This is a genomic window from Variovorax sp. LARHSF232, from assembly GCF_052871435.1.
In genome coordinates this window covers 1-57,671 of record NZ_JBIXJS010000007.1, presented here as the reverse complement: position 1 = coordinate 57,671, position 57,671 = coordinate 1, and the positions used below count along the sequence as shown (strand labels likewise).

The 57,671-nt window shown below is 68.2% G+C and carries 40 protein-coding genes (1 of these 40 running past the window's edge); 18 read left to right on the top strand and 22 right to left on the bottom strand.

All coding sequences use genetic code 11. From position 1 onward, the window contains the following. The 3 genes in view from ACIPRI_RS17930 to hemC are tightly spaced (each overlapping or abutting the next) and all read right to left on the bottom strand, a layout consistent with a single transcriptional unit that may run on beyond the window. A protein-coding gene (locus ACIPRI_RS17930; RefSeq protein WP_446622826.1) for a uroporphyrinogen-III C-methyltransferase crosses the window boundary here: on the bottom strand, positions 1-826 show its 5' portion. 257 nt of this gene lie to the left of the window's left edge; the window shows 826 of its 1,083 coding nt (coding positions 1-826); it begins with the start codon at positions 824-826; the stop codon falls past the left edge of the window. Beyond that, entirely contained in the window at positions 823-1,593 is a 771-nt protein-coding gene (locus tag ACIPRI_RS17925; RefSeq protein ID WP_446622825.1) for a uroporphyrinogen-III synthase, read from the bottom strand. Before ACIPRI_RS17925 ends, ACIPRI_RS17930 begins: the two co-directional genes overlap by 4 nt. Then, positions 1,590-2,504, bottom strand: a complete 915-nt coding sequence (hemC, locus tag ACIPRI_RS17920; protein WP_446622824.1) for a hydroxymethylbilane synthase — start codon at positions 2,502-2,504, stop codon at positions 1,590-1,592. Before hemC ends, ACIPRI_RS17925 begins: the two co-directional genes overlap by 4 nt. Positions 2,505-2,546: 42 nt before the next feature. On the opposite strand from hemC, the gene ppc reads away from it, so the two are divergent. Next, entirely contained in the window at positions 2,547-5,456 is a 2,910-nt protein-coding gene (ppc, locus tag ACIPRI_RS17915; RefSeq protein WP_446622823.1) for a phosphoenolpyruvate carboxylase, read from the top strand. 18 nt (positions 5,457-5,474) lie between these two features. Here ppc and ACIPRI_RS17910 read toward each other — a convergent pair whose 3' ends face one another. The 7 genes from ACIPRI_RS17910 to ACIPRI_RS17880 all read right to left on the bottom strand — a co-directional run bounded on the left by ACIPRI_RS17910 (position 5,475) and on the right by ACIPRI_RS17880 (position 12,561). After that, on the bottom strand, positions 5,475-6,848 hold the full coding sequence (locus tag ACIPRI_RS17910) for a UDP-glucose dehydrogenase family protein (RefSeq protein ID WP_446622822.1): 1,374 nt from the start codon (positions 6,846-6,848) through the stop codon (positions 5,475-5,477). 22 nt (positions 6,849-6,870) lie between these two features. Next, positions 6,871-7,842: a UDP-glucuronic acid decarboxylase family protein gene (locus ACIPRI_RS17905; protein WP_446622821.1), complete on the bottom strand. Its 972-nt coding sequence runs from the start codon at positions 7,840-7,842 to the stop codon at positions 6,871-6,873. Next, the gene (locus ACIPRI_RS17900; protein WP_446622820.1) at positions 7,806-8,747 is read right to left on the bottom strand and encodes a glycosyltransferase family 2 protein; all 942 of its coding nucleotides are present in this window, start codon (positions 8,745-8,747) and stop codon (positions 7,806-7,808) included. Before ACIPRI_RS17900 ends, ACIPRI_RS17905 begins: the two co-directional genes overlap by 37 nt. Next, positions 8,744-9,307 carry a putative colanic acid biosynthesis acetyltransferase gene (locus ACIPRI_RS17895; RefSeq protein ID WP_446622819.1) on the bottom strand — a complete coding sequence of 188 codons (564 nt, stop codon included), beginning with the start codon at positions 9,305-9,307 and terminating at the stop codon, positions 8,744-8,746. Before ACIPRI_RS17895 ends, ACIPRI_RS17900 begins: the two co-directional genes overlap by 4 nt. A 252-nt stretch (positions 9,308-9,559) precedes the next feature. After that, positions 9,560-10,765, bottom strand: coding sequence for an AI-2E family transporter (locus ACIPRI_RS17890; RefSeq protein ID WP_446622818.1), 1,206 nt, complete (start codon positions 10,763-10,765; stop codon positions 9,560-9,562). Next, positions 10,765-11,514, bottom strand: coding sequence for a LytR/AlgR family response regulator transcription factor (locus ACIPRI_RS17885; RefSeq protein ID WP_446622817.1), 750 nt, complete (start codon positions 11,512-11,514; stop codon positions 10,765-10,767). Before ACIPRI_RS17885 ends, ACIPRI_RS17890 begins: the two co-directional genes overlap by 1 nt. Before the next feature lie 9 nt (positions 11,515-11,523). Beyond that, positions 11,524-12,561, bottom strand: a complete 1,038-nt coding sequence (locus ACIPRI_RS17880; RefSeq protein ID WP_446622816.1) for a sensor histidine kinase — start codon at positions 12,559-12,561, stop codon at positions 11,524-11,526. A gap of 81 nt (positions 12,562-12,642) precedes the next feature. Here ACIPRI_RS17880 and argH point away from each other — a divergent pair, with 81 nt between their 5' ends. Together argH and ACIPRI_RS17870 are read left to right on the top strand one after the other, a co-directional pair. After that, a complete protein-coding gene (gene argH, locus ACIPRI_RS17875) occupies positions 12,643-14,058 on the top strand; it encodes an argininosuccinate lyase (RefSeq protein ID WP_446622815.1) in 1,416 nt (471 codons plus the stop codon). Between the two features lie 13 nt (positions 14,059-14,071). After that, positions 14,072-15,547 (top strand): rhomboid family intramembrane serine protease, encoded by a 1,476-nt coding sequence (locus ACIPRI_RS17870; protein ID WP_446622814.1) that lies wholly within the window; start codon positions 14,072-14,074, stop codon positions 15,545-15,547. 17 nt (positions 15,548-15,564) lie between these two features. Here ACIPRI_RS17870 and ACIPRI_RS17865 read toward each other — a convergent pair whose 3' ends face one another. The 4 genes from ACIPRI_RS17865 to ACIPRI_RS17850 form a co-directional block, all read right to left on the bottom strand. Continuing rightward, entirely contained in the window at positions 15,565-16,869 is a 1,305-nt protein-coding gene (locus ACIPRI_RS17865) for a tetratricopeptide repeat protein (RefSeq protein WP_446622813.1), read from the bottom strand. A gap of 9 nt (positions 16,870-16,878) precedes the next feature. Beyond that, positions 16,879-17,421, bottom strand: a complete 543-nt coding sequence (locus ACIPRI_RS17860) for a hypothetical protein (protein WP_446622812.1) — start codon at positions 17,419-17,421, stop codon at positions 16,879-16,881. Between the two features lie 89 nt (positions 17,422-17,510). Continuing rightward, positions 17,511-18,674 (bottom strand): OpgC domain-containing protein, encoded by a 1,164-nt coding sequence (opgC, locus tag ACIPRI_RS17855; RefSeq protein WP_446622811.1) that lies wholly within the window; start codon positions 18,672-18,674, stop codon positions 17,511-17,513. Positions 18,675-18,702: 28 nt separating this feature from the next. Next, positions 18,703-19,953 (bottom strand): glycosyltransferase family 4 protein, encoded by a 1,251-nt coding sequence (locus tag ACIPRI_RS17850; protein WP_446622810.1) that lies wholly within the window; start codon positions 19,951-19,953, stop codon positions 18,703-18,705. An 88-nt stretch (positions 19,954-20,041) separates the two neighbouring features. Between ACIPRI_RS17850 and ACIPRI_RS17845 the strand changes: the two genes are divergently transcribed. The 5 genes from ACIPRI_RS17845 (at position 20,042) to ACIPRI_RS17825 (ending at position 29,958) form a co-directional block, all read left to right on the top strand. Further along, positions 20,042-20,704 (top strand): response regulator, encoded by a 663-nt coding sequence (locus ACIPRI_RS17845; RefSeq protein WP_446622809.1) that lies wholly within the window; start codon positions 20,042-20,044, stop codon positions 20,702-20,704. Beyond that, positions 20,701-22,050, top strand: coding sequence for an ATP-binding protein (locus ACIPRI_RS17840; RefSeq protein WP_446622808.1), 1,350 nt, complete (start codon positions 20,701-20,703; stop codon positions 22,048-22,050). The genes ACIPRI_RS17845 and ACIPRI_RS17840 overlap by 4 nt, the downstream gene beginning before the upstream one ends. 56 nt (positions 22,051-22,106) lie before the next feature. Next, positions 22,107-23,606 (top strand): Do family serine endopeptidase, encoded by a 1,500-nt coding sequence (locus tag ACIPRI_RS17835; protein WP_446622807.1) that lies wholly within the window; start codon positions 22,107-22,109, stop codon positions 23,604-23,606. Positions 23,607-23,680: 74 nt separating this feature from the next. Then, a complete protein-coding gene (locus ACIPRI_RS17830) occupies positions 23,681-29,650 on the top strand; it encodes an alpha-2-macroglobulin family protein (protein WP_446622806.1) in 5,970 nt (1,989 codons plus the stop codon). Positions 29,651-29,685: 35 nt separating this feature from the next. Then, positions 29,686-29,958: a DUF2277 domain-containing protein gene (locus ACIPRI_RS17825; RefSeq protein ID WP_446622805.1), complete on the top strand. Its 273-nt coding sequence runs from the start codon at positions 29,686-29,688 to the stop codon at positions 29,956-29,958. Positions 29,959-29,969: 11 nt separating this feature from the next. Here the strand turns inward: ACIPRI_RS17825 and ACIPRI_RS17820 are convergent, their stop codons facing one another. Beyond that, positions 29,970-30,734: a FadR/GntR family transcriptional regulator gene (locus tag ACIPRI_RS17820; RefSeq protein ID WP_446622804.1), complete on the bottom strand. Its 765-nt coding sequence runs from the start codon at positions 30,732-30,734 to the stop codon at positions 29,970-29,972. Between the two features lie 219 nt (positions 30,735-30,953). Here ACIPRI_RS17820 and ACIPRI_RS17815 point away from each other — a divergent pair, with 219 nt between their 5' ends. The 8 genes from ACIPRI_RS17815 to pbpC all read left to right on the top strand — a co-directional run bounded on the left by ACIPRI_RS17815 (position 30,954) and on the right by pbpC (position 40,836). Continuing rightward, complete coding sequence (locus tag ACIPRI_RS17815; protein WP_446622803.1) at positions 30,954-32,159, top strand: ABC transporter substrate-binding protein; 1,206 nt, start codon at positions 30,954-30,956, stop codon at positions 32,157-32,159. Between the two features lie 79 nt (positions 32,160-32,238). After that, entirely contained in the window at positions 32,239-33,099 is an 861-nt protein-coding gene (locus ACIPRI_RS17810) for a branched-chain amino acid ABC transporter permease (RefSeq protein WP_446622802.1), read from the top strand. Between the two features lie 7 nt (positions 33,100-33,106). Next, positions 33,107-34,066: a branched-chain amino acid ABC transporter permease gene (locus ACIPRI_RS17805; protein ID WP_446622801.1), complete on the top strand. Its 960-nt coding sequence runs from the start codon at positions 33,107-33,109 to the stop codon at positions 34,064-34,066. A gap of 55 nt (positions 34,067-34,121) precedes the next feature. Next, entirely contained in the window at positions 34,122-34,889 is a 768-nt protein-coding gene (locus tag ACIPRI_RS17800) for an ABC transporter ATP-binding protein (RefSeq protein ID WP_446622800.1), read from the top strand. A gap of 61 nt (positions 34,890-34,950) precedes the next feature. Continuing rightward, positions 34,951-35,667, top strand: coding sequence for an ABC transporter ATP-binding protein (locus tag ACIPRI_RS17795; RefSeq protein ID WP_446622799.1), 717 nt, complete (start codon positions 34,951-34,953; stop codon positions 35,665-35,667). A 35-nt stretch (positions 35,668-35,702) separates the two neighbouring features. Beyond that, positions 35,703-36,998, top strand: coding sequence for a Zn-dependent hydrolase (locus tag ACIPRI_RS17790; RefSeq protein ID WP_446622798.1), 1,296 nt, complete (start codon positions 35,703-35,705; stop codon positions 36,996-36,998). After that, positions 36,995-38,470 (top strand): M81 family metallopeptidase, encoded by a 1,476-nt coding sequence (locus tag ACIPRI_RS17785; protein ID WP_446622797.1) that lies wholly within the window; start codon positions 36,995-36,997, stop codon positions 38,468-38,470. Before ACIPRI_RS17790 ends, ACIPRI_RS17785 begins: the two co-directional genes overlap by 4 nt. Before the next feature lie 197 nt (positions 38,471-38,667). Continuing rightward, positions 38,668-40,836, top strand: a complete 2,169-nt coding sequence (gene pbpC, locus ACIPRI_RS17780) for a penicillin-binding protein 1C (RefSeq protein ID WP_446622796.1) — start codon at positions 38,668-38,670, stop codon at positions 40,834-40,836. A 2-nt stretch (positions 40,837-40,838) separates the two neighbouring features. On the opposite strand, the gene ACIPRI_RS17775 is transcribed toward pbpC, so the two are convergent. The 5 genes from ACIPRI_RS17775 to ACIPRI_RS17755 form a co-directional block, all read right to left on the bottom strand. Beyond that, positions 40,839-47,051 (bottom strand): Ig-like domain-containing protein, encoded by a 6,213-nt coding sequence (locus tag ACIPRI_RS17775; protein ID WP_446622795.1) that lies wholly within the window; start codon positions 47,049-47,051, stop codon positions 40,839-40,841. Between the two features lie 115 nt (positions 47,052-47,166). After that, positions 47,167-49,341: an HlyD family efflux transporter periplasmic adaptor subunit gene (locus ACIPRI_RS17770; protein WP_446622794.1), complete on the bottom strand. Its 2,175-nt coding sequence runs from the start codon at positions 49,339-49,341 to the stop codon at positions 47,167-47,169. Further along, positions 49,338-50,801, bottom strand: a complete 1,464-nt coding sequence (locus tag ACIPRI_RS17765) for an efflux RND transporter periplasmic adaptor subunit (RefSeq protein ID WP_446622793.1) — start codon at positions 50,799-50,801, stop codon at positions 49,338-49,340. Before ACIPRI_RS17765 ends, ACIPRI_RS17770 begins: the two co-directional genes overlap by 4 nt. An 11-nt stretch (positions 50,802-50,812) precedes the next feature. Continuing rightward, entirely contained in the window at positions 50,813-51,652 is an 840-nt protein-coding gene (locus tag ACIPRI_RS17760) for an efflux RND transporter periplasmic adaptor subunit (protein ID WP_446622792.1), read from the bottom strand. 136 nt (positions 51,653-51,788) lie between these two features. After that, positions 51,789-53,360 (bottom strand): TolC family protein, encoded by a 1,572-nt coding sequence (locus ACIPRI_RS17755; RefSeq protein ID WP_446622791.1) that lies wholly within the window; start codon positions 53,358-53,360, stop codon positions 51,789-51,791. Between the two features lie 608 nt (positions 53,361-53,968). On the opposite strand from ACIPRI_RS17755, the gene ACIPRI_RS17750 reads away from it, so the two are divergent. Next, complete coding sequence (locus tag ACIPRI_RS17750; protein WP_446622790.1) at positions 53,969-55,126, top strand: alpha-hydroxy acid oxidase; 1,158 nt, start codon at positions 53,969-53,971, stop codon at positions 55,124-55,126. A gap of 71 nt (positions 55,127-55,197) precedes the next feature. On the opposite strand, the gene ACIPRI_RS17745 is transcribed toward ACIPRI_RS17750, so the two are convergent. Both ACIPRI_RS17745 and ACIPRI_RS17740 read right to left on the bottom strand, forming a co-directional pair. Then, positions 55,198-55,872: a protein-L-isoaspartate(D-aspartate) O-methyltransferase gene (locus tag ACIPRI_RS17745; protein WP_446622789.1), complete on the bottom strand. Its 675-nt coding sequence runs from the start codon at positions 55,870-55,872 to the stop codon at positions 55,198-55,200. Between the two features lie 73 nt (positions 55,873-55,945). Next, positions 55,946-56,506, bottom strand: coding sequence for a putative glycolipid-binding domain-containing protein (locus tag ACIPRI_RS17740; RefSeq protein WP_446622788.1), 561 nt, complete (start codon positions 56,504-56,506; stop codon positions 55,946-55,948). Between the two features lie 147 nt (positions 56,507-56,653). Here ACIPRI_RS17740 and ACIPRI_RS17735 point away from each other — a divergent pair. Beyond that, on the top strand, positions 56,654-57,671 hold a 1,018-nt coding region (locus tag ACIPRI_RS17735; protein WP_446623051.1), incomplete at its 3' end, for a DNA polymerase Y family protein.

The window sequence follows — 57,671 nt, the reverse complement described above, 5'->3', positions numbered from 1 at the left end:
CCTGTTCGGGCGCAACCAGCACCGCCTCCGGGCGGTCGACGCGACCGACCCGCACCAGCGAGCGTGCCTCCTGCCTCACGGCCGCCAGCACGCGCTGCCACCACGGGGCATCGGCCGGCAGGCTTTCGCTGGGCCACAGGCTGGTGCCGGTCTGGGTGGCCACCGCGTTGAGCGTCGGCAGGTCGTCGACCAGGCGCATCAGGTCATCGAGCTTGTGCAGCGCGTCCGCGGTGTTGCCGTTGGAGCCGGACTGGATGCGATCGGCGTCGCGCGACAGGGCGCGCTGCAGCGGCATCAGCCGCGGCTGCGCCGAGCGCGCCACGCGCTGTTCGCCCACTTTCAGCGCGGCCAGAAGCGGCTCGACGTTGCCGGTGACCTGCGCTTGCTGAAAGCCCAGGCGCACGGCCGATTCGATGTCGACCACCAGGTTCTCGTCACGCGAGCGCGACAGGCTTTGCATCAGTTCTTCGAGTTGAGCGCGCTGCAGCGCAAGTTCGGCCACCCGCGTTTCCGTCAGCGCCACCTTGGCTGCGGCATCGCGCACCGTCTCGCTGGCCTGGCGCGCCAGGGTGCGCGCCTCGCCGGCCTGCGCCAGCGCATCCGCGCTCTGGCGTGCCAGCTGCTCCTGCATGCCGCTGACCTTCTGCCACAGCGCGATCACGAGCAGCAAGGCGGCGAAGGCCACCGCGATCAACACCCCGAGCGCGATGCGAGACGCGGCGTGGGACATCGAATTCGACGCTGCGGGCGCGGGCGCGGCAAGAGGGACCGGTGCTCGCTCGCCGTGATCCTGCATGGCTTCGTCGGTCGTGGTGGCAAGACTCATTGAAAGGATTCTATAGACGCTACCAAAGCGCCCAACTCCGAATTCGAGTGAAGAACCTGGCCGAAGCCGGCGGCCCGGGCCGCTTGCGCGATGCGCGGGTGCGTGGCAACGGCGCGGGCCCCAGCCCAGCGGGCCTGCGGCAGCGTTTGCAGCAGATTGGCAATGGCCTGCGAGCTGCTGAACAGCCAGACCGAGCCATCGCCGGCGGCCGCCAGCGCCATGGCGCGCTGCGCCTCGTTCCAGTCCGGGGGGACGCGCCGATAGGCCACCACCGTGTCGTGGCTCGCACCGGCGGCAGCGATCTCCAGGGCCAGCCAGTCACGCCCGGCAGGCCGTCCATCGGTATCGCCGCCGCGCACGATCAGCACACGCGTTCCAGCGCCGAGCTGCGGCCGCACGATCTGCCAGAGGGCTTCGGAATCAAACTGGCCGGCGTCCTGCGCGGGCACGTCGATGCGTGCGTCGGGCACGCCGGCCGCGTGCAGCGCCGCCGCGGTGCCCGGGCCCGTGGCCCAGCAGCGCGGGCCTTGTTCCAACGGGCAGAATGCATCGCCGAAGAAATGCTGAACCGCCGCGGCGCTGACGAACATCCAGGCCTGGTAGTGGTCGGCCCTTTCGCGCGCCTCCCGCAACGCGCTGTCGTCCTGCAAGGGTTCAATGGCCAGCAAGGGAAGCGCCTGGGCATCGATGCCGCGCAGGCGCAGCGCCTCGACCCAGCGCGCCGCCTCGCGCTCTGGCCGGGTCACCAGAACGCGACACTGCATCATGCGGCCGGTCGCGCCCCGGCCTGGCGCAGCGCCTGTGCAGCCTGCTGGCCCAGCGCCTCGGCCTGCGCCGGCGTGCCGGCCTCGCCCTGCACCTGCACGCGCACCAGCGGCGCCTGCCCCTCGACTTCACCCCAGGCGGCGTCGACGCGAAGCTGTCCGCCCGGCTGCCAGCGCGCGTGCGCGGCCAGCGGCATGGAGCAACTGCCGCCCATGGCGCGGCTCACCGCGCGTTCGGCGGCGGTGGCCAGCGTGTCGCCCGCAGATGCCAGCGGTGCCAGCAGTTCAATCAGGTCGCTTCGCGACGCGCGCACCTCGATGCCCAGCGCGCCCTGGCCGGCCGCGGGCAGCATCTCGTCGACCTCGAAAATGGCGCGGATGCGGCCTTCCAGGCCCAGGCGCTTGAGGCCGGCGGCGGCCAGCACGATCGCGTCGTACTGGCCTTCATCCAGCTTGCGCAGCCGCGTGTCCAGGTTGCCGCGCAAGGGCTCGATGCGCAGATCGGGCCGCAGCGCGCGCAGGAGCACCATGCGGCGCAGGCTCGAAGTGCCGACCACGGCACCCTGCGGCAGATCGGCCAGGCGCTCGCAATTGGGCGACACCAGCGCGTCGCGCGGGTCTTCGCGTTCCAGCACGCAGGCCAGGGCAAAGCCGGACGGCAGTTCCATGGGAACGTCCTTGAGCGAATGCACCGCGATGTCGGCCCGGCCTTCTTCCAGCGCAAGCTCGAGCTCCTTCACGAACAGGCCCTTGCCGCCCACCTTGCTGAGCGAGCGGTCGAGGATCTGGTCGCCCTGGGTGGTCATGCCGAGCAGGCTGACGGCATGGCCGCGCGCTTCCAGCAAAGATTGAACGTGTCGCGCCTGCCACAAGGCGAGCCGACTTTCGCGCGTGGCGATCACGAGAGGGGTCAAAGCGTGTCTCCGGCGCTTAGAAAATGTGCATCGGATGCTAGCATGCTGCGTCGCAGCACCCGCGGCGAGGACGAGGAAACACGCGAAGTGAAAACTGGCAAAGACAAGAAGATTTCTCCCCCACGCCGCACCAAGCGCGCGGACAACGATGACCAGGCCCTGATCGCCGACATCCGCCTCCTGGGCCGGATCCTGGGCGACGTGATCCGCGAGCAGGAAGGCGATACCACCTACACCCTGGTCGAGAAGATCCGCACCCTGTCGGTGTCCTTCCGCCGCGATGCCGATCATTCCGCCGACCGCGCGCTGAAGAGCCTGCTCAAGGGCTTGAGCGCAGCGGAAACGGTGCGCGTGATCCGCGCCTTCACCTACTTCAGCCACCTGGCCAACCTGGCCGAAGACCGTCACCAGATCCGCCGCCGCACGGAAGCCGATCGCGCCGGCGAAAGCGCCGAAGGCAGCCTCGACGTGGCCCTGGCGCGCATCCGCAAGGCCGGCGTGTCGACCGAAGCCATCGTGCAATCGCTGGCGCACAGCTACCTCTCGCCGGTGCTCACCGCCCACCCGACCGAAGTGCAGCGCAAGAGCATCCTGGACGCCGAGCGCGGCATCGGGCAACTGCTGGTGGCGCGCGAGGACATCCTCCTGCGCCAGCGCCTGTGGGCCAGCCAGAGCGACGGCAAGACCGATGCACTGACACCGATCGAGCTGGCGCAGAACGAGGAACAGCTGCGCACCCGCGTCACCCAGCTGTGGCAGACGCGCCTCTTGCGCTTCTCCCGCCTGACGGTGGCCGACGAGGTGGAGAACGCGCTGAGCTACTACGAGGCCACCTTCCTGCGCGAGATCCCGCGCGTCTATGCCGACCTGGAACGCGCCCTCGGCCACGATGGCGTGGCGCCCTTCCTGCGCATGGGCCAATGGATCGGCGGCGACCGCGACGGCAACCCCAACGTCACCGCCGAGACCCTGCAATATGCGCTCAAGCGCCAGGCCGAGCTGGCCCTGCGCTACTACCTGACCGAGGTTCACTACCTGGGTGGCGAGCTGTCGCTGTCGGCGTTGCTGGTGGACATCACGCCCGAGATGCATTCGCTGGCCGAGCGTTCGCCCGACACCAGCGAGCACCGCCACGACGAGCCCTATCGGCGCGCCCTCACCGGCATCTACGCACGCCTGGCCGCCACCCTGCACGAGCTCACCGGCGGGCAGGCCGCGCGCCATGCGGTGGCGCCGCAAAATCCCTACGCGACGGCGGCCGAGTTCCTGGCCGACCTGAAGACCATCGAGGATTCGCTGCGCGAGAAGCATGGCGCGGCCCTGGTTGGCAACCGGCTGGCGCCGCTCGCGCGTGCGGTGGAGGTGTTCGGCTTCCACCTGGCCACGGTGGACCTGCGCCAGAGCTCGGACAAGCACGAGGCCGTGATCGCCGAGCTGCTGGCCACCGCCCGCATCGAGCCCAAGTACGCGGCGCTGGCCGAGGAGGCCAAGCAGACCTTGCTGCTGCGCCTGCTGGACGAGGCCCGGCCGCTGCGCGTGCCCGATGCCGACTATTCGCCGCTGGCCCGCAGCGAGCTGGCCATCTTCGCCGCGGCGCGCGCGGCCCGCGCCACCTATGGCGTGGAAGCGATCCGCCACTACATCATCAGCCACACCGAGACCGTGAGCGACCTGCTCGAGGCCCTGCTCCTGCAGAAGGAAGTGGGCCTGATGCGCGGCACGCTGGACGGCAACGCAGTGTGCGATTTGATCGTGGTGCCCCTGTTCGAAACCATCGACGACCTGCGCAATGCCGCCCCGATCGTGCGCGCCTTCTACCAGCTGCCCGGCATCGCCGCGCTGGTGCGCCGCTCGGGCGCCGAGCAGGACGTGATGCTGGGCTATTCGGACAGCAACAAGGACGGCGGCATCTTCACCAGCAACTGGGAGCTGTATCGCACCGGCGCCGCCCTGGTGGCCTTGTTCGACGAAATGGCGCGCGAGGCACCTGCCGGCCAGGCCGTGCGCCTGCGCATGTTCCATGGCCGCGGCGGCACCGTGGGGCGCGGCGGCGGCCCGAGCTACCAGGCCATCCTGGCGCAGCCGCCCGGCACCGTGCGCGGCCAGATACGCCTGACCGAACAGGGCGAGGTGATCGGCTCCAAGTACGCCAACCGCGAGATCGGCCGGCGCAACCTGGAGACCCTGGTCGCCGCCACCCTGGAAGCGACGCTGCTGCCTACTGCCAAGGCGGCGCCTGCCTCCTTCATGGCGGCGGCAGCCGAACTCTCGGCCGCCAGCATGGCGGCCTACCGCGAGCTGGTCTACGGCACGCCGGGCTTTGGCGACTACTTCTTCAGCTCGACGCCGATCCGCGAGATCGCCGAGCTCAACATCGGTTCTCGCCCGGCCTCACGCAACCCCAGCCACAACATCGAGGACCTGCGCGCGGTGCCATGGAGCTTCAGCTGGGGCCAATGCCGGCTCACCCTGCCGGGCTGGTATGGCTTCGGCTCCGGGGTGCAGAAGTTCCTGGAATCGGCCGGCAGCGCCGCGGCGCGCAAGGACCGCCAGGCCCTGCTGCAACGCATGTACGCCCAGTGGCCCTTCTTCCGTACCTTGCTGTCGAACATGGACATGGTGCTGGCCAAGAGCGATCTGGCGCTGGCCTCGCGCTATGCCGAGCTGGTGGAAGACCGCAAGCTGCGCAAGAAGGTCTACGCCATGATCGATGGCGAGTGGCACCGCACCTCCGAGGCGCTCAACCTGGTCACCGGCGCCAAGCAGCGGCTGGAAGGCAATGCCGACATGCAACGCTCGATCCGCTACCGCTTCCCCTACATCGATCCGCTGCACCACCTGCAGGTCGAGCTGATGCGGCGCTACCGCGCCGGCGACAGCGGCGAGCGGCTGCAACGCGGCATCCACATCTCGATCAACGGCGTCGCAGCCGGGCTGCGCAATACGGGCTGACTAGGGCCTGAACAGGCCTTAACCTCGATCGCTGCCGCGGCCGACGCCGACATAGCTGAAGCCGGCGTCGCGCATGGTCCAGGGCTCGTAGAGGTTGCGCCCGTCGATGACGACGGGTGCCTTCATGAGCGACTTCAGGCGCTCCAGGTGCGGGCTCTTGTAGGCCTTCCACTCGGTCACGATCACCAGCGCGTCGGCCGCTTCCGCCGCCTGCATCGGGCTGCCGGCAAAGTGGATGTTTTCCAAGAGCGCCGGCGCATCGGCGAAGTCGAGCGCCAGCACGCGCTGCGCCTCGCCCACCGCCACCGGGTCGTGCGCGGCGATGCGCGCGCCGGCGCGCAACAGGGCGCCGATGACCACGCGGCTGGGCGCCTCGCGCATGTCGTCGGTGTTGGGCTTGAAAGCCAGGCCCCACAGCGCAAAGCGGCGGCCGGCCAGGTTCTTGCCGAAGCGCTCGAAAATCTTGTCGACCAGCACCAGCTTCTGCACGTCGTTCACCGCCTCGACCGCCTTCAACACGTGCAGCTCCTGCCCGTATTCCTGCGCGGTGTGCGCCAGCGCCGCCACGTCCTTGGGAAAGCAGCTGCCGCCGTAGCCAGTGCCGGCGTACAGGAAGCTGTAGCCGATGCGCGGATCGGAGCCCATGCCCTGGCGCACCAGCTCGATGTCGGCGCCCACCCGGTCGGCCAGGTTGGCCAGCTCGTTCATGAAGCTGATTCGGGTGGCCAGCATGGCGTTGGCCGCGTACTTGGTGAACTCGGCCGAGCGCACGTCCATCACGCGGGTGCGCTCGTGGTTGCGGTTGAAGGGCGCGTAGAGCTTGCGCATGATGGCCAGCGCCTCGCGGCCGGGCTCGTCCTCGGACACGCCCAGCACGATGCGGTCGGGCCGCATGAAATCGTCGACCGCGGCGCCTTCCTTCAAAAATTCGGGGTTGCTGACCACGGCGAAGCCGATGTCGCCGCGGCCGCGCTTTTCAAGTTCTTCACGGATCACGGCCGCCACCTTGTCGGCGGTGCCCACCGGCACGGTGGACTTGTCGACCACCACCTTGAAGCTTTCCATGTGGCGGCCGATGTTGCGCGCCGCCGCCAGCACGTACCGCAGGTCGGCACTGCCGTCTTCGTCGGACGGCGTGCCCACGGCGATGAACTGCACGTCGCCGTGCCTGACGGCGGCCTGCACGTCGGTGGAGAAGATCAGGCGCTCGGCGGCCAGGTTCTGCTGCACCAGGTCGGCCAGCCCAGGTTCGTAGATCGGGATGTCGCCGCCGTTGAGCGTCGCGATCTTGGCCGGATCGAGGTCCAGGCAGAACACATGATTGCCCAGATCCGCCAGGCAGGTTCCAGTGACCAGTCCTACATAGCCGGTACCGATGATGGTGATGTTCATTGCGTGGACAAATGGGCGCTGCTCAGCTGGGCTTGGCGCCGGACAGTAGTTGATCGAAGTAGGCGATGGTCTTGGTCAGCCCCTCGTCGAGCTGTGTCTCGGGCGTCCAGCCGCCCAACCTTTCCTGCGCCAGCGAAATATCGGGGCGCCGCTGCTTGGGGTCGTCGGCCGGCAGCGGCATGCGCACCAGCTTACTGCGCGATCCGGTCAGTTCAATGACTTTGTTGGCCAGTTCCAACATCGAGAACTCGCCCGGATTGCCGATGTTGACCGGACCCGGGAAGTCGTCGCCGGTCGCCATCAGGCGCAGCATGGCCTCGACCAGGTCGTCCACGTAGCAGAAGCTGCGCGTCTGGTTGCCGTCGCCGTAGATGGTGATGTCCTGCCCGCGCAGCGCCTGCACGATGAAGTTGGACACCACCCGCCCGTCGTTGGTGTGCATGCGCGGGCCGTAGGTGTTGAAGATGCGCGCCACCTTGATGCGCAGCTTGTGCTGGCGGTAGTAGTCGAAAAACAGGGTCTCGGCGCAGCGCTTGCCTTCGTCATAGCAGCTGCGGATGCCGATCGGGTTGACGCGGCCCCAGTACTGCTCGACCTGCGGATGGATCTCAGGATCGCCGTAGACCTCGCTGGTGGAGGCCTGCAGGATCTTGGCGCGCACCCGCTTGGCCAGGCCCAGCATGTTGATGGCGCCGTGCACGCTGGTCTTGGTGGTCTGCACCGGGTCGTGCTGGTAGTGGATCGGCGAGGCCGGGCAGGCCAGGTTGAAGATCTCGTCGACTTCCACATAAAGCGGAAAGGTCACGTCGTGGCGCATCAGTTCGAACTGCGGGTGCATGAGCACGTGCTCGATGTTGCGCTTGGTGCCGGTGAAGAAGTTGTCCACGCACAGCACGTCGTGGCCCTGGGCCAGCAGGCGGTCGCACAGGTGGCTGCCGAGAAAACCGGCGCCGCCGGTCACGAGGATGCGTTTGGACGGGTTGTATTGGCGCATGGGGTGCTCGCTTCCAAAGTCGAGGAGGTTTCTTGTTTCTTCGTGCGCAACTCGTAGATCTTGGCATCCACCAGCATGCGGAACCACAAAGCCTGGAAAAAGGCGAAATAGAAGCCCGGCTTGCCATCCAGGAAGCCCAGGCGCAAAACGTAGCGATAAAAGAAGTAGCTGATGGCGCGCAGGCCGATCGGCAGGCGGTAGTACAGCTGCTTGATGAAGCGGGTGCGCTCGCGCGCATCGCCCCAAAGGCGCGGCTGCAGCACGTCGTCGCCGGCCAGTTGCGGCCCGGACTTTTCCCTTGCCTCGGAATCGCTCCAGCGGTTGTGCCGGCCGATCCAGTCGGAAAGCGCCAGCGCGTTCTTGTCGTGCATGAAGCCGGCCAGGCGTGCGCTGCGGCGCTTCGCACCGACCAGAATGAAGTGCTGGTCGTAAAGGCGCGCCTCGCAGCGCCCGGCGCCGCTGCGAAACAGCCGCAGGTGCCACGGGTTGACGCCGGAAAAGCGCAGCATCTTTCCCATGAAGTAGTCGCGCCGGCGCAGCATGTAGGCGTCGTGCCGGGCGCCGCCGGCCAGCAGCGCACGCATTTCATGCACGGCCGTGTCGTCCAACACCTCGTCGGCATCCAGGTGCAGCTGCCAGGCGAATTGACCCTCGACCTGGGCGATGGCCCAGTTGCGCTGGTCGCTGTAGTTGCTGAAGGGGCGTTGCACCACGCGGCAGCCCATCTCGGCCAGGATCTGCGCGGTGCCGTCGGTGGAGCCGGAATCGACCGCATACACATGCGGGCTCACGCGCAGGGCCGCTGTCACCGTCTCGCGGATGATGCCGGCCGAGTTGAAGGTGAGCAGCACCACCACGCAGGTGCCTTGCGTGCCGGTGTCGGATGTCGGGTTGGAATCGTTCATGTCTGGCGACGACGTTTGCGGATCGGCTGGGCCGGATTGCCCGAGTAGATGGTCCAGGGCTCGAGTTCGCCGAAGGCCACCGCCCGCGCGCCCAGCACCGCGCCTTCGCCGATGCGCGCGCCGGGCCCGACAAAGGCCTCGGCGGCGATCCAGGCCTTGGCGCCGATGTGGATGGGCTTGGCCACCAGCTGGAATTCCTGCGAATCGCAGTCGTGCGTGCCCGCGCATAGATGCGCGCCCTGGGAGACCAGCACGTCGGCACCGACCGAGATGGCGCCCATGCAGTAGACGTTGACGCCCGGCCCGATCACCGCCCGCTCGCCCATCTCCAGATGGGCCGGAAACCAGACGCGAGCACTGGCCCGCACGTCGCTGTCCTGCCCCATGCGGGCACCGAAGCAGCGCAACAGAAAGCGGCGCCAGGGGGCCAGCTGGCGTGGCGTCCAGGCGGCGCAGAGCAGCCAGACGCCGAGCCAGGCGGCGCGCACCAGGCGGTTCTCCAAAGAGAAGCTCGGCCCTCCCTGGGCGGGCGCCGATTCGCGGGCATCAAGAATGGTCACCGGTGTTGCAAGAAATGAAGAAGAAAGACCTACCCACCAAGGGTCTCGCACTGCAACATGTCTTGTCAACACAATTTCTTACATAGGCCCTTCGCCATGTGCCGGGAAAAGACCGCCCCATACGCGATGAAGCGCGGAAGCGGATACCAGCCCCGCACCGGGGAACCGGCTCCGCCGGGCCCCAGGTGAGGTCGCCCCCTCGGGGGGTGGCGAATTACATGGAGCGAAGCGGAATGAAAAGCCGGGGGGCCCTCACTCCCCCAGCAGCTCGCCGACCGCCTGCAGGTCTTCCACCCGGTCGCACACGGCCTTGATCACCATCAGCACCGGCACCCCCAGCAGCAGCCCCCAGATGCCCCACAGCCAGCCCCAGAAGATGACACCGACGAACACCGCCACCGGGTTCATGCGACTGGTGCGGCTGGTGAGCCAGGGGGTGAGCAGGTTGCCCACCAGGGTGTGGATCAGGAGCGAGGCCCCGCCCACCGCCAGCGCCATCTCGATACTGTTGAACTGCAGGAAGGCCACCAGGGCCGAGGCGGCCATCACGATCACCGAGCCCACGTAGGGGATCAGGTTGGTCACGGCGGCGATGATGCCCCACACCGCCGCGTTCTCCAGGCCCAATGCCCAGAAGGCGAGGCCGGTGGCCAGGCCCACGATCGCGCTGGTCAGGATCTGCACCAAGAGGTAGCGCTCGATCTGGCCGGTGATCTCGTCCAGCACCTTCACCGTGATCCTCTTCTTCTGCAGGCTGGGCCCGGCCATGCGCACGAGCTTGCGCCTGAAGGTGTCGCCCGAGCACAGGGCGAAGTAGGTCAGGAAGGCGATCAGGGTGAGCTGGCCGATCGCTGTAAGCAGGCCCAGGGTGCCGCTCACCAGGTAGTCGCGCACATTGAAGCCCGGCCGCTCGATCAACACCCGCGTCACGCCGCGCGGCGTCGTGACCTTGGCCGCGTTCTCCTGCGCTGCCTGTTCCAGTTGCGTGGCGGCTTTCTGCACGGTGTCCAGCGGGCTGGGCGCCGTCGATTTGGTGCGCACCGCCTGGCGCACCTTTTGCGCCGCCGCCGGCAATGCGTCGAGCAGCTGCGAGGCGCTGTCCGACAGCGAATAGCCGGTCCAGCCCAGCCCGCCGCCCAGCCCCAGCAGCACGACGGCCGCGCCGAGCCAGCGTGGCAGCCGCCATTGCTGGAGCTTGTCGACCAGCGGCGCCAGCGCGTAGGTGAGCATCAGGGTCAGCATCAGCGGAATGAAGACCTTCGCCGCCCAATGCAGCGTGAAGATGCCGGCCAGCACCGCCAGGAAGATCAGGGACGCGCTGCGCACGTCCACCGGCATGTGCAGCAGCAGGCGTTCCCGTTCCGGCTCAGGCGCCGGCGTGGCGGCCAGATCCTGCGGCGCCGGCTCGCTGGCCGGCGGCGTCGGCCCGGCTTCCGATGGCTGGCCCGGCTCGCTCATCACGATTCCTTGAGCACGTCGCGCACCGCGGCCAGCTGCCGGCGCGAGACCAGTACCGGCTCGCTGATGCCATGCAAGCGCAGCACCCAGCCCTCGGCGTCCTCGCCGCCCTCGTACTTTTCCAGGGCGCGGATGGCGTCGCGCGCCACCAGCGCATTGCGGTGCACCCGCACGAAGCGCCTGGGGTAGCGCTCCTCGAACTCGGCGAGCGAGCCATCCAGGATGTGGCTGCGCAAGGCGGTGCGCACCGTGAGGTACTTGAGCTCCGACTTGAGGTAGAGAACCTCCGCCAGCGGCACCCGCTCGGCGCGCCCCCGGTCCTGGATCAGGAGGCTTTCCTGCGGCGTTTCGCTCTGCTGGCTGCGCCGATCCTTCAGGAAGCGCTCGGCCTTTTGCAGCGCCTGGTGCAGTCGCTCGGCACGCACCGGCTTGGTCAGGTAGTCCACCGCTTCCAGCTCGAAGGCCGTGACCGCATGCGAGGCATGGGCGGTCACGAACACCACCGCCGGCGCATGCGCCAGGTTGCGCAGGGTGCGCACCAGCTCGACGCCGTCGATGCCGGGCATGCGGATGTCCACCAGCGCCAGGTCGAAGCCGCCCGCGTGCAGCAGGCGCAGCGCCTCTTCGCCATCGGCCGCTTCGGCCAGCACCTGCGCCCCGGGCGCACTGCAGTCACCCAGCAGGGTGCGCAGGCGTGATCGGGCGAGCGCTTCGTCGTCGACGATCAGGGTCCGCAGGGATGTACTCATTCTCTGTCTCTACTCCTTCTCCGGCGCCGGGATGTCGATGCGCACGCGGTAATTGTCCTGGTCCACGCCGGCGCGAAATTGCGCCTGCATGTCGTGCAGCAGGCGCAGCCGGTCGCGCACGTTCGCCAGTGCGATGCCGTGGCCGCGCGGCAAGGGCTGTTCGGCCCAGCGCAGCGGCGGCAGGGTATTGGTCACCTCGATCACCACCCGGCCGCCGCGCCGCTCGGTGCGGATTCGCAGCTTGCCACCTTTGGGGCTGGGCTCCACCCCGTGTTTCACCGCGTTCTCCACCAGCGGCTGCAGCAGCAAGGGCGGCAGCCGCGCACCGCTGGCCGCAACGTCCAGGTCCCACCGGATGCGCAGCCGATCGCCGAAGCGCACCTGCTCGATCGCCAGGTAGCGCTCGGCCAGGCTGATCTCGTCGGCCAGGGTAACCGAGTCGCGCGGGTCGGCCAGGGCCTGGCGGAACAGCTCGGCGAGGTCTTCCAGCATCGTCTCGGCCTTGGCCGGCTCTTCGCGCACCAGGGCGATGGCGCTGTTGAGGGTGTTGAACAGAAAGTGCGGCCGGATGCGCGACTGCAGGTCTTCCAGCCGCGCCGTGGTGGCCGCCGGCGTGCGGCCGCGCGCGCGCAGCACCAGCCAGCCCATGGCCACCAGCGCGAACAGCACCCCCGCCAGTGCACTGGCCACCCAGGGCGCTTTGCCCAGGGAACCGGTCAGCCGCAGCAGCCCGCAGCCATAAAGACCCGCCAGCGCGCCCAGCCCCGCACCGGCGGCCTGTTGCCAGGCGGGGCGCCAGCGCGCCAGGCGCTTGTGCAGGGCACACAGTGTCACCAGCCACAGCAAGGTGGCCGGCAGGGCGCCGCCGGTCAGGGTCGCGAGCTGCCCCAGCCAATCGGCCGGCGTGGTGGCCGCAAACAGGGCCAGCACGGCCAGCACCGCCTCCATGAAAAGCACGGCGCGCAGCACCACGCCCACCTGGCAAACGTCGAAGACGGCCGGCGGCGATGGCAATGGCGCCGCCGGCTCGCCGTCATCGGCAGACATGCGAAGGCGGGCGGCCGATAAAATCGACAGGTTGCGCACTTATACGGAAACACTGGGTGACAAAACCCATTATTGCCTCCCATGTCTGAAAACCAACTCGACAAGAAATCCGAAGCCTGGTCCGCCCTGTTCTCCGAACCGATGAGCGAACTGGTGCAGCGCTACACCGCCAGCGTGTTCTTCGACAAGCGCCTGTGGCAGGCCGACATCGAAGGCTCGCTGGCCCATGCCGCGATGCTGGCCGCCCAGAAAGTGATCGGCGAGCAAGACCTCGCCGCCATCCAGAATGGCATGAAGCAGATCCGCGAGGAAATCGAAAGCGGCCGCTTCGACTGGAAGCTGCAGCTGGAAGACGTGCACCTCAACATCGAGGCGCGCCTGACCCAGCTGGTGGGCGATGCCGGCAAGCGCCTGCACACCGGCCGCAGCCGCAACGACCAGGTGGCCACCGACGTGCGCCTGTGGCTGCGCGGCGAGATCGACCTGATCTCTGGCCTTTTGATCGACCTGCAGAAGTCGCTGCTGGCCCTGGCCGAGAAAAATATCGAGGTGATCCTGCCCGGCTTCACCCACCTGCAGGTGGCGCAGCCGGTGAGCTTCGGCCACCACATGCTGGCTTATGTGGAAATGTTCAGCCGCGACGCCGAGCGCATGCAGGACGTGCGCAAGCGCGTGAACCGCCTGCCGCTGGGCGCCGCCGCGCTGGCCGGCACCAGCTACCCGCTGGACCGCGAGCTGGTCGCCAGGACTTTGGGCATGGTGGATGAGAACGGGTCGCCCGTGGTCTGCCAGAACAGCCTGGACGCGGTGAGCGACCGCGACTTCGCCATCGAATTCACGGCCGCCGCCTCGCTGGCCATGGTGCACATCAGCCGCCTCTCCGAAGAGCTGGTGCTGTGGATGAGCCAGAGCTTCGGCTTCATCGACATCGCTGATCGCTTTTGCACTGGCTCGTCGATCATGCCGCAGAAGAAGAACCCCGACGTGCCCGAGCTGGCGCGCGGCAAGACCGGCCGCGTGGTGGGCCACCTGATGGGCCTGATCACCCTGATGAAGGGCCAGCCGCTGGCCTACAACAAGGACAACCAGGAAGACAAGGAGCCGCTGTTCGACACCGTCGACACGCTCAAGGACACGTTGCGCATCTTTGCCGAGATGGTGGGCGGCATCACCGTCAAGCCCGAGGCGATGGAAAAGGCAGCCCTGCGCGGCTATGCCACCGCGACCGACCTGGCCGACTACCTGGTGAAGAAGGGCCTGCCCTTCCGCGACGCCCACGAAACCGTGGCGCATGCGGTGAAGGCGGCCATCTCGCACCAGGTCGATTTGTCGGAGCTGCCGCTGTCGGTGCTGCAAGGCTTCCACCCGAGCATCGAGAAGGACGTGTTCAACGTGCTGTCGCTGCGCGGCTCGCTCAATGCCCGCAACGTGCTGGGCGGCACCGCACCGGCGCAGGTCAGGGCGCAGATCGTGCGCCACAAGAAGCGGCTCGGCTGAGGCCGGGCGCTTCGTGTTCTACGCCATCCCGCTCGAGAACAAACCAAGCTGGCGCAACCCACCGTGGCTCACGGTGCTGCTGATCCTCGTCAACCTTGCGGTGTTCTGGGGCCCGCAGCGCAACGAAGAGCGGGCGCTCGATCGCGCCGCGCACTATTACGTTCAAAGCGCACTGCCGGAGCTGGAGCTGCCGCCCTATGTCACCTGGCTGCAGGAGACGCGCTCGAAGCACGCGGCAACGGCGCGCCGCCTGCTGGCGCGCAAGGAATACGCGGCGCTGCTCGAAGGCCTGCAGAGCGACAAGGCGTTCCTGCACAAGCTGCAGGCCGACGCCGTCATCACCCCGGCCAGCCCGCACTTCGAGGAATGGAAGAGCGCGCGACGGCAGTACGAGGCGATGCTGCCCGCCCCCTTCACGCAACGCTGGTCGCAGGACTACAACGCAGACGCCGATTTCAAGCCCTGGACCTGGGTCACCGCCGCCTTCCTGCATGGCAGCACCGGCCACCTGCTGGGCAACATGCTGTTCCTGTTCCTCTTCGGCGCCTCGGTCGAACTGGCGCTGGGCCGCGGCAGCTACCTGTGCTTCTACGTTCTGGGCGCGGTCGGCGCGGCGGCGCTGGCAGCGTGGGCCTACACCGGCAAAGGCGGCTACGGGCTGGGCGCCTCGGGCGCCATCTCGGCACTGATGGGCATGTACGCGGTGATGTACCGGCTGCGGCGCATCCGCTTTTTCTACCAGCTCTTCTTCTACTTCAACTACGTCACCGCGCCGGCCCTGCTGCTGCTGCCGGCCTGGATTGCCAACGAGCTGCTGCAGCACTTCGTGGGTGGCCAAGGCATCGCCTACATGGCTCACCTGGGCGGTCTGCTGACCGGCGCCGCGCTGATGGCGGGCGCGATGGCACTGCGTCGCATCGAAGCGCCGAGAAGCGCAAAGAGTGATGAAGAGAGCGCGCAAGAGCGCTTCGAAGCCCATGTCGCAGCCGCCCGCCGGCTGACTGCCGAGATGAAGTTCGAGGCGGCCTGCGCGCAGTGGCGCTCGGCATCGACGCTGCGCCCCGACGACATCGAGTCCTTGAGGGCCTGGCTCAACATCGCACGGCTGCGCCCGGCGAGCGAAGACTTCCACCACGCCGCGCATCGCATCTTCCGGCTGGCGGCAACGGACGCCGACACACTCGAACTGCAGCATGCCAGCTACAAGACCTACCTCGAACAGGCCAAGCCCGGCATGCGATTGAACGCCGAGGACATGGCGCGGCTGTCCCGGCGCTTCACACGCGCACGCCAGTTCGACGATGCCGGCAAGCTCTGCCAGGCCTTGCTGAAAACGGCCCCCGCGCATCCGGACCTGGCCGACACCCTGTCGATCTACGCCTCGGGGTTACTCCATGCGGGCGAACGGGACAAGGCGCTGCGCCTGTTGCCCGATCTGCTGCGCCTGGCGCCCAACGACATGTCGACGCGTACGCTCCAGCGCGCCTGAAGGCAAAGGCCCGGCTATCAGGCCGCAGCGGGCCGGAGCAGCCAGCGCACTTCCTGGGTCTGCTCGCTGTCCGGGTAGCGCGCCTCCAGCGTGCGCAGAATCGGCTGCGCCATGTCCTCGCGCCCCAGCCCCTGCACCAGCACGCGTGCCGCCAGCTCGTAGGCCTGCGGCGTCGCCGCATGGCCGCGAAAGCGCCGGTCGAAGCCGTTGATCAAGGCGAGCGTGGCATGGGCGTCGCCGCCGCGCCATTGCGCGCGCGCCAGGGCCATCACCAGGTTGGCATCGTCCAGCGCGAAGTCCTTGTCCTGCTCGCGGCAAGCCTGGTAGACCTTGAGCGCGTCAGCCGGCAAGTCCCGCTGCACCAGCAGCGCGATGAAGCGGCGCGCGTGCTCCTGCAGGGCAGCGCGCTTGTCGGGAATCAGCAGCAGCACGCGGTGATAGCGCCGCTGCGCCGCCAGGTTGTCGACCGCCGCCGTGCGCTGCGCCTCGTAGGCGACGCTCAGCGCAGCCATCAGATCGCCTTCGCTGATGAGTTGCCCCACCTCGGCATCGACGCGTTGCGAGGCGATCTGCTCGGGCGTGCGGCGATCCACCGGCGCGCCGTCGTCCGAGCCGGCGCCGGGCGCCAGGTCGATATCGAAGGCTTCGTGGTGCTGGTACATCACGTAGCCCAACAGGCTTGCCGTCACCCAACCGAAGTAGATGAAAGCGAAGTTGACGATCGGCAAGATGATGCGGCCGTCGACCTGGGGCAGCACCATCTCCAGCGCGATCTGGGCACCCGTGCTCAGCAGGAACAGGAAGAAGCACAGCAGCACGTACGGCCAGCCCACGGTGCGCACCGCATCCATGACGTGGCTCGGGTTCATGGCCTGGAAGAAGCTGCCTGACTGCACCAGCACCAGCACCGCCGCCGGAAAGGTGAAGGTCGCCACGAAGACCGCCAGCATGCCCAGGCCGGCGTCGTACCAGGTGAGCCAAGCCACCGCCACGCCTTGGACGAGCGACATCGCGAACAGCTTCCAGGGCAGATAGGTCCATTCGTCGTTCGACTCGCGCGCGAAATCGGCCGACTGCCGGATGCCGCGCGCGCCCAGCGCCACGATCTTGAAACCGTAGCGGCTGGCAGCGAGCACGATGCCCACCTCGATGATCACCAGCGCCCCGAAGTCCGGCAGGAAGAACACCAGGTCGTAGAGCAGGCTGCTGAAGGACAGGGCCAGCGCGTAGGCCAGCGGCCGCATCTGCAGCGGAAAGGCGAAAAAGGTGTTCAGGCGGTGCCAGAACGGTGGCGGGGGCGGGAGCGATTCCTGGGGATGCACGCGTGCGCCCTATTTCTTGTTGAAGAAGTCGCTCTGCGTCATCGCACCACGACCACCCATGCGGACCACCGTGGCTTCGTCCGAACGGACGAGCCGGACCTGGCCCAGCTCGCGCTCCAGTTGATGCGTGAAGGCGGTCTTGAACTGCATGACGGTCTCGCCCATCTTCAGCACGCTGGTGCCCGTCACGGTCGCGCTCTTGCGGTTCGGCGCCAGCTCGACGGCGTCGATGTGATGCTCGTATTCGATGGTGAGGATGCCGCCCATCCGGTCGCCGATCTCGCGGAAGCTCTCGAAGGTCTTGCGCTGCGCCTCGCACGACTCCTCGCGGTTCTGGCTGGATTCCACCGTGTGGCCCATCATCGTGGTCTTGCCCTCGATCACGGCTTTCCGGCTGAGCTTCTTGCACAGCAGTTCGGCGTTGCGCGAATACACGGCGTGCGCCAGCTCCTGGTAGAAGGCGCGCACCATCGGCTCATCCAGCTTGCGGCCGCCGATGAAGAAATACCAGAGCCCCACGCAAAGGACCAAGCCGATCGCAATCTTCTTCATGTCTGCCGGCCTTTGGGCCTTTTGGTTTCGTTCGAGAAACTATACGTTACATGTTGTTTCTCAACGTCCCCACAAGGTGGGAGTTGTCGTCAGGCGGCATCGGCCGCCGGCGCCGGCTCTTCCTCCGGCGGCGGTGTCGCATCGGCCTTCTGGGTGAAGCGACCCACGCCCCACATCGCGCCGATCACCGCGCCCAGCAGCAGCACATCGCCCCACCAGGGCCGGGCCAGTTGGTTGTCGCCCCAGATCGCCAGCACCAGCAGCACGGCGATCAGGTGCGTGCAGAACACCGGCAGCGAGGCCGCGCCCATGGTCTCCAGCCAGCGCTGGCGCGGTAGCCAGCGCGCCAGCTGCGGGCCAAAGCGGATCGTCAGAATGCCCAGCACCACCAGGTTGAGCACGCGCAGCGGGCCCAGCAGCCATTTGTCGAACAGCAGGTTGTGCTGCACGTCAGCGCCAAAAGGCGCCTGGCCATGGATGCCATGGTGGCGCCACCACAAGCCGTAGAGCGCCAGCGCCCCCGCCAGCACCACCAGCCAGCGCGGAAAGTGGAAGGGCTGCGCATCCGGCGCATTGCGGCTGGCGCCCATCCACAGGCCCGCCATCCACAAGAGCTGCCAGGCGAAGGTATTGAAGGAGCCGGTGTCGCCATAGGGCACCGGCAGATGCAGCCAGCGCACGGCCTGGGCGTGCAGCCATTCGGCCAGGCCGTACTGGGCCAGCGCCCAGACGAGCGCGCTCGCCGCCATCACGCCCAGCCAGCCGTGCCGCATGCCAAGCGCCAGCACCCAGGGGCTGAGCAGCAGGAAGAAGATGTACATGGGCAGGATGTCCAGGAGGGCCGGCTCGTAGATGAGCACGAGGCCGAAGACAAAGCCCTCCAGCGGTTGCACCAGGTAGAAGGACACCAGGTGTTTCACCGCCGGCTGGTCGATCCGCAGGCCCACCGCGGTGATCACGGTGAACAGAAAGAACAGGATCGCCGCCTGGATCAGGTAGACCTTGAAGGCGCGCTTCCAGAAGGCGAACTCCATCGCCTCGATGCCTTCGCGATAGGCCAGGCGGCTGTACACCAGCCCCGCCATGTAGGCCGAGAGCAGCACGAAGCCCTCGGCCGCCGAGACAAAGCCGAAGGGCTGGCCCAGCGGGTCCGTCAGCCGCGTCGGCAGGTGGGTCAACGTCATCAGCACGAGCATCAGCCCGCGCAGCGCGTCGATTTCCCAGGAGCGCCGGGGCGCCCGAATCTCAGTCATGAAAGAGGTGCTGGCCTTCGGCGGCCGTTCAGATCAGTTCGCGGATCGCGTGGACGACGAGTTCGCCGTAGTGCTTCCAGGTATAGCCGGCGGCATGCCGCATGGCCGCGGCCTTCATGGCCGGGAGCTCGCGCCGGTTCTGGCTGAACCAGGCGAGCTTTTCCGCGATTTTCTCAGGTGCGCGAATCGGCACCAGAAAGCCGGTCTCGCCCTCGACCACCAGGTCGGCACCGCCGGTGTTGGCGGTGATGACGATGGGCAGGCCCTGGCTCATCGCCTCCTGCGTCACCAGGGCCCGCCCCTCGACGATGGATGGCAGGCAGAACACATCGCAGCTGCGCATCAGCGCCAGCACCTCGCCATGCGGGCGACCCTTCTCGTGGCGAAAGCCTTCGCACTGGCGCCGGTAGAACTCGGGCGATTCCTGCATCGAGCCCAGCACCACCAGTTCGATCGGCTGGCCCGCCAGCAGGCGCATGGCGGCGAAGAGATCGGCCAGGCCCTTGCGCTGGCCCATGGAGCCGACGAAAAGCACGCGCAGCGGCCGTGTCCCATCGGGCACCTCGAAGCTGCCTTCGTCGACGACGCGCGAGGCCGGCGACCCGAAAGGCGCCAGCACCCGGCGCACCCGCGTGGCCGAGGCCGGCAGCGAATCCAGCACGAAGCTGCTGGGCGCCACCACCAGGTCGGCCAGCGCCAACTCCTCGGTCTTGCGCGCCAGCTTCTCTTCTGAATCGGTGACGCCGCCGCCCAGGCTGGCAGCCCACTCGGGCAGGCGCTCGGCCTCTTCCTGCATCAGGCGGCGGCCGGTTTCCCAGTAGGCGATGGGCAGGTCGTAGATGCACTTCAGGCCCAGGGCCCTGGCAGCGCGGAAGGTGTGCAGCGCCGAGTCTTCGTAAGCGTAGACGGCGGCCATGCCTTGCTCGCGCGCCAAAGCCGGCAGCCGGCCGGCCACGAAACGATCGAAGTCCTGGAACACCGCATCGGGCGAGGCAAAGCCGGCCTCGTGCCGCACCGCGCCCCGCCAGCCGGCCTTGGCTGCCAGCATGCGCGCCATCTCGCGCGCCGGATGCGTGATCACCTTGGCCGGCGCGATGTCGAAGCGCCGGCGCAGCCATTCGCGCCGCAGTGCGCCGGGCAGCATGCGTGAGGGCGCATCGCCCTCGAAGGCCGCCACCGTGGTCGCAAAACGCGCCAACAGGCCGGCCTCCTCGGTGGCCGCCAGCACGGCGCGCACGTTCTGGTTTCCGGCGGGATGGGTCAGAAGCAGCGATGGCATGGGGTGTGGTGTCGGCGGACCGGGACGCGGGCGATCATAAGTGGCGTTGCTTTCAGATCCGCTTAAGACGAAGCGAGAGAATGGCGCCATGCGCCTACTGCTCGTTGAAGACGACCCCATGATCGGCGAGGCACTGCTGGACCTGCTGCGTGCCGAGCAGCACTACGCCGTCGACTGGGTGCGCGACGGCGCCATGGCCGACACCGCCCTGCGCTCGCACGGCTACGACCTGGTCCTGCTGGACCTGGGCCTGCCCAAGCGCGACGGCCTCGACGTGCTGCGCGCCCTGCGCCAGCGCCGCGACCGGGTGCCGGTGCTGGTGGCCACGGCGCGCGACGCGGTGGCCGACCGGGTGGCCGGCCTGGATGCCGGCGCCGACGACTACGTGCTCAAGCCTTACGACATGAACGAGTTGCTGGCGCGCATCCGCGCCCTGCTGCGGCGCGGCGCCGGCCAGGCCGAGCCGGCCTTCTCGGCGCACGGCGTCACGCTCAACCCCGCCACCCGCGAAGCCACCTGCAACGGCGAAGCGGTGGCCCTGTCAGCCAAGGAATGGGCGGTGCTGGAACCCCTCATCGCCCGGCCCGGCATCGTGCTCTCGCGCACCCAGCTGGAAGAAAAGCTCTACGGCTGGAAAGACGAGATCAGCAGCAACGCGGTCGAGGTCTACATCCATGGCCTGCGCAAGAAGCTGGGCAGCGGCTTCATCCAGACGGTGCGCGGGCTCGGCTACCTGGTGCCGCGCGAATGAGGGATTCTGCGTTCTCGCTGCGCAGGCGGCTGCTGAGCTTCGTGCTCGCGTCCATCCTCCTGGCCGCCACCGCGCTGGGCGTCACCGCCTACCGCAGCGCGCTGCGCGACGCCGATGCCACCTTCGACCTGCATCTGCAGCAGATGGCGCATTCGCTGCGCGGCGGCGTGCCGCTGGGCCTGGGCTTCGACGACGGCGACGACGGGCGCGAGGGCTTCGATCTCTTCGTGCAGATCTGGGGGCCGGACGGCACGCCGATGTTCCGGTCGGCCCGCTCCGCCCTGCCGCCGCGCGCGGTGCTGGGCTTTTCCGACGCGCAGGTGGAAGGCCGGCGCTTTCGCGTCTATTCGCTGCAGACCCCGCTGCAGACGGTGCAGATCGCGCAGGACATGGATGCGCGCGAAGCCCGCGCCCGCGCCATCGCCCTGCGCGCCACCCTGCCGATGGCGCTGATGGCGCCGCTCCTGATGCTGGCGGTGGGCTGGATCATCACGCGGTCGCTGGCGCCGGTGGAACGCATGCGGCGCAACGTCGCGCAGCGCGCCGACGACGACCTCTCGCCGCTGCCGGAACAGGGCCTGCCGCTGGAAGTTCGGCCCCTGGTGCGCGAACTCAACCTGCTGTTTCACCGCGTCGGCTCCGCCTTCGAGGCGCAGAAGAACTTCGTGGCCGACGCCGCGCACGAACTGCGCTCGCCCCTCACTGCGCTCAAGCTGCAAGCGCAGGGCCTGCGCCGCGCCGGCAACGACGAGGCCAGCCGCGAAGCCGCCATTGCCCGCCTGCAAAGCGGCATCGAGCGCGCCATTCACCTGGTCGGGCAGTTGCTGCTGCTGGCGCGGCAGGAATCGGGCGAATCGTCCGGCGCCGCCGCCACCGGCCCGGTGCCGCTGGAACAGGTGGTGGCGCAATGCGTGGCCACCGCTCTGCCCCAGGCGCAGGCGCGCGGCATCGACCTGGGCGTGGCGCAAGCCGACAGCGCCAGCGTGCAGGGCGATGCAGCGGCGCTGCGCATCCTGTTGGACAACCTGGTCTCCAACGCCATCAAGTACGCACCGGCCAACGGCCAGGTGGACGTGTCCCTGCACGCCAACGATGGCGCGCCAGTGCTTTGCGTGGAAGACAACGGCCCCGGCATTCCCGAGGCCGAGCGCGAGCGCGCCTTCGACCGCTTCTATCGCCTGGCCGAGAGCAACGGATTCGCCGAAGGCAGCGGCCTGGGCCTGGCCATCGTGCGCACCATCGCGCGCCAGCATGGCGCGCAGGTGCAGCTGGACAGCTCGCCGCGCCTGGGCGGCCTGCGTGCCACCGTGCGCTTTCCCGGCATGGAAGGATTAAGGCCCGCCTAAGCCTGCGCTCCCATCATTCGGGCCATACCAATGTCGTTCCAACAAAGGACCTGCACATGCGACTCGAATCCCTGACCCCTTCCCGCCTGATCCTCGCGCTGGTTGCAGCCGGCGCCATCGGCGGGGCCAGCGTCTCGGCGCTGGACCTTCGCCAGGCCGCTGCGGCGCCGCTGCCGGCGGCCACCGCAACCACCACCACCGGAATTCCGGTGGCGCTGCCCGACTTCTCGCAGATCACGCAAAAGAGCGGGCCGGCGGTGGTCAACATCAGCGTGGTGGGCACGGCCAAGGACGACGGCGACAACGTGGCCGCAGGCAACCCGTTTGAAGGCGATCCCTTTGCCGAATACTTCTTCCGCCACTTCGGCGGCGGTTCCGGCGCGCCGCCGCGCGGCGGCAAGCGTGGCGGCGGTGGTGGCGAAAGCACGCCGGTGCGTGGCCAGGGCTCGGGCTTCATCGTCAGCGCCGACGGCATCATCCTGACCAACGCCCACGTGGTGAAGGGCGCCAGCGACGTCACCGTCAAGCTCACCGACCGGCGCGAACTCAAGGCCAAGGTGCTGGGCGCCGACCCCAAGACCGACATCGCCGTGCTCAAGGTCGATGCCAAGAACCTGCCGGTGGTGACGCTGGGCAGCACGGCCGACCTGAAGGTGGGCGAATGGGTGCTGGCCATCGGCTCGCCCTTCGGCTTCGAGAACACCGTGACCGCCGGCGTGGTCAGCGCCAAGGGCCGCTCGCTGCCGGACGACAGCGCGGTGCCCTTCATCCAGACCGACGTGGCGGTGAACCCTGGCAACTCGGGCGGCCCGCTGTTCAATGCGCGCGGCGAGGTGGTGGGCATCAACTCGCAGATCTACAGCCGCAGCGGCGGCTACCAGGGCGTGTCGTTCGCGATCCCGATCGACCTGGCGACCAAGATCAAGGACAAGATCGTGGCCAACGGCAAGGTCGAGCATGCCAAGCTGGGCGTCGTGGTGCAGGAGGTGAACCAGACCCTGGCCGACTCCTTCAAGCTCGCATCGCCCGAAGGCGCGCTGGTGGCCGATGTCGAGAAGGGTGGGCCGGCCGACCAGGCGGGCCTGCAGACCGGCGACGTGATCCGCAAGGTCGACGGCAAGACCGTCGTTTCGTCCGGCGACCTGCCGGCTGCCATCAGCCTGGCCTCGCCGGGCGACAAGGTCCAGCTGGAAGTCTGGCGCAAGGGCAGCGCGCAGGAGCTCACGGCCAAGCTGGGCGATGCCAGCGCCAAGAGCCCGCAGGTGGCCAGCAAGGACGAAGCGGTCAGCCAGGGCAAGCTGGGCCTGGCACTGCGTCCGCTGCAACCGCAGGAGCGGCGCCAGGCCGGCGTGGACGGCGGATTGGTGATCGAGGACGTGGCCGGTGCCGCCGCCCTGGCCGGGGTGCAGCCGGGCGACCTGCTGCTGGCGGTGAACGGCACGGCCGTCAAGAACATCGAGCAGGTGCGCGAGGTGGTGGCCAAGTCCGACAAGTCGGTGGCCCTGCTCGTGCAGCGCGGCGAGGACAAGATTTTCGTACCGGTGCGCATCGGTTGATGACGGCCTGATCCCCGCCGTTGGGATGCCAAAAAAGAGCGTTACGCTCGGCGCTCCCAACGTCCGGGGGTTTGATGCCGCAGTCGAAAAAGAAGCTTCTCCTCATCGCCGCCGGCTTCGGCTTAGCAAGCCAGGCCGGCGCGCTCACGATCAGCAGCGTATCGCCGCAAGGCGAGGTGTCGCGCGTGCGCCAGGTCGTCGCCAAATTTGATGAGGCGGCCGTGCGCTTCGGCGATCCGCGCGCACCGGCGCCGCTGGCCGTGAGCTGCAGCAATGCCCAGGCCGGCAAGGGCACGGGCCGCTGGACGAACGAGAAGCAGTGGGTCTTCGATTTCGAGAACGACTTGCCACCTGGCGTGCGCTGCACGGTGAGCCGCGTGGCCGACTTCACCGGCCTCAACGGCCTGCCCGTGACGGGCACCAGCAGTTGGCAGTTCAACACCGGCGGGCCCTTCGTGCGCTCGATCCGCCCGGGCGGCGGCACCATCGACGAAGAGCAGATCTTCCTGTTGCAGCTCAACGGCGCCGCCACCGCGCAAAGCCTGCGCGAGAACGTCTGGTGCGCCGTCGAGGGCTTGGGCGAACGGGTGCCGGTCAACCTCGTCGACGGTGAGCAACGCGACGCCTTGCTCAAGGCCAACGGCCTCAGCGAAAGCGCCGCCAAGGACCCGCAGCGCTACCTCACCCTGCAATGCCGCCGCGCCCTGGCACCGGCGAGCCGTGTCACCCTGGTGTATGGCCAGGGCGTGGCCACTCCCTCGGGCGTGACCAACCGCGTGGAGCGGCGCTACGACTACAAGGTGCGCGAACCCTTTGCGATCAGCTTCAGCTGCGAGCGCGAGAACGCGCAGAGCGGCTGCCTGCCGATCAAGCCGATGGAGTTGCGCTTCAACGCGCCGGTGCCGCGCCAGCTGGCCGCGAAGATCGTGCTGCGTGGCGACGGCAAGACCCTCTCGCCGCACTTCGAAGAAGCCAACGAGGCGCAGGCCGATGCACTGGTGGATTCGGTGCGCTTTGCGCCACCCTTTGCCGAATCGGCGAGCTACAGCATCGAATTGCCCGCGCGCTTCCAGGATGCATCGAACCGCCCGCTGGGCGAGCCCGGTCGCTTTCCGCTGAAGGTTGCCAGCGGCGCCATGCCGCCGCTGGCCAAGTTCGCCGCTTCGCCCTTCGGCGTGATCGAGCGGCTGGCCGAACCGGGCGGCGTGGCGATGATGCCGGTGACCGTGCGCCGCGTGGAGCCGGCACTGGCGCTGCAGGCCTACACGCCCGGTCAGGTGAGCGACATCAACCCCAAGACCGACGCCGAGATCATTGCCTGGTCGCGCAAGGTGCAGCGCTACGAGCGCGCCCAGGTGTCGCGCAAGCTGGCGCAGCGCGACGTCAAGGGCGCGCTGCCCGCGCCACTGGAGCGCGCCGAGCGGGATTGGGTGCAAAGCCGCATGCTTTCGCTCTTGGCCGGCCAGCCGAACGTGAAGACCCTGGACATGCCAAAGGCCGAGACCGACCCGCGCCCGCTGGAAGTGATCGGCGTTCCGCTCACGCCCGGCTTCCATGTGCTGGAGATCGCCTCCAAGCGCCTGGGGGAATCGCTGCTGGATGCGCGCCATGGTGCCAATCGCACGATGTACGTGCGCACCAGCGTGCTGGCCACCAACCTGGCGGTGCATTTCAAGCTGGGGCGCGAGAACTCGCTGGCCTGGGTCACGACTTTGGACAAGGGCCAGGTGGTGGCAGGCGCCAAGGTGCGCGTGTCGAGCTGCCGCGGCGAGGCGCTGGCTAGTGCCGTGACCGACGCGAGCGGCATCGCGCGCTTCGACAAGCTGTCGTCGGAGCCGTCAAGCTGCGGCGGTGGCGACGACAACGATGAATGGCGGAACGCCTACTTCGTCAGCGCCCGCGCCACCGATGCCAAGGGCGTGGAAGACCTGGCCTTCACCTGGAGCGACTGGCAGCGCGGCATCGAACCCTGGCGCTTCAACCTGCCCACCAGCAGCCAGCCCCAGGCCGACCGCGTGGCCCACACCATCTTCGACCGCATGCTGTTTCGCGCCGGCGAGACGGTGTCGATGAAGCACGTGCTGCGCACCCAGACGCAGGCCGGGTTCGGCCTTCCCAAGGAATGGCCCGCCACCCTGGTCATCACGCATGTGGGCAGCGGCCAGCAGTTCAAGCAGCCACTCGGCTGGCGCGACACCGCCAGCGGCGGACGCAGCAGCGAAAGCAGCTTTGCCATTCCGCCCGCGGCCAAGCTCGGCAGCTACCAGGTCGAGTTGGTGGAAGGCCCGGCCGACAGGCCCACGCGCAGCTATTCGACCGGGCAGTTCCGCGTCGAGGAATTTCGCCTGCCGGTGCTGGAGGGCCGCATCGAGCCGGCCGAAAAGAAGGCCCTGGTCGCCATCAGCGAGCTGCCGACCGCGGTGCAGGTCAACTACGTGGCGGGCGGCGGCGCTGCCAACCTGCCGGTGCGTGTGTCGGCGCTGGTACGCCCCAAGTGGGTCGGCTTCGCGGACTACGAGGCTTTCAGTTTCTCGCCGCCGCAAGAGCAGGACAGTGCCGCCCGCGCCGCTGACGAAGAAGAAGCGACAACAGGCGCCCGCGTGGTGGCCGACAAGCTGCCGCTGACCCTGGACCGCAACGGCGCCGGCAAGCTGGTGATCGGCGAGTTGCAGAGCAGCCCGGCGCCACGCGAGCTGCTGCTGGAAGCCAGCTACGCCGACCCCAACGGCGAAGTGCAGACCCTGCGCAGCAGCCAGACCCTGTGGCCGGCGCAAGTCATCGCCGGCCTGAAGACCGAAGGCTGGGCCTCCAGCGGCCAGAAGATCAAGTTCCAGGCGCTGGCGCTGGACCTGGCCGGCAAGGCGCAGGCCGATGTGCCGATCGAGGTGCGTGCCGTGGCCCGCATCACCACCACCAGCCGCAAGCGCATGGTGGGCGGCTTCTACACCTACGACAACAAGACCGAGACCCAGGAGCTGGGCACCGTGTGCAGCGGCCGCAGCGACAGCCGCGGCCTGCTCCTGTGCGACGCCAAGCTGGGCGAGCCCGGCCAGGTGGAACTGGTGGCCACCGCCAAGGACGCGCAAGGCCGCCCCAGCCTGGCAGCCACCTCGGTCTACGTCACGCGCCAGGGCGAACTCTGGTTTGGCGGCGAGGACCACGACCGCATCGACCTCTTGCCCGAGAAGAAGTACTACCAGCCGGGCGAAGTCGCCAAGTTCCAGGTGCGCATGCCCTTCCGCTTTGCCACCGCGCTGGTCGCGGTGGAGCGCGAAGGCATTCTGGAAACGCAGGTGGTGCAGCTCAATGGCCAGGACCCGACCGTCAAGCTCACTGTGAAAGACGGCTGGGGCCCCAACGTCTTCGTGAGCGTGCTGGCCTTGCGCGGGCGCCTGCGCGAAGTGCCCTGGTACAGCTTCTTCACCTGGGGCTTCAAGACGCCGCGCGAATGGTGGACCGCCTTCTGGTATGAAGGCCGCGAGTACGTGGCGCCCACCGCCATGGTCGATTTGAGCAAGCCCGCCTACCGCCTGGGCGCCGCTGAGATCCGCGTCGGCAGCCAGGCGCACAAGATCGCGCTGAAGGTGGCCAGCGACCAGCCCAGCTACACGGTGCGCGGCCAGGCCCAAGTCACGCTGACCGGCACCCTGCCCGACGGCAAGCCGGCCGCCGGCGCCGAAGTGGCGGTGGCCGTGGTCGACCAGGCCTTGCTGGAATTGATGCCCAACACCAGCTGGAACCTGCTGGAAGCCATGCTGGCGCGGCGCAGCTGGGGCGTGGCCACCTCGACCGCGCAGATGGAGATCGTGGGCCGCCGGCACTATGGCCGCAAGGCCTTGCCGCCGGGCGGCGGCGGCGGCAAGTCGGCCACGAGGGAGTTGCTCGACACCCTGCTGTTGTGGAACCCCAAGGTGGTGCTCGATGCCAACGGGCAAGCGAAGGTGACGGTGCCGCTCAACGATGCGCTCACCACCTTCCGCATTGCCGCGGTGGCCGAGTTGGGCACCGGCCTGTTCGGCACCGGAACGCACAGCATCCAGACCACGCAGGACCTGCAGATCATCAGCGGCCTGCCGCCGCTGGTGCGCGAAGAAGACGAGTTCCGCGCCCAAGTCACCTTGCGCAACACCACGGCCAAGCCAATGAAGGTGCAAGCCTCGCCGCGCGCCACCCTGCTCAGCCTGGCGCCGCAGACGGTGGAGATTCCGGCCGGCGAGGCGCGCGAGATTGCCTGGACCGTGAAGGCGCCGGCGCAGCTGGCGGCGACGCGCGCCGAGGCCATCCTGTGGGAGATCGAGGCCAAGGACCTGCTGGGCAACGACAAGGCACGCGATGCGCTCAAGATCAGCCAGCGCATCGTGCCAGCCGTGCCGGTGACCGTGCAGCAGGCCAACCTGGTGCAGCTGGACAGCGCCACGCCCTTCAAGCTGGAAGTGGCGCCGCCGGCCGACGCCCTGCCCGGCCGCGGCGGCCTGCAGCTGGCCCTGCAGCCCAAGCTGGCCGCCGGCCTGCCAGGCGTGCGCGACTGGTTCCTCCGCTACCCCTACAGCTGCCTGGAGCAGAAGACCAGCAAGGCCATCGGCCTGCGCGACGCCAGGATGTGGCGCGGCGTGGTGGCGCAGATGCCGTCCTACCTGGACAGCGACGGCCTGGCCAACTACTTCCCGCCACGCGACGGCGAGACCAATCGCGGCAGCGACACCCTCAGCGCCTACCTGCTGGTCGCGACGCACGAGGCCAGTTCGCTGGACCCGGCCCTGGGCCTGCCCGACGAGTTGCGCGCGCAACTGGAAGCCGGCCTGACTGCCTTTGTCGAAGGCCGCATCGAGCGCGCGTTCTGGAGCCCCAGGCAGGACCTGGACGTGCGCAAGCTGGCCGCGCTGGAAGCGTTGTCGCGCTTTGGCAAGGCCAGCGGCCGCATGACCACCAGCATCACGATTGCGCCCAACCAATGGCCGACCGGCGCGGTGATCGACTGGCTCAATGTGTTGAAGCGCGTGCCGGATGTGCCCCAGCGCACGCAACGCCTGGCCGAGGCCGAGCAGATCCTGAAGGCGCGCCTCTCTTACCAGGGCACCAAGCTGGTCTTCAGCACCGAGGCGGACGACAACTGGTGGTGGCTGATGGGCGGCGGCGACGTGAACAGCGCCAAGCTCTTGCTCAGCGTGATCGACGACCCGGCCTGGAAGGAAGACATGGGCAAGCTGGTGGGCGGCTTCATCGGCCGCCAGCGCAACGGTGCCTGGAACACCACCACGGCCAACCTGTTCGGCGGCCTGGCGCTGGAGAAGTTCTCGCGCGCCTTCGAAAGCGAGCCGGTGCTGGGCAGCACGCGCGCCACCCTGGGCGCAGCAAGCGCCGGCGGCGGCAACGCGGAGCCGGTCATGCAAACAGGCAGCGTGGACTGGCGCCGGGTCGAGCGCGTCGCTGCGAACGGCGCACTGGGCGCGGTCGCCGGCAGTCTGCGCAACAACAGCCTGTTCTTTGCGTGGAAGGCGCCGCAAGACGCTGCCACCTTGAAGGAAGCGCTCAGCGTCAGCCATGAAGGCAGCGGCAAGCCCTGGCTGACCCTGCAATCCACCGCGGCCGTACCCCTGAAGGCGGCCTTTGCGGCAGGCTATGCGATCAAGAAGACCGTCACGCCGGTCGAGCAGGCCAAGCCCGGCCGGTACACCCGCGGCGACGTGCTGCGCATTAGCCTGGAAGTGAATGCCAGCGCCGACATGACCTGGGTGGCGATCACCGACCCGATCCCCGGCGGCGCGACCATCCTGGGCGGCGGACTCGGGCGCGATTCGCAGATTGCCACGCGCGGCGAGAAAGGCCCCACTGGCGCCTGGCCGGCTTTCGAAGAACGAAGCTTCGAAGCCTTCCGCAGTTATTACGAGTACCTGCCCAAGGGCGTGACGAAGATGGAATACACCGTGCGCCTGAACAACGTTGGCGACTTCGCCCTGCCGCCCAGCCGCGTCGAGGCGCTCTATGCGCCGGAGATGTTTGGGGTGGCGCCGAATGCACGGGTGAAGGTGGAAGCGGCCCAGTAGTCCTTGTTGTTGTCTTGAACCTGGAGACTTGAACGATGTGCAGAAGCATCAAGACTTTGTTCAATTTCGACCCGCCAGCGACGGACGAGGAGATTCACGCGGCGGCGCTGCAGTTCGTGCGCAAGCTCAGCGGGTTCAATGCGCCGTCGAAGGCGAATGAGGTGGCGTTTCACCAGGCGGTGGAGGAAGTGGGGGCGACGGCGCGGCGGTTGATCGATTCGCTGGTGACGACGACCGATCCGCGGGATCGCGAGATCGAGGCGGCGCGGGCAAAGGCGCGTGCGGCGGTGCGCTTCGGCAGCGCCTGATCAGATCTTCCCTAGCGCTGCCCGCTCGGCAGCAGCAGCTGCTTGGCGCCGATGTGCGCCTCCATCTCGTGCATGTGGTGCTCGGCATCCACCATGTGCTCGGCCATCAGGCGACGCACCTCGTCGGCATCCTCGCGGCGGTAGGCAGCCAGAAGCTGCGTGTGATAGTCGACGTTGGTCTCGCCGAAGTGGTGGTGGTCCAGCGCCTTCTTGTAGACCACCAGGTCGCGCAGCAGGTCGTTGAGAAAGCGGCACACGAAGGAAAGCACCGGATTGGGGCAAGCCTCGGCCAACATGGTGTGGAACGCGAGCTCGGCCTCGCGCTGCATGCGCAGCTCGTCCTCGTTGGTGGGTTTGATGGTGCACAGGCGGATGTTGTCTTCCAGCCGCGTGAACTGCTCGGCCGTCAACCGCCCCACCACGCTCGCGGCCAGTTCGGGCTCCAGCGCCTTGCGCAGTTGGTAGATGTGGTGCCCGTCGAGGTGATGGAAGTGCAGGAAGTTGCGCAGCGGCTCCGACGCATGCTCGACCGACACCTGCTGCAGGTAGGCGCCGCCGCCCGGGCCGGTGCGAATGGCGATCAGCCCGCGCACTTCGAGCGCCTTCAAGGCCTCGCGCACCGTGCTCTTCGAGTAGCCGAACAGCTCGATCAGCTCCTTCTCGTTCGGTAGCCGGTCGCCCGGCTGCTTGCGCTCGGCAACGATCCATCGCTTGACGTCTTCGACGATGACGTCCGAGAGCTTTTGCCGCCTCGGGCGATGCTGCCCCACTGTCATTCGCACCCTCCATGCACACCGGGAGATGCGCGGGATGCGCAACAGCGCGCGATCTTAAACGGGGTCATTGGCGGGCTCGAGTGGGATTTGGGCACAGGGCTTGCTTGCGGGTTTTCACCAACATATTAATCCTATTTATCCGCATAAATTGGCCGGAAATTCGCAGGCCCCAGCTTTCTTCCCGCTTCCCCACTTCCTACACCACGACCGGAGAACCCCATGCAACGCAGACATCTTCTTCAGCTCGCCGCCCTGTCGGCCGCCCCGGCTTCGCTCCTGGCCGGCCGCTCCGTCTTTGCCCAGTCCGCCGACGCGATCCGCTTCGGCTGCCCGGTGCCGATGTCCGGCGCCTTCGCGGCCAACGGCAAGTTCGCCGACCTGGGCATGAAGCTGGCGATCGAGCAGTACGGCAAGGCGCTGAACCGTCCGCTGACCTACACGGTGCTCGACACCGAGGGCAAGCCGGCTACCGCCGTGCGCAAGGTGCAGGAAGCCTCGCAGCAGCAGGGTGCGAAGTTCTTCGCGGGCGGCACCCTGTCGTCGGAAGCGCTGGCCATGGGCAAGGAGGCCGAGAAGGCTGGCGGCCTGTTCATCACCACCGCGGGCGCGGACGAGATCACCGGCAAGGACTGCAACGCCGCCACTTTCCGCTGGTCGGTACCCACCTTCGGCGCCATCGAGCAGACGGTGCGTCCGCTGATCGCCAGCATGCCGAAGGCAAAGCGCTGGTACACCATCACGCCGCAGTACGTGTTCGGCGACGGCCTGTTGAGCGCGGCCAGGAACATCTTCCAGGAGAAAGGCATCGAGCACGTGGGCAACAGCTACCACTCGCTCAACGAGAAGGAGTTCAGCGGCTATCTCACCAACGCGATGGCGGCCAAGCCCGACGTGTTGCTGCTGCTCAATTTCGGTGCGCAATCGTCGGCCGCACTGCGCCAGGCGGTGAGCTTCGGCATGCACAAGAACATGACCATCCTGATCGCCTGGGCCTCGGGCCTGGAGCAGTTCGACGAGCTGGGCGCCGACCTGTGCGACGGCGTCTACTTCGGCGCGCAGTACTGGCACACGGTCGACACGCCGCTCAACAAGGACCTGGTGAAACGCACGGCCGACAAGCTCAAGATCGTGCCCAACTACAGCCTCGCGGGCTCGTACATCTGCACCAAGATCCTGATCGACGGCATCGTGAAGGCAGGCAATGTCGACCCGAAGGCCGTCGCCGCGGCGCTCGAGGGCATGAAGTTCGACGGGCTCACCGGCACCGAGGAAATCCGCAAGGCCGACCACCAGGTGATCAAGGACTACTACCTGCTCAAGGGCAAGGCCAAGTCGAAGATGGCGAACCCGGCCGACTACGTCGATGTGGTGAGCTCGGGCAAATCGTTCCTCCCGGTCGACAAGACCGGCTGCAAGCTGGCCTGACGCCGCCCGGCACCGCGCTTCGTCCGCGCCGACCGTGGCGCGGGGGGCGCGGGCCGCCTATCCGCCCATAACGACACCCATGTCCGTCTACCTGCTCCAGACCATCAACGGAATCGGCATCGGCATGCTGTATTTCCTGCTGGCCGTTGGCCTGTCCATCGTGTTCGGCCTGCTGCGCTTCGTGAACTTCGCGCACGGCGCCTTCTATCTGCTGGGTGCCTATCTGTGCTTCCAGGCCCTGCAATGGGGGCTCGACTTCTGGGCTGCGCTGCTGCTGGTGCCGTTGTTCGTCGGCGCACTCGGCTGGCTGGCCGAGAAGCTGCTGCTGCGCCGCGTCTATGCCAAGGCGCACGAGTTCCACATCCTCGTGACCGTGGGCCTCGCGCTCGCGGTGCAGGAAATCGTCATTGTCTTCTGGGGCCCGCTGGGCAACAGCGTGCCGACGCCCGACCTGCTGCAGGGCGTGGTGATGTGGGGCAGCTTCATCTATCCGAAGTACCGCCTCTTCGTGATCGGCTTCACCGCCGTGCTCGCCGTGCTGCTGTGGTGGGTGCTCGAAGGCACGCGCCTTGGCAGCGCGGTGCGCGCGGGCAGCGAGTCGACCGAGATGGTTTCGCTGCTCGGCATCAACGTGTTCCGCGTGTTCAGCCTGGTGTTCGCGCTCGGCGCGGCCACGGCGGCGCTGGCCGGCGTGCTGGCCGCGCCCATCCGCGGGGCCGAGCCCTTCATGGGCGTCGAGGCGCTGGGCGTGGCCTTCGTGGTCGTGGTGATCGGCGGGCTCGGCAGCTTCAGCGGTGCGCTGGTCGGCGGCGTGCTGATCGGCATCGTGCAGAGCCTCATGAGCACCATCTGGCCGCCGGGGGCGAGCCTGATGATCTACATCGCGATGGGCGCCGTGCTGCTGCTGCGCCCGCATGGCCTGCTCGGCCGCAGAGGATGAACGCGCCATGCCAAAGAAATACACCTTCCTGCTGGCGCTGATCGTCGCGCTCGCGCTGCCGCTGTTCATGCGCTCGGGCTCGCTCGCGAGCGAAGTGCTCATCTATGCGCTCGCTGCGCTGGGATGCAACCTGCTGCTGGGCTACACGGGGCTGCTCTCGTTCGGCCAGGGCATCTTCTTCGGGCTGGGCAGCTACACCATCGCGATCCTGCTCACGCGGCTGCAACTGCCGATGCCGCTCGCATTGCTCGCGGCCATCGGCATGGGCGCACTGGGCGCGGCGGTGGTCGGCTGGGTCGCCATCCGCCAGCGCGGCACCTACTTCGTGATGCTCACGCTGGCCTTCGCGCAGATGTTCTATTTCGTGGCCTACACGGCCTCGGGGCTCACAGGCGGCGACAACGGCCTGCTCGACGTGCCGCGCCCGGCCTTCATGGACACGCCGTGGAAGTACTACGCCTTCGTGGCCGTGGTCTTCCTGATTGCGTTCGCGCTGCTGCTCAAGGTGACCGATTCGGTCTTCGGCCGCACGCTGCTTGCCATCCGCGACAACGAGGACCGCGCCGCCGCCGTGGGCTACGACCTGAAGCGCTTCAAGTTGCTGGCCTTCGTGATCTCGGGCGCCGTCACCGGCCTGGCCGGCGGCCTGCACGCGATGATGACCGGCATCGCGCCGCTGTCGAACGCCGAGTACCACACGAGCGAGATGATCCTGGTCATCACTGTGATCGGCGGCACCGGCAACCTGTTCGCCTCGGTGCTGGGCTCGGCCTTCTACGTGCTGCTGGCCGACTGGCTCTCCACGCTGTGGCCGCGCTGGCTGCTGCTGCTGGGCCTGCTGCTGATCGGCGTGAGCATCGGCATGCAACGCGGCCTCTGGGGCCTGGGCGAAAGCGCCTGGCGCCGGGTGTTCCGCAAGACGCCGGCCGCCACCAAGGTGCCAGCGGTGCAAGGAGAACAGGCATGAGCCGCAGGGCCGCTCCCAAGGCGAATACCGCAGCGCGCAGCGCGGAGGTTACTGAATGAGCGACGTCCTCATCGAAGCCATCGGCGTCACCAAGCACTACGGCAAGTTCGCCGCGCTCGGCGGGGTCGACCTGAAGATCAAGCGCAACACCGTGCACTCGGTGATCGGGCCCAACGGCGCCGGCAAGACCACGCTGTTCCACATGCTCACGGGCACCGGAACCACCACCGGCGGGCGCATCATGTTCGACGGCCACGACGTGACGCGCGAGCCCGACCACCGGCGCGTGCAGCGCGGCATGGCGCGCTCGTTCCAGGTGACCAGTCTGTTCCCCAGCCTGTCGGTCCGCGAGAACCTGCGCGTGGCGGCACAGGGCATTGCGCCGCGCCAGGCCATGAACTGCTGGCGCGCACCCGTCGGCGAGCGCGCGTGTGCCGGCACGGTGGCCGAGGTGCTCGCGCGCGTCGGCCTCGAGCGGCTGGCCGACACGCCCGCCAGTGTGCTCTCGCACGGCCAGCAGCGCCGCCTCGAAGTGGGCATGGCGCTGGCCGCCAGGCCCAAGGCCATCTTCCTGGACGAGCCGACCTCGGGCATGGGCATCGACGACCTCGACGACATGAAGCAGCTCATCCGCGGCCTGCGCGACGCGCACACCGTGGTGCTGATCGAGCACAACATGAACATCGTGATGGACATCTCCGACACCGTGACCGTCATGCAACTGGGCCGCGTGCTGGCCGAGGGGCTGCCGGGCGACATCCGGTCCGACGCGCGCGTGCGCACGGCGTACCTGGGCAACATGATCACCGGAGGCAAGGCATGAGCGCCGTGCCGGGCCGCCCCAAACAAGCTCGCACCGCAGTGCGAAGCACGGAGGTATTCCCATGAGCGGGCAAAACATCCTCGAAGTCGAAGGCCTGCATGCGCACTACGGCAAGAGCCATGTGCTGCAGGGCGTGTCGCTCACGGTGGGCGAGGCCGAACTCGTCACGCTGCTAGGCCGCAACGGCGCGGGCAAGTCGACCACGCTCAAGAGCATTGCCGGCGCCGTCACGCCCACGGGCGGGCGCGTGCGCTTCCAGGGTGCGGACATCGCGGGCCAGCCGCCGCACCGCATCGCCACGCGCGGCGTGTGCCTGGTGCCCGAGCACCGCGGCATCTTCAAGCTGCTGACGGTGGAAGAGAACCTGCTGCTCGGCCTGCGGCGCGATTCGCCCTGGCAGCTGGCCGACATCTACCGCATCTTTCCGCGCCTGAAGGAGCGCCGGCGTAACGGCGGCGGGCAGCTGTCGGGCGGCGAGCAGCAGATGCTGGCCATCGGCCGCGCGCTCATGAACCATCCGCGCCTGCTGATCCTCGACGAACCCGTGGAAGGCCTGGCGCCGGTGATCGTGGAAGAGATCGTCGCGCAGCTGAAGACCATCAAAAAAGCCGCGGGTGTCGCGATCCTGCTGGTCGAACAGAACCTCGAGGTCTGCGTGCAGCTGGCCGACCGCCACTACATCGTGGAGCAGGGTGTGATCGTGCACGAGGCCGGCAACGCCGCCTTCATGGCCGACCATGAAGTGAAAGACCGCTACCTCGGCGTCGGGCTCGCCTGAGCGCGCCCCGTCTCCTGCACCCCTTCGTCAAAACCATGAACACACAGAACGAACTTTCCGCCGCACCGGACATGCGCGCCCTGCGCGTCGACGGCCAGCGCCTCTGGGACTCGCTGATGCAGCTCGCGCAGCTCGGCGCCACCGAGAAGGGCGGCGTGTGCCGCATCGCACTCACCGACCTGGACCGCCAGGGCCGCGACCTCTTCGCGCGCTGGGCGCGCGAGGCCGGCTGCGAGGTGCGCGTGGACGCCATTGGCAACATCTTTGCGCGCCGCGCGGGCCGCGACAACGCGCTGCCGCCGATCACCACCGGCAGCCACATCGACACGCAGCCCACGGGTGGCAAGTTCGACGGCAACTACGGCGTGCTCGCGGGGCTGGAGGTGATCCGCAGCCTGAACGACGCCGGCATCGCCACCGAGGCGCCGGTCGAGGTCGCGGTGTGGACCAACGAGGAGGGCTCGCGCTTCGTGCCCGTGATGATGGGCTCCGGCGTGTTCGCGGGCGCCTTCACGCTCGAGCATGCGCTCGCGCAGCGCGACACCGAGGGCGTGAGTGTGGCCGAAGCGCTGTCGGCCATCGGCTATGCGGGCCCCGCGCCCGCCTCAGCGGCGGCCTCGCCCGTCGGCGCCTACTTCGAGGCGCACATCGAACAGGGTCCGGTGCTCGAGGCCAACGAGCGCGTCATTGGCGTGGTCGAGGGCGCGCTGGGCCAGCGCTGGTACGACGTGGTGGTGCAGGGAATGGAAGCCCACGCCGGCCCCACGCCGATGGAGCTTCGAAAAGACGCGCTGCTCGCGGCATCCGAACTCGTGATCGAGGTCAATCGCATCGCGCTGGCGCACGCGCCGCATGCGCGCGGCACGGTCGGGTGGATCGACTCCTACCCCAACTCGCGCAATGTGATCCCCGGCCGCGTCCGGCTCAGCGTCGACCTGCGCGCGGCCGACGACGTGGTGCTGTCGGCCATGGACGCCGCGCTGAAGGAGGCGGTGCAGCGCATCGCCGCCGGCGCGAAGGTCCAGGCGACGGTGGAACAGGTCGTCTATTTCCCGCCGCAGCCGTTCACGCCGACGCTGGTGTCGGCCGTGCGCGAGGCTGCACAGGCCCAGGGCCTCGGCTGCATGAACGTGATCAGCGGCGCCGGCCACGACGCGGTGTACCTCGCGCGGGTCTGTCCCACGGCCATGATCTTCGTGCCCTGCCGCGACGGCATCAGCCACAACGAGATCGAGGACGCGCAGCCCGCGCACCTGGAGGCCGGCTGCAACGTCCTGCTGCAGGCCATGCTGCAAAGCGCAGGCGTTACTGCCGAAGGGGCGACCGCATGAAAGTCCTGATTGCCCGCCTCAACCACGAGACCAACACCTTCTCGCCGGTACCCACGCCGCTCGCGGCCTTCGGGCCCGACGGCCCGACCTTCGACGCGCAGGCCTACCGCGACAACAAGGGCATGCGCACCGCGATGTCGGCCTTCATCGATCTCGCCGAGCGGGCCGGCGCAACGCTGGTCACGCCGGTGTCGGCCTCGGCCAACCCGAGCGGTCCGGTCGATGCGCAAGCCTACACCACGCTCACGCATTGCATCGTCGATGCGGCGCCGGGCTGCGACGCCATCCTGCTCGACCTGCACGGCGCCATGGTGGCGCAGAACAGCGTCGACGGCGAAGGCGACCTGCTGGTGCGACTGCGCGCGGCGGCGCCTGGCGTGCCGATCGGCGTGGCGCTCGACCTGCATGCCAACGTCACGCCCGCGATGGTGGAGAACGCCGACGTGATCGTCGGCTTCAAGACCTACCCGCACGTCGACATGTACGAGACCGGCGAGCACGCCGGCCGCCTGCTGTTCGACCTGCTGGCCGGGCGCAGCAGGCCGGCGATGCGCTGGCGCGGGCTGCCGCTGATGGCGCACACGCTGCGCAGCGCGTCGTTCACCGGCGCGATGCAGCGGGCCATCGAATCGGCGCGGGCAGCCGAGGCCTCGGAGTCATTGGCGGTGTCGATCTTTGCCGGCTTCTCGCTGTCCGACATCGAGGCGCCCTGCATGAGCGTGGTGGTGGTCGATGCCGAGGCGTCCGAGCGCGCGCAGGCCACGGCCGACCGCATCGCGGCGCAGCTATGGGCCGAGCGCGAGGCCTTCATCTACCGCAGTGAGCCGCTGGCGCAATCGGTGGCGCGTGCCAAGGTGATTGCCCAAGGGGCGACGCGGCCGGTCCTGCTGCTCGACCACGGCGACAACTGCATGTCCGGCGGCAGCTGCGACACCATGGACGTGCTGCAGGAGGCGCTCGCGCAGGGCCTGGACGGCATCGGCGTGGGGCCGCTGTGCGACCCCGAGGCGGTGGCCGCGCTGATCGCCGCGGGCGTGGGCGCCCAGGCAACGGTGGCGCTGGGCAACAAGGTGTCGCTCGAAGGCATCGGCCTGCACAAGACGCCGGCGCGGTTGACCGGCACCGTGCGAACGATCAGCGACGGCGAGTACGTGATCACCGGCCCCACTTACACCGGCCAGCGCAGCAGCATGGGGCGCACCGTGCTGTTCGACATCGGCGCCGCACGCATCGTCGTCACCGAGCGCACGCAGGAGCCATGGGACATCGGCGTATTCGAGTGCGCGGGGCTCGATCCGCGCAAAGAGCGCTATCTGCTGCTGAAATCGCGCATGTACTGCCGGCCGGTGTTCGAGCCACTGTCGGCGGCGCTGGTGGAGTGCGACAGCCCGGGCGTCACCAGTTCGGACTACAAGCTGTTCCCGTTCAGCAAGGTGCGTCGTCCGGTCTTTCCATTGGACGATGCGGACTGAGTGCATGGCCGAGACCCGGAAGGATGGTGAACATTAGTCGATCATGATTGACGACAATCAGCATAAGTCTTGCGAACAAAATGGAAAGCCATCCGGATGCACGCTTGTGCACAACAAATGCACCGCCAGCTGGAACGCAATGTGTCGGTCAAGCGCGCCGAGCCCGAACGCACACTGGCCCATCTGCTCGGCATGGCATGAGTGGCCGGCAAGCATCGACCCTGATTGCGCTGCTGCTTCTGGCTGGCACGCAGGCGGTGGCGGCGCTGCCCAGCTTCCAGCAAGTCCGCCAGGAGTTCCACCCTTCCGATACACGCGTGCTGGACCGCAACGGCGAGCTGCTGCAGCGCGTGCGCCAGGATGCCAGCGTGCGGCGCGGCCAATGGACGCCGCTCAGCGACATCTCGCCGGCCCTGCGCCAGGCCATGCTGCTGAGCGAAGACAAGCGCTTCTACGAACACAGCGGCGTCGACTGGCAGGCCGTGTCGGCCGCCGCCTGGGGCAATCTGTGGGCCACCCGGACGCGCGGCGCCTCCACCATCACGATGCAGCTCGCCGGCCTGATCGACGACGACCTGGCGCGGCGCAGCAGCGACGGGCGCAGCATCACGCAAAAGCTCGGTCAGGCGCTGGCAGCGCGCGAACTGGAAGCCCGCTGGCGCAAGGACCAGATCCTGGAGGCCTACCTCAACACCGTGCCTTTCCGCGGCGAGATCGTGGGCATCGACGCGCTCTCGCGCACCCTGTTCGGCAAGGCGGCGCACGGCCTGGACGCGCGCGAAGCGGCGCTGGCCGCGGCCCTGGTGCGCGCGCCCAACGCCAAGCCCGCCCTGGTGGCGCAGCGCGGCTGCGAACTGCTGCGCAGCATGCAGCCAGACAGCCGGCCCGATTGCGCCGCGCTCGACGCCTTTGCCGGCGCCGCGCTGGCGCGCCGCGACTGGCCAGCCAGCGAAGGCATCGCGCCGCACCTGGCGCAGCGCCTGGCCCGGCAGCAGCCAGGCCAGGCCAGCATGCGCACCACCCTGCGCGCGCCGCTGCAGCGTTTTGCGCTGGCCAGCCTGCAGCGGCACCTGCGCGAACTGCGCGGGCGCAACGTGGAAGACGGCGCGGTGGTGGTGCTGGACAACGCCAACGGCGAGGTGCTGGCCTGGGTCGGCTCGTCCGGCGATTCGCTCAGCCGCGCTTCGGAAGTCGATGGCGTGCTGGCCCGGCGCCAGCCCGGCTCCACGCTCAAGCCCTTCCTGTACGCGCAGGCGATCGCGCAGCGGCGATTCACCGCCGCCTCCCTGCTGGACGACTCCAGCGCGCAGATCGGCACCGCCTCCGGCCTGTACATCCCGCAGAACTACGACCGGCATTTCAAGGGCCAGGTGTCGGTGCGCCGCGCATTGGCGTCCTCGCTCAACGTGCCGGCGGTGCGCACCCTGGTCATGGTCGGCCCCGAAGCCTTTGCGCGCCAGTTGCAGGCCAGCGGCATTGCGCTGGGCGAGAGCGGCGACTACTACGGCTACAGCCTGGCGCTGGGCAGCAGCGAGGTCTCGCTGCTGCAACTGGCCAACGCCTACCGCACGCTGGCCAACGGCGGGCGCTACGCGCCGCCCGGCGACGGCTTGCCGCAAAGCGCGGCGCCAGCGGCCGGCCGGCCGGCGATCGACCCGCGCGCCAGCTTCATCGTCGGCGACATCCTGCACGACGCCAATGCCCGCGCGCCCACCTTCGGCCTGGACAGCGTGCTGGCCACCCGCTTCTGGACCGCGGTGAAGACCGGCACCAGCAAGGACATGCGCGACAACTGGGCCGTGGGCTGGTCCTCGCGCTACACGGTGGGCGTGTGGGTGGGCAACGCCAGCGGCGCGCCGATGTGGGACGTGAGCGGCAGCAGCGGCGCCGCGCCCGTCTGGGCCGAGCTGATGGGCTTTCTGCACCGGCACGAAGCCAGCCGCGCGCCGGCACCGCCGCCGGGTCTCGTTCACACGCGCGTCAGCTTCGGTGACGGGCTGGAGGCGGCGCGCGAGGAATGGTTCATCGCCGGCACCGAGCAGGCCCGCTTTGCGCCGGACAGCGCCGCGGCGGCGCAGCAGGCGCCGCGCATCACCGAGCCGGCCGACGGCACCATCCTCGCGCTCGACCCCGACATTCCGCCCGCGCGCCAGCGCCTGGTCTTCCAGGCCGAGGCCGCGGCGGCGCCGGCGCTGCAATGGCGCATCGACGGCCGCATCGCCGGCCAGGGCCCGCGCCTGTCCTGGCTGCCCTGGCCGGGGCGGCATGTGGTGCAGCTGGTGGACCCGCGCGGCAAGGTGCTGGACGAGCGGCGGCTCGAAGTGCGCGGAGCGGGGGTAGCCCACTCCCGCGCGGTAGCCGACTGAGATCAGCCGAGCAGCTTCATCAGCTCGGCATCCACCGGGGCTGCTTGCGCCGTGCGCGCGACCTGGGCCGAGAAGGTGGCCGACGCATGCCGCTCGGCCGGAACCTTCTGGCTGGCCTTGACTTCCCGCGGCTCAAGCACGCGAACCTCGCCGGTGTTCAGGTGGATCTCGACCAGCATGCCGTGCGGCTTGGCGTCGCCGGCGTTCTGCACTGCCAGGCGGACGCGCACCACCTCGAGGTCGGCCGGACGGTCGATGATGACCTGGCCATTGCCCGGGGCGTGCATCCATTCCGGGAGGGCCTTGCCATCAGCGCCGGCAACCTCCACCTTGGCGGCGTCGCTGTGGAAGCTCAGCCAGACCTGGTCGCCCTGGACCTGCATTTCGACCATCACGTCGCCATCCAGCCGCGCGGAGGTCCAGAGGTTGCCGTGGGCGCCGTCGCCGATGTCGGCCAGCACCTTCGCCAAGCCGCTGCTGGCGCCGCCGTCCATGCGCATGTCGCCCTTGCGGGTGCCCAGGGCAGAGAGGCCGTTGAGCGAATCGAGTTCATCGACCATCTTGCCCAGCGAGCCCGCTTCGATCTGGCCCGACGAGATGCCGCCGTCGCTCGAATCGCGGCTTGCGTTCGTGCCGACGCCGCCGTCCTGTTCGCCGGACTGCGAGGAATCGCCCTGGTAGAAGGGCACGTCATTCGGGTCCTGCGAGGTGCAGTTGATGACCACCTTCACCGGCGTCAGCTTGCCCGTGCCGTCGTCCACCATCACCACGAAACTGTCCTTCCCGCTGAAGCCGGGCTCGGGCGTGTAGCTGTAGGTGCCGTCCGGGTTGAGCACCAGCGTGCCGTGCTCGGGCTCGGTGTCCACCGTGAAGGACAGCCCGTCGCCTTCGGGATCGACCACGCTGATCCTGCCGTCCACGGGCGCGCCGTTCTCGGAGTTCGCGGTCGTCGTGCCGGTGGCCGGGTCGAAGCTCTGACCGGGAATCTGCGGATCCACCGGGCGCGGTGCGTCTTCCGCCGCCGCGATGTCGATCACCACGGTGGCCGGCGTCAGGTTGCCCTTGCCGTCGTCGACGATCACCACGAAGCTGTCTTCGCCGTTGAAGTCGGGGTCCGGCGTGTAGGTGTATGTGCCGTCGGGGTTGATCACCAGCGTGCCGTGCGCGGGCTCGGTGTCCACCGTGAAGTGCAGCTCGTCGCCTTGCAGGTCTTCGGCCGCGATGCGGCCATCGACCGGCACGTCCTCGGTCGCCGTCACGGTCGTCGTGCCGGTGGCCGGGTCGAAGCTCTGGTCCGGAAGCTGCGGATCCAGCAGTTGCGGAGCCTCGGGCTGGACGTTCAGCTCGATCACGATGGGCGTCAGGTTGCCCTTGCCGTCGTCGGCAATCACCACGAAGCTGTCTTCGCCGCTGAAGCCGGGCTCGGGCGTGTAGCTGTAAGTGCCGTCCGGGTTGATCACCAGCGCGCCGTGCGCGGGCTCGGTGTCCACCGTGAAGGACAGCCCATCGCCGTCGGGATCGACCACGCCGAACGCGCCATCCACCGGCTGGCCTTCGTCGGCCGTCACGGTCGTGATGCCGGTGGCCGGATCAAAGCTCTGGCCGGGGATCTGCGGGTCCACCAGGCGCGGTGCGTCCTCGTTCGCCCCGATGTCGACCACGACCGTCGCCGGTGTCAGGTTGCCCTTGCCGTCATCGACCATCACCACGAAGCTGTCCTCGCCGTTGAAGTCGGGGTCTGGCGTGTAGGTGTAGCTGCCGTCCGGGTTGATCACGACCGTGCCGTGCGCCGGCTCGGTGTCCACCGTGAAGTGCAAGTCATCGCCTTGCAGATCTTCGGCCGCGATGCGGCCATCGACCGGCACGTCCTCGGTCGCCGTCACGGTCGTCGTGCCGGTGGCCGGGTCGAACACCTGGCCGTCGATGCCCGGGTCCAGCAGTTGCGGGGCTTCGGGAAGGACGTTCAGCTCGATGACGATGGGCGTCAGGTTGCCCTTGCCGTCGTCGGCAATCACCACGAAGCTGTCTTCGCCGCTGAAGCCGGGCTCGGGCGTGTAGCTGTACGTGCCGTCCGGGTTGATCACCAGCGCGCCGTGCGCCGGCGGCGTGTCGACCGTGATGGCCAATGCGTCGCCGTCCGGATCCACCACGCCGAACGCGCCATCCACCGGCTGGCCTTCGTTGGCCGTCACGGTCGTGATGCCGGTGGCCGGGTCGAAGCTCTGGCCGGGGATCTGCGGATCCACCAGGTGCGGCGCGTCTTCCGTCGCGCCGATGGCGACGACCACGGTGGCCGGCGTCAGGTTGCCCTTGCCGTCATCGACCATGATGACGAAGCTGTCTTCGCCGTTGAAGTCGGGGTCCGGCGTGTAGGTGTAGCTGCCGTCCAGGTTGATCACCACCGTGCCATGCGCGGGCGGCGTGTCCACCGTGAAGTTCAGCAGGTCGCCCTGCAGGTCCAGCGCCTCGATGCGCCCTTCCACCGGAAGGTCCTCGAGGGCCGTCACGGTGATCGTTCCGGTGATCCCGTCGAAGCTCTGGCCCGGAAGCTGCGGGTCCACCAGCTGCGGTGCCTCGGGCAGGACGTTCAGCTCGATGACGATGGGCGTCAGGTTGCCGTTGCCGTCGTCGGCGATCACCACGAAGCTGTCTTCGCCGCTGAAGCCGGGCTCGGGCGTGTAGCTGTACGTGCCGTCCGGGTTGATCACCAGCGCGCCGTGCGCCGGCGGGACCACGCCGAACGCACCATCCACCGGCTGGCCTTCGTTGGCCGTCACGGTCGTGATGCCGGTGGCCGGGTCGAAGCTCTGGCCGGGGATCTGCGGATCCACCAGGTGCGGCGCGTCTTCCGTCGCGCCGATGGCGACCACCACGGTGGCCGGCGTCAGGTTGCCCTTGCCGTCGTCGACCATCACGATGAAGCTGTCTTCGCCGCTGAAGTCGGGATCGGGCGTGTAGGTGTAGCTGCCGTCCAGGTTGATGACGACCGTGCCGTGCGCGGGCGGCGTATCCACCGTGAAGTTCAGCAGGTCGCCCTGCAGGTCCAGCGCGTCGATGCGCCCTTCCACCGGAAGGTCCTCGATGGCGTTCACGGTAATGGTGCCGGTGACCGCGTCGAAGCTCTGGCCCGGAAGCTGCGGGTCCACCAGCTGCGGTGCCTCGGGCAGCACGTTCAGCGCGATGACGATGGGCGTCAGGTTGCCATTGCCGTCGTCGGCAATGACCACGAAGCTGTCTTCGCCGCTGAAGCCGGGCTCGGGCGTGTAGGTGTACGTGCCGTCCGGGTTGATCACCAGCGCGCCGTGGGCGGGCGGTGTGTCCACCGTGATGGCCAATGCGTCGCCGTCCGGATCGACCACGCCGAACGCGCCATCCACCGGCTGGCCTTCGTTGGCCGTCACGGTCGTGATGCCGGTGGCCGGGTCGAAGCTCTGGCCGGGGATCTGCGGATCCACCAGGCGCGGCGCGTCTTGCGTGGCGCCGATTTCCACGATCACCGTGGCCGGCGTCAAGTTGCCCTGGCCGTCGTCGACCATGATGACGAAGCTGTCCTGGCCGTTGTAGTCGGCGTCGGGCACGTAGGTGTACGTCCCGTCCAGGTTGATCACCACCGTGCCGTGCGCGGGTGGCGTGTCGACGGTGAAGTTCAGCAGGTCGCCTTCCGGATCCAGGACCGCGATGCGGCCGTCCACCGGCGTGTCTTCGGCCACCGTCACGGTGACCGTGGCAGTGGCCGCGTCGAAGACCTGGCCTGCGATCCCCGGGTCCACGACGCGAGCCGCGTCATTGACCGGGATCACGTTGATCGTCACCGTCGCGCTGGCGAGCGCGCCGAGGCTGTCCGTCACCGTGTAGTCGAAGCTGACGGCGCCGTTCACGTCGGCCGCGGGCAGGAAGTCGATCTTGCCGTCGATGCCGATGAACACCTGTCCGCCCGGAACGTCGATGATCTGCTCGCCGCCCGTGAGCGCCGTGCCATTGATGGAGGCGAGGCTCGGCTTGCCGTCTTCCACGTCGCTGTCATTGGCTAGCAGGTCGATCGTGCCGCGCGTGTCTTCCAGCACGTCGAAACTGACGCCCTTGGCGATCGGCGCGTCGTTGACGGCATTGACCACCACGTTCACCGTGATGGGCGTCACGCCGCCTTGGCCGTCGTCGGCCAGGATGGTGAAGATGTCGGTACCGGCGAAGTTGTCGGCGGGCGTGTAGCTGTAGGTGCCGTCGGCGTTGACCACCAGCGTGCCGTTGGCCGGGCGCGTGCCGGCGCTGAAACTCACGGGATCGCTGTCGGGATCGGCCGCGAACACCTGGCCGGCCAGCGGCGCGTCCTCCGGCGCCGTCGCGGTGTATTCGCCCGTGGCCATGTCGAAGGTCTGGCCGGGCACCGAGATCGGAGGTGCGGCCGGCAGCGGGCTGTCGGCGGCCGAGCCCACGCTGACCGTCACCTTGGCACCGCTGACGGCGCCGGCGCTGTCGCGCACGGTGTAGTCGAAGGTGAAGGTGCCGTTCACGTTGAGCGCGGGAACGAAAGTCAGTGTGCCGCCGATGCCGACGAGCACCTGTCCACCCGGAACGTCGATGGTCTGCACGCCGCCCGTGAGCGCCGTGCCGTTGATGGAATCGATCACCGGCTTGCCGTCTTCCACGTCGCTGTCGTTGACCAGCAGGTCGAGCGTGATTTGCACGTCTTCCGGTATGTCGAAGGCGACGTCCTTGGCGACCGGGGCGTCGTTGACCTGCGCGACCACCACATTCACCTTGATGGTCGTGACGCCGCCGTGGCCGTCGTCGGCCAGCAGGGTGAAGCTGTCGGTGCCGGCGAAATCGCTGGCCGGCGTGTAGCTGTAGCTGCCGTCGGCGTTGACCACCAGCGTGCCGCTGGCCGGCCGGGTGCCGGCGCTGAAGCTCACGAGGTCGCCGTCGGCGTCGCTCGCCGCGATCCGGCCGGCAAAGGACGCATCCTCCTGTGCCGTCATCGTGTATTCGCCCGTGGCCGCGTCGAAGGTCAGCCCCGGCACATCGTCGACCTGAACCGGCAGCGGCGCATCGTTGACCGCCGTGATCTTCATGACCGTGGTCGCCGGGCTGGAAGCGTTGACGCCGTCGTTGGCGCTGATCACGATGTTGCGGTCGACCGTCGAGAGGGCGTCGGAGGTGGAGCTGAACTGCACCGCCTTCAGCGCCGCCAGGTAGGCGTCCCGCGTGGCCAGGCCGCTGAGGGTGAGCGTGAAGGTATCGGCGTCGTAGCTGGCGGCGATGCCGGCCGGCAGCGTGGCGCCCAGGGCCAGCACGTCGCCCGCCTGGCCGTTGCCGATCTTCACCGTCAACGATTGCAGGTTGGCGCTGTCCAGGTCGGTGATCAGGGTGTCCGGCGCCACGACGGCCACGCCGACTTCGTTCTCGCTGTAGTGGGTGACATAACTGTCGACGTCCAGGCGTGCGGCGTCCAGGATGAGACCCGAGCCGCTCTTGGCACCCCCGCCGTCCGTGTTGCCCCTCGATGCGAACCGGATGGTGGCGCTGCCAGTTTCCGAGGCCGTGAACGTCACGGTGTAGCGCTGCCAATCGGTGCGGGAAGTCTCGTAGTCATAGACGACGTCACCCCCCGCGGCGCCGATCACCGTGGTGCGCCCCAGGTCGTTGCCCGTGGAACCGACGGTGCGGGTGTGTGCATACCAGCTGAGCGTGTACGTCTGGCCAGGGACCAGGTTGCTGACGGTTTGCTGGATGTAGCTCGAGCCCACCGCGCCTTCGACCTCGACGACCTGGGCACCTTCAATGGGACCCACGCCGTAGGATGAAGCCTTGCCGTGTTCTGGCAATCCCTTTTCCGCCGTCCAGCCGTCCGCTTCGAACGAGCCGTCCACCAGCAGGCTGTGCCCCGGGCTCACCGTCGGTGCCAAGCCGCTGGCGGCCAGCAGCGAGGGGCTGGCACCGAGGCGCGTAGCGCCGACGGCCGGGTCCTGCGTGGCGGGCGCCGCCATTTGATCGACCTGCGCGAGCGCCGCGCCCACGTCGGCGTCCGCCGGCTGCTGCTCGGGGGCCGCCTGGTGGGCCTGCTCCACGACATGCTCGGCCGTCGCGGCCGCGGCCGCGTCGAGCAGCACGCGCGGCTCCAGCGCCTGCAGTTGAGCGTGGCGCTTGCTCGCCTGGACGGACGGTGCGCGGCGCGCGCCGGCGGTGGACTTGCGCTTGGATGGGGTGGACTTGAACATTTTTCTCTCCTTGATCTTTCGAAACGACAGCCTTGGCGCGTGATGGATTGGCCTTGGCATGTCAGGCAGCCAGGCACGAGGCCGGCTGCGTGGAAGTTTTGGGTACGCCTCGGTGTCAGGCCCCCGCTTCACGCACGAGGACGTGCAGGATTCGGCGCAACGCGCGCATCGCCAGGCTCTGGGGCGCGCCCCGCACCTGCATCTCGCCGCGCACCTCGGTGACCAGCGGGCCGCTGCCGAGATTGGCCGCCGAGGCGGAGACCTCGAAGACGGCGTGCTCGGGCATTGCCCTGCCCTTCAGCGGCCGGGCCGCCACCGGTCCGCCGTGGTTGGAGGCCAGCACCCAGTTGTCCAGCTCCTCGGCGGCGGAGGCGCCGATGCGCGTGATCTCGATCTGGCGCGGCGGCTGCAGGTGCAATTCGTCCTTGAATTCGCCGGCCGCTCCGGCCTGGATGCGCCGCAGGTCTTCGGCATCGACATAGCCGCGCACCTCCAGATCGCCCTGCCGCGCGACCAGCGCCAGCTGGGTCTTGTCGTCGACCCAGCGGCCGGCCTTCAGCTCGGGCGCCAGGTCGACGACCACGCCGTCGATCGGCGCGCGCACGGACAGCCTGGCGCGTTCGCGCTCCAGCCCGCTGATGCGATCGCCTTCCAGGCCCAGCTGGCTCGAAAGCACCAGGCTCTGCGACAGGTCGCGATCGTCGACGCTGCGGCGGTCCAGGCGCCTTTGCAGCAGGACGCTCTTGTCGCGTGCGCTTTTCAGCTCCTGGTCGATCTCCGGCACCGACAGCTGCATCAGCAACTGGCCGGCCCGCACGCGATCGCCCTGGCGCACGCGGATGGATTCGATCCGCGCCGGCTGCGGCGCGAACGCCGGTGCCTGGTTGGCCGCGCTCAGCATGGCGGGAATGCGCACCGTGTAGGGGAAAGGCACCAGCAGCACCGCCGCCAGCAGCAGCAGCGCCAGGCTGGTAAAGCGCAGCCGGCGTCCGGCCTGCCCTCTGCGCTCGAGCCACACGCGCACTTCGCGCCAGATGGGCAGCACGATGAACCAGCCGATCTCCACCGCGAACAGGAAGATGCCCAGCAGCTTGAAGAAGTAGTGGTAGACCAGCAGGGCGATGCCCAGGAACAGGAAGAAGCGATAGACCCACACGGCGTACGAGAAGGCGATCAGGAACAGCTTCTGACGGCCGTGCACCGGCTCGGGCTGTTCGTCGCCCCAGCCGAACAGCTGCTCGCGCAGCCACCAGCGGCCCATGGCGAAGGCGCGCTCCTGCAGGTTGGGGTAGCCGGTCAGGTCGCTGAACAGGTAGTAGCCGTCGAAGCGCATCAGCGGGTTCAGGTTGACCGCCAGGCTCATCACCCAGCCAGCAGTGGCCAGGGCGAAAGCGGCGTGGCGCAGCCCGCCGTCCGGCAGGAACACCCAGGCCAAGGTGGCCAGCACGGCAACCACGAGCTCGACCGCCATGCCGGCAGCGTCGATCAAGACGCGCTGGGTGCGCGTCGGCAGGCGCCAGGCATCCGTGGTGTCGGTGTAGAGGATCGGCGCCATGACGACGAAGGCCACGCCCATGGTCGTGACGCGCGATCCCATGCGCACCGCGGTGTAGCCGTGGCCCAGCTCGTGCAGCGTCTTGACCATCGCCAGGCTCAGGCCGTAGGTGACGACGCCGGCCACCGAGAACATGTCCGGGAAGGTCGCGAGGAACGGGTCCCACTGGCGCGACACGAGATACAGGCCCAGCAGCGCCAGCACCGCGATGGCCAGCCAGAAGCCTGGCCTGAAGAACACCGAGACCCAAGGCAGGGTGCGCCGAAGGAAGGCGTCGGGCCGGGCCAGTGGCACCTTGAAGAACAGGTAGCCGTGCAGCAGGTGGCTGCCCAGCGAGCGCTTGCGCGCCTGTGACTGCTGGCGCACCCGCGCGTAGGTCTGCTGCGGCACGGCTTCGAGGAGCTCGTTGCGCTGCAGGAAATTCAGCAATGCGCTGATCTCTTCGTCGCTGGGCGCGTCCGCGCCGGCCTGCTCGACCGCGGCGCGCATGCGGCCGACGGTGCCCGCGTCCCAGTGAGACAGCATGTCGACGGCACCTCGGTCGATGGCGAAGAAGCGCTGGGCCACCGGGTCGTGGATCCGCCGCTGCGTGGGCTGGCCGGCGCGGACACCGTCTGCGCCGCCCTCGATCAGACGCAGGTCCTGCCGCAGTTCAGGCAGCGGCAGACTGCCGAATTCGTTCTGCCCCGCGGGCGCCGGCGCGGTGGTCATGGCTTGTGCGTGCGTGGCGTTCATATCCCGCTCCATTGGCGCAGCGCGGTGATCGGGCGGCGCAGGAGGTAGTAGATGAGCGAGACCGGCTCGCCATACACGCGCGCCGTTCCGCGCAGGCCCAGGCGCTCTGGAGGCGCATTCGCGTCGTCCGCGCGGGCGGTGACGGCGAAGTTCGCCATGCCGGTGGCGTCGGGCTCGGCCTTGTAGGCGGCGCGCACCACGTGCGCGTCCAGCGGCGCCATCGGCGCGGCGTCCAGGAACACCTTGATGCGGGCGTTCTCGTGGACGTTGACGGCATCGGCCACCGGCACCTTGATCTGGTATTCCACCAGCTTCGGGTCGGCCACGCGCATGATGGCCTCGCCCACCGCCACCGGCCGGCCGGCCCAGTCGCGCGGGTCGCCGAACAAGGCGACGCCGGCCTGGCGGGCGCGAATGATCGACTTGTCCAGCATGGCCTGTGCGTAGTCGCGCTCGGCCTTTGCCACGCTTTGCTCGGTCTGCGCGATTGCGAGCTCGTGCTTGGCCGTGGCATCGTCCACCGCAGCCTGCTGCAGGCGCAGCACCTTGGCACGGGCGACTTCCAGCTTCTGGTTGGCGACGTCGAAGTTGCTGCTCAGCGTGGTGTCCACCAGCTGCACCAGTGGCGTGCCTTCGCTCACTTGTGCGCCTGGCGCCACCAGGATGCGTTCGACCACGCCGCGCACCGGGGCAGCGACCACGAAGGGGTCCTGCGGCGTGACTTCCACCGGCGCCAGCGTCGTGAGGGGGACGCGCACGAACACCAGCGCCGCGGCGGCGGCCACGGCCACCAGGCCGAGCTTGGACGGGTGTTTGCGCCACGCGGCCGGCGGCTTGTCGCGACCGGCGATGGCGCTCAGCCCATGCGCGTAGGCCAGGGCCAGGCGTTCGGCCAGCTTGCAGTGCGCGTCGTCCCACGGCAGCTCGCGCGCCAGCAGCCAGCCGGCACGAACGGGCCGTTCTCCATCGGCCAGCGGAACCCACATCAGGTGACGCAGGGAGGCTTCGTCGGTGCACGGGTCGGCCGGATCGGCATGGGTCGGCAGCTCGAACAGCTGCACCTTGCGCGCGGCCTCGCCGGGCTGCTGCCAAAGCGTCGCGCCGATGTTCTCGTACCAGCGGATCATGGGCGCGTCGCGGTTGACGCGCGCCAGGCCGGAAACAGCCACCGCTTTCCACGGCCGGGCCTCGTGTTGCGGCGCCGTGGCCGACGCGCTGTGCAACCAGCGCCGGCGCGGCGCGGCAACGTTGTTCGCCTGCAGGACCACGGCCTGCCGGAAGGGCAGCAGCGCCACCGGCTCGTTGGCCAGGTGCTGCCACAGCGCCTCGCGGGTGGCACAGCGCCGGATCTCGCCTTCGATGCGGATGAGGTGCATGGCCGACGGACTGGAAGCGCTTCGCGCCGCCTGCTTCGGCGGGTTCTTCGCATCGTTTCGAGGGGCGGTGGCAAGTGCCGTCATGGTGCCCGCCCTCACTGTGCGGCTTGCGCGGCGGTCCCGGCGACGGTCGAAGCCGCGCCGGATGCCGCCGCCGGGTCGCTCTCCGTGCCCTCGAGCAGCGCGCGGCCGCTCATGCCGGGCCTCACCTTGGCAGGCGCCTTGTCCACCGAGGCCACGACCTTGACGGTCTGGCTCACGGCATCGACCGCGGCGGAGATGCGCTGGACCTTGGCCTGCAGGGTGTCGCCGGTCTCGTCGATCTTGAAGGCGACGGTGGAGCCCTTGTGCAGCCACTGCAGCCACTTGGACGGCACCACCATGTGCAGTTCCAGCGGACCGTCGCTGACGATCTTGATCAGCTTCTCGTTGGCCGGCGGCGTCTCGTTGGGCCGCACCATCGTCTCGACCACGCGGCCGTTGTAGGGCGCCCCGACCTTGCAGCCGACCATGCTCTGGCTGATCACGTCGGCCTGGGCATTGCGCTCCTTTTCCTTGAGCACGGCGATGTCGGCGTCGGCGCGTCCGGTGGCGTCCATGGCCAGCAGTTCGGACTGCACCTTGGCGTTGCGGGCCTCGACCGAGGCGGCGGCGCGCGCCGCGCGCAGCTGCGCGGACAGCCGGCCGCAGTCGAAAGTCACCAGGGCGGCGCCCTTCTTGAAGTGATCGCCTTCGCGATACGGCATGCGCACGATCCGCTCCGAGACGGAGGACGAGAGCACGGCTTCGCGCTCGGCGCGCAGCACCCCGCGCGCCACGTTGGCGTCGGCTTGCGGCGTGGCGGCCCAGGCCATCGGGCTTGCCAGCAGCAGCGCCGCCAGCCGATGGGCGCCAGGGCGCTTCGGCAGTGTCAGCGAGGAATGGGTTTGTTTCATGTTCAGCTCCAATAGCGCCAGGGGTGGTCGATCCGTCAGTCGGCAATGCGGCGGCCTCCGCCCCTGTTACGGCGGCCTTTTTGGAATGCGGCTTGGATGAAGGGAAGCGGGGGTGTCCCCGCTCTCAAGAGCCTTCTCAGGCTTGGGGCGCGCCGGCCACGGCGTCGTGGCGCTTGGCCCACATGTCGCGCAGCTTGCCGGCCAGCTCGGCCACCGGCTCGGTGGTGCTCATGTCGCCTTCGACCGGGTCGATGCCCAGCGAGGCGTACACGTTGGCGTAGGCGTTTTGCAGATCGGCCAGCGCCATGTCGTAGCGCACCTGCGAGACCAGCGTGTTCATCTCCTCGCGGATCAGCGTCTGGCGGCTGAGCTTCTCGGCCTTGTAGCCGGCCTCGATCTGGCCCTCGATGCGCGCCTGCACGTCGTAGTAGCGCTTGGCCGTCTTCAGCTCCTGCAGGCGCACCGCGTAGCGCGCCCGGCTGACTTCCACCTGCGTGGCCACCGCCGTGGTGAGGGCCAGCTGGCGTTGGTCGAGCAGCTGGCCTTGGGCCTTGACCTTGGCCTTCTCGGCCGGCAGGCGGAACACGTTGAGCACATTCCAGCTGGCACGCGCCCCCCAGCCCACCCAGTTGTTGTTGTACAGGAAGCTGTTGTCACTGAAGTCCAGGCCGGCGAACACGCGCAGGCTGGGCAGCGCCCGCAGATAGGCCGCGGTGCTCTCCTTGTCGTTGCTGCGCAGCTGGTAGGCCACTTCGCGCAGCTCCGGCCGGTTCTGGATGGCCGTGCGCAGCAGCGCCGCGTTGTCGTTGCTCGTGATGCCCGGCAGCGCCAGCGGCTTCCACTCGATCGACTGCGAGGGCATCGCCACCGTGTACTGGGTGCCCGGCGCCAGGTTCATCAGCGCCGCCAATTGCTGCTTGGCCACGCCCAGCTCGCGGCCCAGGGCCTGCGCGTCGCGCCGGATGCTCAGCAGTTCGCGCTGGTAGGTCAGCGGCGCCAGCGGGGCCGACAGGCCCGCCTTCTCCTGGCGTTCGGCCTGCGCCAGCGCGTTCTGCGTCGTGTTCTCCAGCTCGTGGATCTTGCCCAGCAGCCGCTCGGCACTGACGGCGCGCCAGTAGGCGCTGCGCACGTCCTCGACGATGCGGTTGACCACCTTGCGCTTGCGCTCTTCAGCCACATTGACCTGGTCGGCCGCCTGTTGGGCGCGCACGTACGACAGGCCGAAATCCAGCACGTCCCAGCTGAGCGACAGGTCGCCCGACAGCACGTTCTTGTCCGAAGAGGTCGAGGGCTCCAGCGAGGTGCGGCCGGTCAGCAGCGAACGGCTGATGCCGCCCGAGTAGTTGTCGCGCCCGGCGTAGTCCAGCGACGTCACCACCTTGGGCAGCATGTCGTAGCTCTTGAGATCCAGTTCGCGCTGGCTCAGCGCCAGGTTCATCAGTTCGACGCGCCCGTCCAGGTTGTACTTGAGCGCGCGCGCCATCGCCTCGTACAGGTCGATGGGGCGGCTCACCGGCTCCTGGCCGGCGGCCACGCGCGCCGTCAGGTCCAGCGCCCGCGCATCGTTCTCCTGCGCCGTGAAGGACGTGGGCTGCACGGCGCATCCGGTCAGCACCAGCGTCAGCAGCGCGGCCTGCGCGGCACGGCTGCGGGTGAACAGTTTGGGTTGCGCACGGCGCGCGGCGCCCGACTCGAAGGTGGAGTTCATGAGGAGTTCCGATGTGTGTGATTGACCTGAAGAAATACGATCGAATAAGGCATTGATTTGCCTCCAATCAATTCAGAGAAGATCGCATTGAAGTGGGGAAATTATCGACCCGACAAGGCGCGATGTAACCATTGTTATGCGACTGTTTCTCGTAATCCATGGCTTATTTCACGATGAAATTTTGGTCAATCGCAAATCAATAGGAATTTGCCAAGATCGAATAGGAATCTTCTGAATTCAGCAGGGAAATCATCGAGATTGCCAAGTGAACGGACCGGCAATCACAGGAAACATCACACACCAGAAAACATGGCCACCAGAAATTGCCTGCGCAATTGCATTCATCGGAACTGACCCGATCAATTTCCGGCATCGATCAATTCGACAACGCGGCGCATGCATCCGCGAGGCGCCGAATTGGGCAGAGAATTGACCGACCCGATGTGAAGCGCAAGGGGGCTCTTTCCGACGTATCGGGTCCAGACATGGCGGTAGCACCGGTCGACGTGCGGACCTGCGGCGGCGCGCCTGTCGGCGAAGCAGGCGCCCGGCTCCCGATAATCGGCGCTCCCGCGCCATGCTTCGGCGCCCCTCAGGAGACCCCCCGCGTGCCCGACCTTTCAAAGATCACCTGCATCGAAGACCTGCGCGTCATTGCCAAGCGCCGCGTGCCGCGCATGTTCTATGACTACGCCGACTCGGGCGCATGGACGGAGTGCACCTACCGCGACAACGAAGACGCCTTTCGCAAGATCAAGCTGCGCCAGCGCGTGGCAGTGAACATGGAAGGCCGCTCCACCCGCACCACCATGGTCGGGCAGGAGGTGGCGATGCCGGTGGCGATCGCGCCCACGGGCCTCACCGGCATGCAGCATGCCGACGGCGAGATCCTGGGCGCGCGCGCCGCCAAGGCCTTCGGCATTCCCTTCACGCTGTCGACCATGAGCATCTGCTCGCTGGAAGACATCGCCGAGAACACCGGCCGCCACCCTTTCTGGTTCCAGCTCTACGTGATGCGCGACCGCGACTTCATGGAGCGCCTGATCGATCGCGCCAAGGCGGCCAACTGCTCGGCGCTGCAGCTCACGCTCGATTTGCAGGTGCTGGGCCAGCGCCACAAGGACATCAAGAACGGGCTGTCGACGCCGCCCAAGCCCACCATCGCCAACCTGATCAACCTGGCGACCAAGCCGCGCTGGTGCCTGGGGATGCTGGGCACGCAGCGGCGCAGCTTCGGCAACATCGTGGGCCACGCCAAGAACGTGAGCAACGTGTCCTCGCTCGCAGCCTGGACGGCCGAGCAGTTCGACCCCTCGCTCAACTGGAACGACATCGAGTGGATCAAGCGCCGCTGGGGCGGCAAGCTGATCCTGAAGGGCATCATGGATGCGCAAGACGCGCTGATCGCCGCCGACAGCGGTGCCGATGCGCTGATCGTCTCCAACCACGGCGGGCGCCAGCTCGATGGCGCACCGGCCTCCATCGATGCCCTGCCCGCCATCGCCGACGCGGTGGGCAACAGGATCGAGGTCTGGATGGACGGCGGCATTCGCAGCGGGCAGGACGTGCTCAAGGCGCGCGCACTGGGCGCCCGCGGCACTCTCATAGGCCGCAGCTTTCTCTACGGCCTGGGCGCCTACGGCGAGGCCGGCGTGACGCGCGCGCTGCAGCTCATCCACAAGGAGCTGGACATCACGATGGCTTTTTGCGGAAAGACGCAGATCGACCAAGTGGACTCGAGCATCCTACTGCCGGGTAGCTTCTAAGGCTCTTCTAAGGCTCCAGATACCTCATGCCGTGACAGAACCGGGCACAATGCCCGGTTTTTTTCGCCTTCTCACGGCAAGGTGTCGTCCTCAAGCGTCGAGAAAAGCACCTGGAAGACTTCCCTTGTCGTGACTGAACCCTGCGCGTCCTTCTTGAGCTGGATGAGTTGCTGTGCATCGGGCAACCCGGCAGGTATCACCATCGTGCCGCCCGGCTTCAACTGATAGATGAGCGCCGACGGGATCAGCTCGGGGGCCGCGGTCACCAAAATCCTGTCGAATGGTGCACGTTCAGGCCAGCCATGGCAGCCGTTTCCGATCCTGATCTCGACGTTGTCGTACCCTTGGTCGGCCAGCCGCTGCGCGGCCTGCTCGGCCAGTTCCTCGATGATCTCGACCGTAAAGACGCGCCGCGCGAGCCCCGACAGGATGGCCGACTGGTAGCCCAGCCCGGTACCGATCTCGAGCACCGTGTCGGTCGGTTGCACACCGAGCAGGTCGGTCATCACGGCGACGATGAAGGGTTGTGAGATCGTCTTGCGGTAGCCGATCGGCAACGGCGAATCGACGTAGGCGTAGGGCCGCAGTTCGAACGGCACGAACGCATGGCGCGGCACCGTGGCCATGGCGTTCATGACCCTCGGATCCAGCGCCGCCTTGCCCAGATACGTGGTCGAGAAAACCGTCTTGGCGGCGATCTCGGCCAGCATGCGCTGCTGCAACAGCGTGAAGTCCGATTCGCTCATGGTGCCCTCCGGGCATTTCCGTATTTGAGCAAAGCGCTCCGGCAACTTCAGGCGCGCCCACTGACCTTGCTGATCAGCCGACGGCTTCCCACAAGCCCGGATAGCGGGTGATGAAGCCCTCGGCCGTGACCTTGAGCGTGTCCTTGTATTCGAAGCGCGGCGCCTCGTAGGCGTATTCGCCGTCGCCCTTGCGGGTGTAGCGCTGGGCCAGGACGCTGAGCGAATCGCCGTCCAGATCGATCCAGGCGGCCGGCACCTCGGCCACCTCGCCCTTCTTGAGGTTCAGGCGGCGCAGCTGCACCAGGTTGGTGGCCGGGGTGAAGCCCAGGTCGAGGTCGATGCAATGGGCCAGCTCGGGCACCACCTCTTCGTTGAGCGTCCAGTCGCCGCGGCCATTGCGGGCAATGGCGAAATCCACGGCGCCCGAGCCGATCCAGCCGCGCACCCGGCCCCACTTGGTGTGCCAGGCCTTGTCGCAAAACACCCGGTAGTCCAGACGCGCCGGCCGGCCGTCCGAATGCTGGAAAACGGCCGCGCCGTCCAGCTGCCAGGATTCACCGTGCCGCTCAAGCCGGCAGGCGTCGTGCCCCGGCGCATCGAGCCGGCGCCAGAAGATCGTGGCGATGGTCTGCATGATGGCTCCAATGATGGCATCGAAGCGCGCCGGACACCAGTAGGTCGACGGGCGGGGGGCGATAACGGCGCCCCCGGCAGCACATCGGGCAAAGACGCCAAAATCACGCCCGTGAACGCATCGATCCGCCGCATTGCTCACCTCGACATGGATGCCTTTTTTGCCTCCGTGGAACTGCTGCGCTACCCGCAGCTCAAGGGCCTGCCGGTGGTGATCGGCGGTGCCCGGCGCCAGGTGGACGAAGCCATCCGGCGCCACGTGCCCGAGGGCGGCAGCCTGGCCGACATTCCGGTCGACGCTTTTCCGCGGCTGAAGGACTACGTGGGGCGCGGCGTCATCACCACCGCCACCTACCCGGCACGCACCTTCGGCGTGGGTTCGGCCATGGGCATGATGAAGGCGGCCAAGCTGTGCCCGCAGGCGATCCTGCTGCCGGTGGATTTCGAGGAGGTGCGCCGCTATTCGCGCCTGTTCAAAAAGACCATCCGCGAGATCGCGCCGCTGATGGAAGACCGCGGGGTGGATGAGGTCTACATCGACTTCACCGACGTGCCCGGCGGCCAGCGCGAAGGCGGGCGGGTGCTGGCGCGCCTCATCCAGAAATCCATCTTCCAGGCCACCGGCCTGACCTGCTCGATCGGCGTGGCACCCAACAAGCTCATTGCCAAGATGGCCAGCGAGTTCGAGAAGCCCAACGGCATCTCGGTGGTGCACGAGGCCGACCTGCAGACGCGCATCTGGCCCCTGCCCTGCCGCAAGGTGAACGGCATCGGGCCCAAGGCCGACGAGAAGCTCCAGCAGCATGGCATCCACACCGTCGGCGAACTGGCGGCGCGCGAGCGCGACTGGCTCGTCGCCAACTTCGGCAAGTCGACCGGTGCCTGGATGCACGAAGTGGCCTGGGGCCGTGACAACCGGCCGGTGGTGACCGAGAGCGAACCGGTCTCGATGAGCCGCGAGACCACCTTCGAGCGCGACCTGCACGCGGTGCGCGACCGCGCCGAGCTGGGCGCCATCTTCACCCACCTGTGCGAGAAGCTGGCCGAAGACCTGCAGCGCAAAGGCTACGTGGGCAAGACCATCGGCATCAAGCTGCGTTATGACGACTTCAAGATCGCCACGCGCGACCAGACCGTGGCGACTTTCACCGCCGACGGCAAGACCA

Bases quoted from the DNA above. Each gene is read 5' to 3' on its own strand.
- ACIPRI_RS17925 (WP_446622825.1), bottom strand. From the start codon at position 1,593: ATGATGCAGTGTCGCGTTCTGGTGACCCGGCCAGAGCGCGAGGCGGCG.
- ppc (WP_446622823.1), top strand. From the start codon at position 2,547: ATGCTGCGTCGCAGCACCCGCGGCGAGGACGAGGAAACACGCGAAGTG.
- ACIPRI_RS17910 (WP_446622822.1), bottom strand. From the start codon at position 6,848: ATGAACATCACCATCATCGGTACCGGCTATGTAGGACTGGTCACTGGA.
- ACIPRI_RS17905 (WP_446622821.1), bottom strand. From the start codon at position 7,842: ATGCGCCAATACAACCCGTCCAAACGCATCCTCGTGACCGGCGGCGCC.
- ACIPRI_RS17900 (WP_446622820.1), bottom strand. From the start codon at position 8,747: ATGAACGATTCCAACCCGACATCCGACACCGGCACGCAAGGCACCTGC.
- ACIPRI_RS17890 (WP_446622818.1), bottom strand. From the start codon at position 10,765: ATGAGCGAGCCGGGCCAGCCATCGGAAGCCGGGCCGACGCCGCCGGCC.
- ACIPRI_RS17885 (WP_446622817.1), bottom strand. From the start codon at position 11,514: ATGAGTACATCCCTGCGGACCCTGATCGTCGACGACGAAGCGCTCGCC.
- ACIPRI_RS17880 (WP_446622816.1), bottom strand. From the start codon at position 12,561: ATGTCTGCCGATGACGGCGAGCCGGCGGCGCCATTGCCATCGCCGCCG.
- argH (WP_446622815.1), top strand. From the start codon at position 12,643: ATGTCTGAAAACCAACTCGACAAGAAATCCGAAGCCTGGTCCGCCCTG.
- ACIPRI_RS17860 (WP_446622812.1), bottom strand. From the start codon at position 17,421: ATGAAGAAGATTGCGATCGGCTTGGTCCTTTGCGTGGGGCTCTGGTAT.
- opgC (WP_446622811.1), bottom strand. From the start codon at position 18,674: ATGACTGAGATTCGGGCGCCCCGGCGCTCCTGGGAAATCGACGCGCTG.
- ACIPRI_RS17850 (WP_446622810.1), bottom strand. From the start codon at position 19,953: ATGCCATCGCTGCTTCTGACCCATCCCGCCGGAAACCAGAACGTGCGC.
- ACIPRI_RS17845 (WP_446622809.1), top strand. From the start codon at position 20,042: ATGCGCCTACTGCTCGTTGAAGACGACCCCATGATCGGCGAGGCACTG.
- ACIPRI_RS17840 (WP_446622808.1), top strand. From the start codon at position 20,701: ATGAGGGATTCTGCGTTCTCGCTGCGCAGGCGGCTGCTGAGCTTCGTG.
- ACIPRI_RS17835 (WP_446622807.1), top strand. From the start codon at position 22,107: ATGCGACTCGAATCCCTGACCCCTTCCCGCCTGATCCTCGCGCTGGTT.
- ACIPRI_RS17830 (WP_446622806.1), top strand. From the start codon at position 23,681: ATGCCGCAGTCGAAAAAGAAGCTTCTCCTCATCGCCGCCGGCTTCGGC.
- ACIPRI_RS17825 (WP_446622805.1), top strand. From the start codon at position 29,686: ATGTGCAGAAGCATCAAGACTTTGTTCAATTTCGACCCGCCAGCGACG.
- ACIPRI_RS17820 (WP_446622804.1), bottom strand. From the start codon at position 30,734: ATGACAGTGGGGCAGCATCGCCCGAGGCGGCAAAAGCTCTCGGACGTC.
- ACIPRI_RS17815 (WP_446622803.1), top strand. From the start codon at position 30,954: ATGCAACGCAGACATCTTCTTCAGCTCGCCGCCCTGTCGGCCGCCCCG.
- ACIPRI_RS17810 (WP_446622802.1), top strand. From the start codon at position 32,239: ATGTCCGTCTACCTGCTCCAGACCATCAACGGAATCGGCATCGGCATG.
- ACIPRI_RS17805 (WP_446622801.1), top strand. From the start codon at position 33,107: ATGCCAAAGAAATACACCTTCCTGCTGGCGCTGATCGTCGCGCTCGCG.
- ACIPRI_RS17800 (WP_446622800.1), top strand. From the start codon at position 34,122: ATGAGCGACGTCCTCATCGAAGCCATCGGCGTCACCAAGCACTACGGC.
- ACIPRI_RS17795 (WP_446622799.1), top strand. From the start codon at position 34,951: ATGAGCGGGCAAAACATCCTCGAAGTCGAAGGCCTGCATGCGCACTAC.
- ACIPRI_RS17790 (WP_446622798.1), top strand. From the start codon at position 35,703: ATGAACACACAGAACGAACTTTCCGCCGCACCGGACATGCGCGCCCTG.
- ACIPRI_RS17785 (WP_446622797.1), top strand. From the start codon at position 36,995: ATGAAAGTCCTGATTGCCCGCCTCAACCACGAGACCAACACCTTCTCG.
- pbpC (WP_446622796.1), top strand. From the start codon at position 38,668: ATGAGTGGCCGGCAAGCATCGACCCTGATTGCGCTGCTGCTTCTGGCT.
- ACIPRI_RS17775 (WP_446622795.1), bottom strand. From the start codon at position 47,051: ATGTTCAAGTCCACCCCATCCAAGCGCAAGTCCACCGCCGGCGCGCGC.
- ACIPRI_RS17770 (WP_446622794.1), bottom strand. From the start codon at position 49,341: ATGAACGCCACGCACGCACAAGCCATGACCACCGCGCCGGCGCCCGCG.
- ACIPRI_RS17765 (WP_446622793.1), bottom strand. From the start codon at position 50,801: ATGACGGCACTTGCCACCGCCCCTCGAAACGATGCGAAGAACCCGCCG.
- ACIPRI_RS17760 (WP_446622792.1), bottom strand. From the start codon at position 51,652: ATGAAACAAACCCATTCCTCGCTGACACTGCCGAAGCGCCCTGGCGCC.
- ACIPRI_RS17755 (WP_446622791.1), bottom strand. From the start codon at position 53,360: ATGAACTCCACCTTCGAGTCGGGCGCCGCGCGCCGTGCGCAACCCAAA.
- ACIPRI_RS17745 (WP_446622789.1), bottom strand. From the start codon at position 55,872: ATGAGCGAATCGGACTTCACGCTGTTGCAGCAGCGCATGCTGGCCGAG.
- ACIPRI_RS17740 (WP_446622788.1), bottom strand. From the start codon at position 56,506: ATGCAGACCATCGCCACGATCTTCTGGCGCCGGCTCGATGCGCCGGGG.